We start from the raw sequence: 57,671 nt of genomic DNA on the forward strand, positions 1-57,671 counted from the left end.
AAGATTATTAAAGATAATTTTCACGATTCAGTTCATACCAGAAGCAGATTCCGTCGGGTTCCGTGAATGTTTCCGTTTTTCTGAACCCGAGCTTCCTCAGGATCTGGTTCGAGGCCAGGTTCCCGGAATGAGCATGCGCGTAGATGATATCAATTTTCAAACCATTGAAGCCAAAATCCAGGGAAGCCTTTGCAGATTCTGAAGCATATCCTTTTCCCCAGTATTCGGGCAGAAAACGATAGCCAAGGTCATAAACATTGTTGTAGCCGTTTATTTCCTGGGTAAGCAGTTTCAGTCCGCTCCATCCGATGAGGAGATTGCTTTCTTTTTCGATCACGGCAAGTCTGCCGATGCCATTTTCAGCGTATTGTTGCCGGATCATCCTGATTGCGTTTTGGGACTCGCTGATGTCTGAAAGAGTGGGCACTCCGATGTATTTCATGACTTCAGGATTCGAATCCATAAGAAACATGCGTTCGGCATCGCTTTCTTCAAATTTTCTGAGAATGAGTCTTTCGGTTTCCAGATGCATAATTTATTCTTGATGAAGTCCAAATATGGTTATATCCTTTGGCCCTTTCCTGATGTCTGCTTCCTTCAGCGGATTTTGCTTAATGTTCAGAGTCTGCAGGTTTGGGTTTTGGGAGATGTCCAGCTTTTGGATCTGATTATGTTCGAGGTTAAGATGTTTAAGGTTTTTAAGACCGCTTATGTCAATCGCCTTAATTTTATTTAAAGATACGGTTAATTGATTAATAGACGGAAGTGAAGCGAATGAAATATTTTCTATACTGTTCTTGTCGAGGTACAGGGACGTCAGGTTTTTGAGATTGCCGGCACTGAAGGTTAGTATTTTGCATTCCGTGCAGGAGAACAGCTGAAGACGGTCCATGTTTTTGAGAGAAATCTTTGGTATGGCATTGCCGTCCAGGACGACCATTCTGGCGTTTTTAAAATGGTTGAGATCTTCGGTGGAAGTTATTCCTTTAGAAACGAGAAAAAGATTTTCAATATGTCCGGCTTCCTCCTGCGTGATCATTCCATCTTTGTTTAGGTCAAAATTTTCCATGACCGCTTTTTCCAGTTTTTTATCTTTAAACATAATTTTTTGGGCGTGCAGTAAAGAGAATATTGAAATGAAGAGAAAGAAGGATATTATTTTAATTTTCATCATTGATTGTGTTTAAATGATTATTTTTGTACTTAATTTCCTGTAAAAATATGAAGATTTTCAGAATTACCGCACTTTCATTAGTGATGGTTTTAAATTTGGTTTCATGTAAGAAAGAAGCTGAGAATAAATGGAAGGTTGAAGTGAAAAATCCTGCCGAGAAAGTAATCATTACCGATATTTCCGGTAAGTTCTATGATCAGAATGTTCCTTTGGAGCAGTTCAAATCAGAATTTCCGTGGTTTCAGGGAACCGTAAGTGATGCGGACTTTTCTAAGCGCAGGGCAGATAGAGAAGAAGTCAAGCTCTATAAGGAGGCCATCGCTAAAATAGACGGGAAAAAGCTGCAAGCCGATCTTCAGGATCTTTTTTCTCATATCAAGTTTTACTTTCCGGCATTCAAATCGCCTAAAGTTTATCTTTTTTCATCCGCCTTACAGATGCTTCAGGATCCTATCTTCTACGATGCAAAAGGAAATCAGCTGTTCATAGACGTAACCGGTTTTATGGGAGATGGAAATCCCAATTATAAAGGGCTGGAAATGTATTTTCAGAAATCGATGAATCCCAATAATATTGTACCGAAAGTGGCGCAGCTCTTTGCCGAAGGTTTTGTAAAAGAATCTCCCGACCATCAGAAATTTATTGATATGATGATTCTTAACGGTAAGATCATGATCCTAAAAGACGCCTTTTTGCCGACGTATCCGGAATATCTGAAAATGAACTACACGCAGAAGCAATATGAATGGGCGGTAGCCAATGAGGCGAACATCTGGAATTATTTTGTAGAGAACAACCTGATCTTTGGTGATGACCATCGTCTTGAAGACCGTTTCATCGCGCCTGGACCATTCTCCAAGTTTTATACGGAGATCGATAACGAATCTTCACCGCAGATCGGTATTTTCACAGGCTGGCAGATCTGCAAAGCATATTTGAAAGAAAAACCGGATACCAAACTTCAGGATTTCCTGAAAATGGATGCCACGGTAATTTTCAACCAGTCAGGGTACAAACCGAAATTGCAATAAGAGCCTTTTTAATTCTAAATATATGTTTGATAGTAAGAATTTAGTGTTAATTTCTTATTTTTTTTTATCGCTTAATAAGCTGAATAAATTAATGTTAAGAATAGACTTCGTTTATTTGGATGAAGCACATTAAGTACAAGTCCATAAAAATCATGAAATAAAAATTTAGAACAGGATTAGATTAAAAGCTTTAAATTCAAATACCTCAACCTTCAGCATTGCCTGAAGGTTTTTTTTGTTAGTCTTATGTTAATTTTACTACTTTGTATTGCATATTACTATTTAATTTATATATTTGTGGTATATAAATGATAACCTATGGAAAATGTAATACAGATTCAGAACCTCAGTTTTGAATTTTCCAAGAACAAACCCGTTTTAAAAGACATCAATCTTTCGGTTCCCAAGGGAAGTATTTTCGGGTTTCTGGGAGCCAACGGAGCCGGTAAATCCACCACCATGAAAATGCTGATCGGAAGCATTCCCGATGAGCAGCATGCCATCCGCATCTTTAACGAAAGGCTGGATGTGCTTTATCCCGACGGCTTTAATAAAATCGGAAGCCTTATTGATACGGCAGCTTTTTATGACCACCTTTCGGGCTGGGACAACCTGCTTGTCATTTCCAGGCTAAGAAACCTTCCGATTTCAGAATGTGAAAGGGTACTGCATCTTGTTGGCCTTTGGGACAGCCGGAATATGAAGATGAAAAGGTATTCGCTGGGGATGAAGCAGCGGTTGGCCATCGCCATTACTTTGCTCGGAAAACCCGATCTCCTGATCCTGGATGAACCGGTAAACGGGCTCGATCCCAACGGAATGCTGGAAATCCGCGAACTGCTCATTAAGCTGAATAAAGAGGAAGGCGTTACTATTTTTATCTCCAGCCATCTTCTTCAGGAAATTGAAAAAATGATTACGCATCTGGCCATCATTTCTCATGGTGAAATCCGGTTTGCCGGCAGTATTAAAGACCTTAATGAAATGTACCGCTACAATCGTATCCGGATCGGACTGAATCATGCCGAAACTTTCATTCACGAAATCCCCGGAAATTATTCCCCGAAATTGCTGGACGAAGCGGGTATTGAGGTTACAGCCGAATCCAGGGAAGATATTACCGCTCTTATTAAAAAGCTGGTGCTGAAGGATGCGGAAATTTTTGAAATTAAGAACAGCGCAGGCCTGGAAGAATGGTTCATGGAAATCACTAAAAACTAAAACAAATGAAAAAGTTATTGACAACAGCCGGTACGGAATGGCTGAAAATAAAAGGATTGGGAATTATTTATATGTCCGTTGTTTTGGGCGCTTTACTTCCGTTGCTGGTTTTCGCCCCTTCATTTTTTATACGGGAAACGGTTCCCGAAGGAACATTGAAATATTCTGTCTTTGAAGATGCGATCGGTGGGGAACAGTTGAGGTATTTCGTATTTTTTATATTGCCCCTGCTGATTATTATTGTGGCCAACAGGATTGCGCAGACCGATCATAAGAACAACGGCTGGCAGCTGATGGAAACGCAGCCGGTAAGCCGTTTCCAGCTTTATTTTTCAAAATATATCATTGTGGTCGTATTGAGCTTGATCTGTATCACTTCTTACTTCATTTTCAGCATCATTATGGCAACGGCAGATTATTACATTCATCCGAATGCCGTGAAGCTAACGGACTTCGATGTGTTCTGGGCCATGAAGACCTACATCAGGATATGCATTACCATTTTAGGAATTGCGGCCCTTCAGCTCTGTATTTCCGTGGCTTTCCAGGGGTTTATCTGGTCTTTCCTGATCGGTTCGCTGGGTATTGCGTCGAACATTGCCTCACTCATTCAGAAACAGCCTTTCTTTTTTAATCCCTATGGTTCTTTATGCACGTTCTGGAATGCGCCGGAGATCAGAAACCTGAATACTTTTATTTCCCATTCCGAGTACATGAGCGTGTTCTGGATGGTGATTTTCCTGATCGTCGGTTATGTATGGTACAGTAAAAAAGGCTTTAAAAATGCTTTTGGTAAAACTAAAAAGCAGATGGTTGTATCAGCTGCATTATTTGCAACCGGAGCAGGTTTGCTTTATTTTATCCAGCAGCCGCGGGCTTATCAAAGCGGTGCGGCAGGAGTTTCCATGAAAGGAACACTGGATACGGATCTTAAAATTGATTCCGTTAAAATCTTTACCTCAGATTTCCATAAAAAAATCGGAGCGGTACCGGTGGTAAACAATACCTTCACCTGGTCGACCAAAGAAAAACTTCCGCTGGATGAATACCTGATCGAAATCGGAAACAAAAAACTGGTCCTGGTAATGGGAAACGGCGACTGGTTTGATCTGAATTTAAAATTTAATAATACCGAAATGGTGACGTACATCAAATCGAACAGAAAAGCTGATCAGGTCTACCGCGAAAAACAGGATTCTTTCGGAAGGGATTTCACGTACGTGCTGGACGACCAGCCTTACAACAACGAACCCGAAAAGTTTTATGAAGCTGCTCAGGACGACTGGAACAAGAAGAAAAGAATTCTCAATGGGTTTGCCGATCCTGCCAACAATGCCCTTTCGGAGGAATATAAAACCTACAGAAGGCAGTTGATGGCCATTAATTATTTGAATGAAATCAGCAATTACCGGAAAATGACTTCCTGGAAAGATCCGAAGTTTGCCCCTCCGAAAGCCTTTGTGGATGAGCTGAATGCCAATATCAGCAAGCCATCGCTGCTTTTAAGCAAAAACGAAAATTACCTTCAGTTTAAACTGGATCATTTATTAACGGATAAAGATCAGTCGATCAATGCGGACAGTATCCTTTTTGTGAAGATCAACAGGCTTCCGCAAGGGCTGGAAAAAGACCGTTTGCTGTCGAAGCAATTATCCAAAACCATGGAACTTCAAACCGACAGCCTGGCAAGAAATACATTATTCGCCGGTGAAATTAATAACGTGAAAAATATTGATTACCAAAAAATGCTGTATTCTAAGCTGGAGCAGATCAATAGATCTCAAAAAGGCGCCGTATTTCCGGATTTGGCTTTCCTAAATGACAATGGTAAAACGGTAAACCTCTCCAAATTCCGCGGAAAGTATGTGGTAATCGATCTCTGGGCTACATGGTGCGGACCATGCAGGCAGACCCGCCCGGTTTTTGAAGCACGAAATAATCAATATAGATATTATCAGAATATACAGTTTATTTCGGTAAGCGTCGATGAAAACCAGTCGAAGTGGAAAAATTACCTAAAGACAAAACCGTCCAATATTCCCCAATTATGGATGAAAAATGCTGAAAAAGTGCTTAGTATATATAAAATTCAGTCGATCCCCAGATTTATTATCATCGATCCTGAAGGGAAAATATTTAACCTGAATACGCCGTTTCCGAATGAAGATAACTTTGTAGAAATTTTGGATAAGCTGAAGAAGTATTAACTTTGCATCAAATTTAGAAACAAAAGAAAGTTATGAGAAAAACTCAGATTACGATAGATGTAGAACTGGACGAAAACCACATCCCGGAAAACATTACCTGGAACGCACAGGACGGCGGCATTGAAAAGGAAGCGACCAAGGCAACGATGATTTCCGTTTGGGACGATAAAGCGATGGAAGCTTTGAGGATCGACCTCTGGACCAAAGAAATGCCGGTAGACCAGATGAAGATGTTCATCCACCAGATCCTGGTTTCTCTGGGGAATACCTATCAGAGAGCTACTGGAGAAGAAGATGTCGCCCAGTGGATGGAGGAGATTGCGGAAGAGTTTGCCGTAAAATCTGCGATAAAAATGTAAATAAGCGATAAGCTGTAGGCAGTAAGCATTAAGCCTTTGCCTCAGCTTATTTTTAATATTAATGTAACTAAGTTTAAAGCTATAACAGATGCTTATTGCCTAAAGCTTAAAGCCTAAAGCAAAAAATATGAATTTCAATACAAAAGTTATACACGGTGGGCAGCACCATGAGTCTGCCACAGGTTCGGTGAATGTTCCTGTATTTTTAACCTCAACCTTTGCACAGAAAAGCCCGGGCGTACATTCCGGATATGAATATTCCAGAGCGGCCAATCCTACGAGACAGGCACTGGAAGATTCCCTGGCAAGCATCGAAAACGGGGCGAGAGGATTGGCCTTCGGTTCCGGCCTTGCAGCGATCGACTGTGTTTTAAAACTGTTAAATCCCGGCGATGAGGTCGTAGCGGTTGATGATCTGTACGGCGGCACCTACCGGATGTTTACGAGACTTTTTGAAAAATACCAGCTGAAATTTACTTTCGTGAATTTTGATGATGTATCAAAAATCGCGGATGTTATAACGGATAAAACGAAACTGATCTGGGTGGAAACGCCTACCAATCCGTTAATGAAGCTGGTGGACATTAAAGCGGTTGTGGAAATGGCAAAAGGAAAAGATATTTTGGTGGCTGTGGACAATACGTTTGCAACGCCTTACCTTCAGCGGCCGATCGATCTGGGAGCGGACATTGTGATGCACTCTGCAACGAAATACCTGGGCGGTCATTCTGACGTGATCGCCGGGGCATTGGTGGCAAAAGATGCCGAACTGGGAGAGAAACTTCACTTTATCCAGTTTGCAAGCGGCGGAATTTTAGGGCCTCACGATTCCTATTTGGTTTTAAGAGGGATTAAAACATTGGCCTTACGCGTTCAGCGACACTCGGAAAACGGAATGGCCGTGGCGAAATATCTGGAATCCCACCCTGCCGTAGATAAAGTAATCTATCCGGGACTGGAATCCCATCCTCAGTACGAACTGGCCAAAGCCCAAATGAAAGATTTCGGCGGAATGGTTTCTTTCACCTTTAAGTCCGGTAAAAAAGAAGATGCGATTAAATTCCTGGAAAAAGTAAAAGTATTTACGCTGGCTGAATCTTTAGGCGGTGTAGAATCGCTGGCCAATCACCCGGCTTTAATGACTCACGCTTCCATTCCGGCAGAAAAACGTGCAGAATTAGGCATTACAGATGATTTAGTTCGTTTAAGCGTAGGTATCGAAGATGCGGAAGATCTGATCGCCGATCTGGAAAGAGCATTTTCATAAAATAACTTGTATCACTTTGTCAAAGTTATATTTCGCAGCGATTAGCTTTGACAAAGTTTTACCAAAGTTTCACTCATCCATGACGAGAAAAGCAACCCTTCAGGACATCGGGCAGTTGTCTGAACTGTTCGATCAATACCGGATTTTTTACCATAAAGATTCTGATATTCCAAATGCTGAAAAATTTTTAACCGAAAGAATTGAAAACCGGGATTCCGAAATTTTTGTAGCGGAACACGCAGGAAAACTGGTTGGTTTTGTCCAGCTATATCCTTTGTTTTCTTCAACGCGGATGAAACGCTATTGGCTGCTGAATGACTTATTCGTCAATGAAAGTTACCGTGGAAAAGGCTTTTCAAAAGCGTTAATCGAAAAAGCAAAAGAAATGGCAATATCAACCGATGCCTGCGGAATCCTCCTTGAAACAGGAAAATCCAACGACATCGGAAACAAACTATATCCCAGCTGCGGCTTTGAGCTTTACGATGAAGTCAATTTTTACGAATGGACTAATAATTAATGTAACGATTTAATAATGTAACAGTTTATCAATAATTGTTACATTGCCAGACTGATACATTATTAAACTTTTAATTATGACTGATTTTCAAAAATATATCCAGCGTTATTTAGATTTGATTCCATCTGAAAACTGGCTGAAAGAAATGGAAAAATCCGGCGAGAAAACGGTAGCGATTTATTCAAAGCTCTCGGAAGAACAATCGCATTTCGCTTATGCCGAAGGAAAATGGACGCTGAAAGAACTGCTGTTACACTTGTCGGACACCGAAAGGATTTTTCAGTACAGGATTCTGGCCATCGCAAGAGGCGATAAAAAAGAATTGCCGGGCTTTGATGAAGAACTTTATGCCAGTCAGTCATTGGCCAACGAAAGGCATTTGGATTCCCTGCTTGAAGAATATCAATTGATCAGGAAGTCCTCCCAAATTTTACTGGAAACCATGCATCCTTCTGCTTTAGCTAACATCGGAACCGCCAACGGAAACCGGATCTCTGCTGAAACTATCGCTAAGCTGATTGTCGGCCATAACCTGCATCACCTGAATGTTATTGAGGACAGGTATTTACCGAAGTTATTATGAAATTATTAAAAAATAAGCTCATAATAATCAGTTTATTGATTTATATACTTTCCCTTTTCTGTAATGCTTTTAAAGTTAGACAGACTAAAGAAATTAGAGATTATAGTTCTTTTGAACTTTTATTAGTTGGTGGTATAAGTTTTCTGGGCGGTGGAATCTTGGAATGCTTTATTTGGTCAGCAAATATTTGGTTTTTTCTTGCGATAAGCTGTTTATTTTTCAGGAGGTTTATTGCTTCAATTATTATAGGGATCATTGTATTGTTAATTTCTGGATCTTTTATGTTTTGGAAAACAGTATTGGTCTCAGAAAGTGGAAGAGAAGCTAATATTTACAGTTTAGAAACTGGTTATTTTTTATGGCTGACCTCAATTTTGTTGTTAATATTTTCTTCAATATATCTGAGAATTAAAAATAATATAAATATCAGTAGGAACGGGCTTTAGCCCGTTTTCCCTGTAACGCCATTCATCCGGCTTTAGCCAAAATTTAAAAATAATTTATATTTTTGGCAAAAACAACACAAATGTCTTTTATTAAAATTTATATCCATCTCGTTTTTTCAACGAAAAACAGAATTCCTTTTTTAAATACTGCTGCATTAAGGGTGAAAGTTTGGAAACACATTAAAGAAAATGCTTCGGAAAAAGGAATTTATGTAGATATGGTCAATGGTTTTTCAGATCATTGTCATTGCTTAATTTCTTTAGGTTCAAACCAGAATATAGAAAAAATTGTTCAGTTGATCAAGGGGGAATCTTCTTTCTGGATTAATAAAAATCAATTGATCCGGGAGAAATTTGCCTGGTAGGATGAATACTTTGCCGTTTCCGTTTCAGAGTCTATGTTAGAGTTGGTACGGAATTACATCAGAAATCAGGAAGTTCATCATACAAAACATACCTTTGTGGAAGAATATCTGAAATTTAATGAGAAATACAACTTCAAGTAAGTTTCGGCTGAAGCCGGTGGAATTTTTCTTTTTTTAAACGGGCTAAAGCCCGTTCCTATTGATATTATCCCATAATGCCATAAGATTTCAATATTTATTTAAGATAAAATCTGAAGAAAAATCTCCGTACCTCTACCTGTTTTTAAAACAATTCATTTGGCTGAAGCCCATAGAATTTTTATCTTTGAAAAGCGGGCTAAAGCCCGCCTTCAGTGAGTTATGAACAATATTATCAACATACTAAAATCTGGCGGAACCATTTTATACCCTACCGATACCATTTGGGGAATCGGATGCGACGCCACCAATATAGAAGCCGTCAATAAAATTTTTGAGATCAAGAAACGGGAGAAAAACAAATCCATGATTATCCTGGTGGAATCTGAAAAAAGACTGCAGGACCTGGTGGATGTTCCGGAGATGGCCTGGGAAATCATTGACCTGAGCGAAAAGCCGGTGACGATCGTTTACGAAAATCCAAGGGGTCTGCCGAAAGAGCTGCTGGCAGAGGACGGAAGCATCGGGATCCGCCTGGTGAAGAATGATTTCTGTAAAAAATTAATTGCAAAACTCAATAAGCCTTTGGTTTCCACGTCGGCTAACTTCAGCGGTGAAAAAAGCCCGCTGAAATTTTCGGATATTTCTCCTGAAATAATCGGTTTGGTGGATTATGCCGTGGAAGAGGACCGCGAAAAAGTCTCTGAATATTCCGGCTCTTCCGTGATCAAGATCTGGAACGATAACAGGATAAAAGTTCTTAGAGAGTAGTAAGCTTTCTAAAACTAAACCTTAATAATTCTGTATAGCTTTACGACGGCCCAGAATTCTAAAATCGCTATAATCCCGATCATAATGGTGTTTAGCAAGGTTCCGCCTGTTGCCAAATTTACGATAATATCGCCGGTTTCTATAACCAATCTTGAAATCAAACTTATAAAGAGCCACTGAGGTTTATTAAGGATCACAGAAAGCAGTAAGGCAACAACGCTTCCTAAAACTCTTACCCCTGCGCTGCTGAATCCAAGCCGGGAAGAATAATCCGTAATAGCAGCTCCCGGAAAAGATAAGCCCGGATTGAAAGTGAATACGTAAAAAAAGAAAATCCCTGCTATAATGAGAACCCATGAGAAGATTTTTACGGATAATGGGATGCCCTGAGACACATTGACTGTATTTTTCATCATAAATTGTTTTGACAAAAATAAATAAAAGTTCAGATTCTAATAATATCTTTAATGAAAAAATAAGTATCTTTCAGGATACCAAAAACATAATGATGAAAAATAAACAGAAGCAGATACGGCTTAGAGACGTAGATGATGTGATCTATATTATCGGAGGCAGATGGAAGAGTGCTATTCTTGCGAGCTTGTGCGATAAAGAAAAACGGTTTAGCGAATTACAGCGAGATCTTGAGCCTATTACCGCAAGAACTTTGATCAGGGAACTCAAATTTTTGGAACAGCACTTACTGATTACAAAACGGGAAAACAACAAAATTTCTTACTATACGATTTCTCAACACGGCCAATCTCTGGAGCCTCTCATAGAATCTATGGTAATATGGGCACAAAAACATAGAAAATTAATTTTAGAACAAAAGGATGATAACATTATCTTTGCAGATTCTGAATTTTGAATATTTAAAATGAATATTAATCTCAATCAAAATAAAAATCTTAAGCTTTTTAAAATAATTTCTGATGTCGCGGAAAAAAATGGACAATCCGTGTATATCGTTGGCGGCTATGTGCGCGATTTGCTGATGAAAAGAAAAGCTTCCACAGATATTGATTTTGTAACTGAACAGAGCGGTATCGAACTTGCCCAAAACGTTGGAAAAGAAATTGATCCCAAAATGAAGGTCTTGGTTTTCAAAACTTATGGCACAGCCATGATCCGATATAAAGACCTGGAACTGGAATTTGTGGGTGCGAGAAAAGAAAGTTATACGGAAGACAGCCGGAAACCGGAAGTGGAAGGCGGAACCATAGAAGACGATCAGAAAAGAAGGGATTTTACCGTTAACGCCATGGCAATTTCATTAAACAAAGATAGCTTCGGCAAGCTTGTAGATCCTTTCAACGGAATGGGTGACCTTGAAAAAGGAATTCTCAGGACCCCGCTGGAACCTGCCCAGACCTATTCTGATGATCCTCTGCGAATGATGCGGGCCATACGTTTTGCTTCTACGCTTCAATTCAGAATTGAAGATCATTCACTCAATGCCATTAAACAGGAAGCGGAGAGGATTAAAATCATTTCGATGGAAAGAATCATGGTGGAATTTAATAAGATCATGCTTTCTCCAAAACCTTCAACAGGCCTTAAATTGATGGAGGAGACAGGACTGATGCAACTGATCATCCCTGAATTGATCGCCCTGAAAGGTATAGAAGAAGTGGAAGGGCAGACGCATAAAGACAATTTTTACCATACCTTAGAAGTGGTAGACAATATTTCTGAAAATACCGATAATCTTTGGTTGCGATGGTCTGCATTGCTTCATGATATCGGAAAAGCACCGACCAAAAAGTTTGTCGAAGGAACTGGCTGGACATTTCACGGGCATGAGTTTTTGGGTTCAAAAATGGTAAAAACATTATTCCAGAGACTGAAGTTGCCACTGGGAAGCGATATGAAATACGTGCAGAAAATGGTCAAGCTTTCTTCCCGGCCAATAGCACTGATTACGGATGATGCTTCAGATTCTGCATTAAGAAGATTACTTTTTGACTCGGGCGAGGACCTGGAAGATCTTTTCACGCTGTGTAAGGCAGATATCACGACCAAAAATTCCAGGAAACAGGAGAAATTCAAGAAAAATTTTGAATATGTCGCTGTAAAAATCAAAGAAGTGGAAGAGAAAGACCAGGTAAGAAACTTCCAACCACCGATATCGGGAGAAGAAATCATGGCGATGTTTAATCTGAAACCCGGCCGTGAAATAGGTATTCTGAAAGAGAAAGTGAAAGAAGCGATTCTTGAGGGAGAGATTGAAAACGACACAGAAAAAGCACGCCAATTCGTCATCGCCGAAGCGGAAAAACTAGGGCTTAGTTTAGCCTGATAATTGTGGAAATAATTTAACTAAAATATACAGCCTGATTCTGAATCAGGCTGTTTTATTTACAAAAATCCGGGCGGTTTCGAAGAAACCGCCCGGAAAAAACACAAATGATGAAAAAATAAGTTGTATTAAGAAAAATACAAATTTGCTTTTAGTTACGGTATGCTCCGTTTGTTCCTTTACCAGCCGTAAAAGTTCTCAGGAGAAGACCGCTTTTAGAATATACGGTGATCTTACTGTCTTCGGTAAATCCGTTGGCATCCGAAACAAAAATTCTATCGTTTACCACGCTGAATCCATATAAATTGGAGTAAGGATCAACACTGTTGTTTACAGTGAATAGCGGCGCAGAAGGTGCTGTAGTAGCCGTCAGGTCCATCGTATATACCTTAAGCCCTGAAGTGAAATAAAACTTGCCGTTTTCAATCTCAAGATTGGTAGCATCGGCAATACCGGTCAATGTGTAGGTTTTTGTAACTCCTGTCGGTGAAATCTGGTAGATATAAGAGTCTGTAGTTCCGGCTGCAATAGCATATACCGTTTCTCCATTCACTATCATTTTTTTGATATCGCCGTTAGGGACCGTAATGGTGGACTGAACTTCATTATTGGAAGTTGTGATATAAGTGATCTTGTTACCAAAACCAAAAGAGGCATTTTGTACAAAAATGTTGTCCCCGGCTTCTACAATTCTTTCAACGTTATCCGTAAAATTAATTTTTTTCACGAAAGACAAATCAGAACTTTTATAAATGCTTACGAACTTGTCGCCTCCGTATTTGTCATTGGTTACATAAATATTATTGTTGGCGAAAGCCATATAACGCGGCGAATTCAGCTGGGCGGTAATTTCTCCGGTTTTTTTGAAATTAAACCTGTTGACAATCTGAATTCTGTTTGAATTATTCATCAACAGATAAGCGTTTTCTCCATTAAAACCAATCATCTGCAAAACATCACCAAGATTAGATCCTCCGTTGTTGGCAGCAAAAATATTATCCTGCTTGCTGGCGAGGTTGGAAGTTACAAAAGTCACATCAGCATTCGGCTTCCCGAAATTCCCCTCATTGCTGAGTAAAAAACCGTTGCCATAGTACATTTCTCCCGTCGTGACACCGTCTTCACTGCTACAAGAGATATTAAACAGCAGTGCAAATGCAAAAATCAGAGTAAGAAGTTTAGTTATTTTCATAATATTTAAATGTTAAAAATTAATATTTACGTAAACGCTGTAATTCCTTTTGGGTAGAGGATAATAGGAGACCGTCTGATAAACGGTATCGGTGATATTATTCACTTTAAACCCTAAGGTATAATGGTTTAAAAGACTGGCTGAAACTCCTGTATTTATCACGAAATAAGGATCGATGGCATCTGCTCTTTTTTCGTCAGTCGTCGTATAGGTCAGCCCGTTGAAAAGTCCCTGGACGTAAATCGTCAGGAAATGGTAACGGTAGTCAATATTTCCAAAAGCCTTGTGAAGCGGAACGTATGTCATCTGCATTCCCGTCAGCTTATTGGTTGATTTTGAGTAATTGTATCCTGCATTAAGGCGCAAACCGTGGTTTCCAAAATTCCTGTGATAGGTGATCTGAGAATCGAGGCCATATATTTCTACGCTGTACGTGTTGAATGCTGCCCAGTATCCGGCCGCTGTCGGAAGCCAGTTGATGTAATTTTTGACATCCATATAATAAGGGCTTACCGTCAGTCTGAAATCACCAAAGATGAATTCGTGATCCATATCGGCATTGGTTGAAGTTTCAGGAACCAGATTGACATTTCCTCCTTTTTGCCAGTAAAGATCATTAAACGAAGGAATTTTAAAATTTCTTGAAAAAGAGACCTCTACATGATACCATTTTAAAGGCTCCCACTTTCCTGAAAAAGAATATAGAAAGGGCGAGGATATATCTTGTACAAAATCTTTCTTAAAACCTGCTTCAAAACGCAGTTTGTCATTGATGAAATACCTTGCAAGGCCGGCTACAGAACCCATATTTCGGCTGATATCACCGATGCCCGATTGATAACCCAGTCCTTTGTTGATCTGAAATTCACCAATAGCATTCACGTTGAGCTTGGGTGTAATGAAATAATTAAAATCATTCCGGAAAATATAATTCTTTCCTTCCGCACCGCTTTCTTTCGGCTTGTCGATATCCCCGAAATACTGGAAATTATCTTCCATATAAGCTGCTTTTAAGCTATTCGAGACATTATTTTTTGAAATATCCCAGGCCAGGAGGCTTCTCAGCGTCTGGGCATTGTACTTTGTTTTGTTCCCGTTTTCAACAAAAACCGGATAATGCTGTGAACCGTCAAAAATCTGATTCTGCCACGAAATCGTCTGGTGAGGCGCAATTTTATAAGAGGCACCTATGTTGACAGACGAATTGTAATATCTTCCGTTTCTGTTGATGTATTCCTTTTCCGGAACTTCATAGTCATTCTGGCTGATGGAATAATTGCCCGAAATTTTTACGCTGAATTGGTGATTGCTGTAAGAAGCCTTCAGGAAATTATTAAAGGTTTCAAAAGATCCTGCTTCAGAATACAGGGAAGCATGTGCACCTTTATTAAATTCAAGATTATTGTTGAGATGAATACTTCCGCCAATGGCTGAGCTTCCATACTGTACACTTCCACCGCCGGCTTTTACCTCGAGCTCATCATATCCGAAAAGCGGGATATTATTCACATCGCCCTGTCCTAGGAACGTAGAGTTGATATTGATTCCGTTCCATACAAAAGCAGTGTGTCCTGCACCCGTTCCCCGGAAAGAAGGAGATGATACCGCGCCACGCCCATTTTCCTTAATATAAATCTGTGACTGAAACCGCAGAAGATCAGAAAGATTGGCAGAGTTTTTCTCAATGTCTTTTGGGGAGATGGTGCTGACTTTATGAAAAAGCTTGACTTTACTCATTTGGTTGTCAAAGACATACACCGTGTCAATAGCTTTCTCCTGCGCAGAAAGAAAATAGCCGTAAGCCGAAAAAATCAGTAGTAAAGATCTTTTTATATCCATTCTATTTTACTTTTCCTCCGAAAGCAATGTATTTAGTTATAATTCTGGCAGGTCTCCTGACTTTCGCTTTCTACACCTTCCCGTTTTCACAGTGGTTTGTCGTAGAAATCTTCTTGCGATCTACAGTTGCGGGGACAGTCCGGGATTTTCGCCCGATTCCCTTTTCATTCCAAATGATTGGAAACCAAAATTTTTGCAAATATAAACTTATTAAGCTGAAAACCAAAAACACACTTCAGGAATTGATTCTCGAATGATGATTGAGGTTTTCTAAATCGTCGTCATTACATTATAGAAACGTAGCATCGAAGTAAAACGGCAGAAGATCTTTAATGGCGTGAACTTTCACCATTTCCTCACTCATGCTGGAGAAATACAGATCGATGTTCTCATTCTGTTTGGTTTCGTATTCCATTAAGCTTTGCCTGCAGGCTCCGCATGGCGGGATCGGCGGATTTTTCTCATGAAATTCCCGCGGACCTCCGATCACAAAGATTTTTTTAATCTTCATTTCAGGAAAATTAGCAGCTACCCAGAATAAAGCCGTTCTTTCGGCACAAAGTCCTGAAGGAAAAGCTGCATTCTCCTGGTTGTTGCCGGAATATATTTCGCCGTTTTCCAACAGAACCGAGCATCCTACCAGGAAGTTCGAATAGGGGGCATAAGCGTCTTCACGTGCCTGCTTTGCCCGTTCCAATAATTTTCTTTCTATATCATTCAGTTCGGTGCTATTCTTAAAATATTCGTAACTGATGTGAGTTTCTTTTTTCATATATTGTGGATTAAAAAAAGGGGGATAAAATTACTTCTTTTTCACGAGGTGGGCAATAAAGGCCTGCTCTTTGCAATTCTCAGTTTTTAAAAAATAAAAATAAAATGTTATATACTCCAGTTACCTTCAGAAATGTTGAATTGAAAAACCGTTGGGTCATGTCGCCTATGTGTATGTATTCCAGTGAAAACGGCTTTCCGAATGATTTCCATTTTGTGCATTACGGAAGCCGTGCGCAGGGTGGGGCAGGATTAATTATTTTGGAAGCCACAGGAGTTGAGCCTCGCGGAAGAATCACCAATCACTGCATGGGAATCTGGAATGACGAGCAAGCTGAAAGTCTTCAGAAGATCGTAACATTTGTACATAATAATTCAGAAAGTAAAATAGGTATCCAGCTGTCACATTCCGGAAGAAAAGGCTCTACAGAAAATACCGTTCAGATTCCTCTAGAAGAAGGCTGGGAGACGATTGCGCCTAGTCCGCTTCCTTATCATCCGTCGGAAAGAATTCCTCATGTGTTAACTGTTGAAGAAATTAAAGAACAGGTTCAGAATTTTAAAAATGCAGCAAGAAGAGCTGTACAGGCCGGTTTCGATGTCATTGAAATTCATGCGGCACATGGTTATCTGATCCACCAGTTTTTATCACCGCTTTCCAACATCAGAACAGATGAGTATGGCGGGAGTTTTGAAAACAGGATCCGTTTTTTAATCGAAATCGTGGATGCTGTAAATGAGGAACTTGATCAAAATACCGCTTTATTTGTAAGAATCTCGGGAACTGAATATGCAGAAAACGGTTGGGATATCAGTGATAGTGTTGAATTGGCAAAAGTTTTAAAAAGTCACCATGTTGATCTTATTGATGTTTCCAGTGGCGGCAATATTCACGGTGTAAAAATCCCTCTCTATGACGGATACCAGGTTCCGCTTTCTTCCCAGGTGAGAAATGAAGCAGAGGTAAAAACGGGAGCTGTGGGTCTGATTAAAAAAGTTTCGCATGCTGAAGAAATTCTGCAAAAAGGAGATGCCGATCTGATTTTTATTGCAAGAGAGATTTTAAGAAACCCATACATTGCGGTCCAGGGATCATTCGAGATGGATGAAGAATGTTTTTTCCCACATCAGTATTTAAGAGCCAAAATATCTTCATAATTTTATATATTTGATCAACAAAAAACGAATAATAATATGAAAGCTGAAGATTTCATGCTTCCGTGTCCTATCAAAAAATTCTTTGGGATCGAATGCTTCGGCTGCGGTACTCAAAGAGCCATTGTAATGGTATTCGAGGGCCGCTTTGCTGAAGCTTTTCACATGTTTCCTGCCGTATATACCCTGTTGCTGTTCTTTGCAACGGTCGGCCTTAATTTCGTTGATAAAAAAAGGAACTACGGAACCCTGCTTGTTATTTTAGCAGCAATGAATGCTGTCATTATGGTCGTCTCCTATTTTTACAAACATCATTTTAGTCATTAACACAACATATAAAATATTATAAACTATGGATCAACAAAAATTACCAAACGCAACCGCAGTCCTTATTTTAGGAATTGTATCAATCATAGGTTGCTGTTGTTACGGTCTTCCTGGACTTATATCAGGAATTATTGCCCTTATTCTTGCAAAAAAGGATGGAGAACTCTACAGACAAAATCCAACGTTGTACTCTAACTACGGCCAGTTGAATGCCGGAAAAATTATGGCAATTATCGGTATTTCACTAAGTGTGCTTTATGCTATTTATGTTATTGTAATGCTATCAACTGTTGGTTGGGAAGCTATGAAAGACCCTCAATTGATGCAAGAAAGGATGAGAGACTTGCTCGGACAATAATATTTTAAAATGATATCAACAGAAAGCCTTCATCTTGCTAGATGAAGGCTTTTATTATAATCAGGTTTGTTTTATTTCACAATAAATTTCAAACTGCTTTCATCCAGTTTCAGAACATAAAAGCCCTGCGGAAGATTTTTAATCTGAATAGAATTTCTGACTTTCTCAAAAGGCTGATTGAATGTCTGCATCAGTTTTCCCTGCATATTGTAAATTTCAGCTTTTTTAATGTTTTGTGTTTCACCTTTTACAAAAATTTCATTGTTTGAAATTGGATTTGGAGAAATCTGTAATTTGGTTTGAGCTGAATTTAATTCTGCCGAAAGATTTTGAACCTGTCGTGATGTTGCCGAATAACACGTCCAGCTGAGGTTGTCGATGGCTACTCTGTTGCTCGTTGAATTATTTTCCAGCTCTACCACTACATTTCCTGAAACGTTGATGTTGCTGATGGTGGTTGTCGTAGCGTTGGTGTTATAAGGCACAGTTCCTACTGTTGTTCCGTTTACTTTTACGGTAAAAGTACCGTTTGATCCTGAGAATTTCAGTTGTGTGGTCACGGTCAGTGATCCGATTCCGTTGGCAGAGCTGCCTGAAGTTAAGGCGCCGTCTCTCACGGTAATGGCTTTCGTGGAAATGGTTTGGTCGGTTCTTGCATCAGTAGCGGTCCATGAAATTCCACCGTTGGTCCAGGTTCTTGTCAGATAAGACGAAGAGCTTGTGGTTGGGATTGTTTCAAAAGTTTCATTTGCACATCCTGTCGTAGTGGGAGGGGGTGTTGTTCCGCCACCGCCGTTTGAAGATCCGGATCCCCAGATCAGATTAGCATAATTCGGGTTGTCGATAAAAGGATTTCTGTTTCCCTGGAACGTATAGGAAGCGTTATTTCGGTTGATTTCCGCCTGTGATACCGGATCCTGATTATGCCATGCCAGCAGAACATTCAGTTCCCAGGTCTGCAATCCCGGAAACGACGAGCCGCCCAGCATATTTCCCGAAGAAAAAGTAGAAAGTTTGTTCTCATAGCGCGTTACAAAATAGAAGATCATTCTGGCAACGTCTCCTTTAAACTCATCGATCGGCTCGAAAACCGTTCCCGAATATCCTGAGGAAGCCGAATTTCCAAGCTTGGAACCGTTTTTAGAAGTGAATGTTGCTGTCCCCACTTTTCCGAAAGGATAATTGGAGCGCATTCCGTTTACTTTACCATCTGTAGCTCTGATAAAATTGATATCGGAAACCATTGGCGACGCTTCATTAAATAAACTTTGAGGAACGATATGCTCCCTGTTGTAGCAGTTTCCTTCTACCGAATAGGTTCCGCACTGATTGGTTACCGGAGTATAATTGTAAGGATCGGCTCCGGATGGTTTCTCAGAATAGATATCCAGAATAGAACCGTCATTTTCATAATTTTTGTCAATATCGGTTGTTTTATAACCGGTCCAGAGTCCGCTGTATCCTTTGTCCTGATGCCCGTTGGTAATAATCGTGCTTAATGCAGTTTTCAGAGGTGCTCCCGATAATCCGTTTGCCGAATTATAATAACCTGACGGAGCCTGAGCATTGGCCATAGCGGAGGCGAATGCAAGAATCAATAATGATTTTTTCATGTTAATATTTTAGTTTGGTAAGATTAATACAAATTTATGAATTAAGAATTACGGAATTGTTAATTCTGGTTTATTATTTCTAAAATATGGTGAAATATTATTCAAGCCATAAAAAAAGCCAATACAAATAAGGTATTGGCTTTCTATATATCTGATTAATGTTAATCTTATTTTCTCTGCGGAGGATAGTTTTTCATGATTTCCCCCATGATTTCAGGGATCTGTTTTTGTTTAGCTTTCGGACGGTCTACAGATATTCCGCTTCCGATTCCCTGCCAAACGAGTTTATTGGTTCTTGCATCCACCATGTCTACGATAATGGCCCCTTCATTATAATTGCTCGTCCATGTTCTGTTCATGCCGATTCCCCATCCGAAAGGTCCGCCCCAACCCCAGGCTCCGTACGGAGAAGTTGTTGTAACATCGGTGATTTTTTTATGGTTGGCTTTTACATTAATGATCAGATCAGGATTTTCGCCGGACTGAAGGCCCTTGCTTTGAAGCTGTTTCGAAAGCTCATTTAAAACCCTGTCTTTGTCAATGTCATTCAGTTTAAGATCATCGATTCTTAACTTGTACGTTTTGTAGCTGGTGAAATTGGCGGTATCCGCATAATCGGAACGCACATTGAAAGGACTACAAGATGTCAAACCCAAAGTAGCCGAAGCTAGCAAAATAAAAATATAGCGCTTCATTTTATTTATTTTTTTTATCGTTTTTAATAAATGTATCGGTCTTTTTATCGTATCCGTAAGGACAATGTCTACAGCCACTTTTACAGCAATGTCCCCTTTTCAGATGAAATTTTTCTGTAAAAACCTTATACCCCTGCTCGTTGTAGTAAAAATCTTCACCTTCTTTGATGTCAAAAAGTGCCATAGGTTAAATCTCTAAGCCAAAAACTTTTTATATTTGTTAGTATGATAATTGTATGCCATAAACCTTTAAAAATATTAAAAATCAGCGGCATTACGCTTTTCCCTTTTATCTTTATTAGGAATCTCGAAGATAAGAAAAATAAAGTATTGATTAATCATGAAAAAATTCATTTAAGGCAACAGATGGAAATGCTGGTGATTTTCTTTTACATTTTCTACATCGCTGAATATTATTACTGGTTAATTAAGATTAAAAATCCTTATCAGGCCTACCGTAGAATTTCTTTTGAAAGGGAAGCTTATGCCAATGAACATAATCTGAATTATCTTCAGAAAAGAAAATTCTGGAGTTTTCGGAAATATCTTTGATCATATTTTTATTTCTATAAGATTTATTTTAAGTTTTGTTTAACTAATTTATAAATTATCATATAAAATAAATTCAGGAAATTTGTACAGATGAAAATTCCGGATATCCATATTCCTGTCGTTGAAATTCCAGTAGAAAAAAAGGTAAAGCTCTTTATGAAAAGGGAAGATCTTATTCATCCCGAAATTTCAGGAAATAAGTACTGGAAATTATTTTTTAACATTAATAAATATTTGGCGGGAAATCCTGAGAAACCTTATATCATTACTTTTGGTGGTGCTTTTTCCAATCACATTGCTGCCGTTTCCGCACTGGGCAAACTTACGGGGATTCCTGCTTTAGGCATTATCAGGGGAGAAGAACTGAAAGAAAAATGGCGCGAAAATCCGACTTTGGTTTTTGCCCGGAAAAATGGGATGAATCTAAGGTTTGTCACCCGCGAAGAATACCGCCACAAAGAAAAACTGACCGAATTTTTGCAGAAAGAATTTCCCCAGGCCCTCATCATCCCCGAAGGAGGAACGAATGCAGATGCCGTAGAAGGCGTTAAAATGATGCTGAATGACCAAACAAAAGATTTTGATTATCTTTGCACCGCAGTCGGAACAGGAGGGACCATCGCCGGAATATCGAAATTCTGTGAAGAACATCAGAAGGTGGTCGGCTTTAAGGCGGTAAGCGATTCTTCACTGGAAAATAGGATTTCAGAATTAACTCCCAAAGAAAATTTTAATCTAATCGATTCAGCTTTTGGTGGTTATGGTAAAATAAATGATGAGAATATCCGTTTTATCAATGATTTTAAGAATGATTACGGAATTCCGCTGGAACCGATCTACACAGGAAAAATGATGCAGAAGATTTTTGAGATGATTGATAACAGGTATTTTCCTGAAGACAGCAGGATTTTGTGCTTTCACACCGGAGGACTGCAGGGGATTGAAGGCGCCAATATGCTCCTGGAAAAACAGAACAGAAATTTAATTATAAAGTAAAATTGAAAACATGAAACACGAAGTTGTTCCATCTTTCATTTTCAAACCATAAAAATTATAAGATGAAAAGACTTTTCTTACTCGTAAGCCTTTTAGTTTTATCAAAATTCTCAGCTCAGACCTGGGCTACTGAAGATCAATACATCCAGAAATTTGCCAAATATGCGGTAGAAGAGATGGAAAAATACAGAATTCCTGCTTCTATTACCCTTGCTCAGGGGCTTCTGGAAACCGGAGGCGGACAGAGCCGTCTGGCACTCGAAGGCAAAAACCATTTCGGAATCAAATGCAAAGAAGACTGGACGGGCAAAACCATGAAGCATACGGATGATGCACCGAATGAGTGTTTCAGGGTGTATGACGATCCGAGACAATCATACGAAGATCATTCAATATTCTTATCCACAAGAAAATATTACGCAAACCTTTTTAATCTCGATATGAAAGATTACAAAGCGTGGGCAACCGGCCTGAAAAAAGCAGGATACGCTACCAATCCGCGCTATGCTTCCATATTAATCGGGAAAATTGAAAAGTACAGGTTGTACGAATTCGACAATACCAGTTCCAAAGAAGTTCTGTATGCAGTTCTTAAAATGTATCCCAATCTGAAAGACGACAGAGCTTTTATGGCCCAGCTGGAGCCGGAAAAATCGACCAGAAGAACCAAAGATCCTGTAATAATTGAGGTTCCATATAAACAGACTTTTTACGCCCAGCAGCAGAAGAGAGTGGAAAGAATCAAAACAAAGGCGGAAATTCTTAATTCGATTTTAATTAAAAGTCACCCGAACGACGGCTTAAAATACATCGTTATTCCCGAAGATACAAATGTAGAAGCCATTGCTAAGAAGTTTAAAATCAGCGAGAGCAAACTGATCAAATGGAATGAGCTGGAAGGTGATGTATTACACAAAAATGACATTGTTTTCCTTGAATCTAAAAATTCAGCCGGAAATACTGCAACCTATAAAGCCGAAGCCGGAGAAGATATGCACGATATCGCCCAGAAATTCGGAATCAAATTGAATAAATTATATGCTAAAAACAGAATGGATGAAGGGCAGAGACCTTCGCCGGGACAGCTGATTTATTTAATCGATAAAAAACCAAGAAACTGATCTCGTTTCTAACCATGAAAAATATAAAATCATCGCTTTGGCTGTTTCTGGTGTTGATGTCCTGTACATTACCGGCACAGGAAATTCAGAAATACATCCCTTTCAGAAAAGGAAAGTTATGGGGACTCTGCGATGCCGGCAGATTTGTAGTCATTCAGCCTCAATACAACAGCATCAGCTGGTATGATACTATAGCAGGAGGCTTTCATGCAGTACAGAACGGAAAGTTTGGAATTGTCGACCGCAATGCAACGCTGGTCATGCCTTTTATATCCGATGAACCCATTTTTGTAAACGGCGATCAGTATGTTGTTTTTGACGGATTCAATTACTACAATTATTCCATGAAAACTAAAATGAGAATTGGTCCGTACGTTATTCCTGAAAGTTTTGAAGTAAGAGACAGGTGGGAAGGTTCTCACTTGGTAAATGAAAATCCCGGAGATCAAGTATTGACCTGGAAGGATCTGGATGACGAGGATCTGCAAATGATAAAGCCGTACGAAGACGAAGAGCAGTACCGTATCAATTTTAAAACTACATTTCTTGAGATCGTATCACAGGATTCCCATATAGGAATTTATATTCCACAGATTAAAAAATTGTACAGAAGTACCCCCGAAATAGCCTATATAGGATGGCAGTTTTATAATAAAAAGCCCTACATTCTTACGACCGGACCGTCACATCTCTACGGAATGGCAGATGAATTTTCAAAAGAAGTTTATCCCATAAAATATACCTCGATTTCTTTACTGGACAAAGATCGTCTGATTGTTCTCTCGGAACCGGACCCAGTAAATGACGGCCAGGAGATTTTTAAAACGGTCTTACCGAATAACAGGGTTTTGAATGGCAGTTATCAGCCGGCCGGGATCGTGTTGAAAGACGGTCACGAATTCAGGATCTATGAGACAGTGATAAATGGGGAGAAAAATTATGCAGGCGAAGACGGAACCCTCTATTTTGAGGATTAAACAAATAAAAGAAAATTTAAAAATGAAATATCAAAGAAGTTCAGCTTTATTCGATGAGGCTTACCAATATATTCCGGGAGGGGTAAACTCTCCTGTCCGGGCTTTCAAATCCGTAGGTGGAGTGCCGGTTTTTATGAAATCTGCAAAAGGAGCTTACCTTACCGACGCCGACGATAATACCTATATCGACTATATCAACTCCTGGGGACCGGCCATTTTGGGCCATACGCATCCTGAAGTTCTGGAAGAATTAAAAATCCAGGCAGAGAAAGGCTTTTCTTTCGGGGCACCTACCGAACTTGAAACAGAGATTGCTAAATTTATCGTGGAAAACGTTCCGAATATTGACCAGATCAGAATGGTGTCTTCGGGAACGGAAGCATGTATGAGCGCAGTAAGACTGGCAAGAGGATTTACGGGAAGAGATAAGATCGTAAAGTTTGAAGGCTGCTACCATGGTCATTCAGATTCATTTTTGATTAAAGCGGGAAGTGGTGCTGCCACATTTGGAAACCCCAATTCTCCAGGCGTTACGGCCGGAACGGCGAAGGATACTTTGCTGGCCAGATACAATGATTTTGAACAGGTGGAAGATTTATTCAGGCATAATCAAGAGGAAATTGCAGCAGTCATTATCGAACCGGTAGCCGGAAATATGGGCTGCGTGCTTCCTGAAAACGAATTCCTCCAGAAATTGAGAAAGATCTGCGACGAAAATGGTGCATTGCTGATTTTTGATGAGGTAATGACGGGTTTCAGACTTGCTTTTGGTGGCGCGCAGGAGCTTTTCAATGTGAAAGCAGACCTGGTAACCTACGGAAAAGTGATCGGTGGTGGTCTTCCGGTAGGAGCGTTTGCCGGAAGAAACGAAATCATGGATCATCTGGCCCCGAAAGGCGGAGTATACCAGGCGGGAACATTGAGCGGAAATCCTCTGGCGATGAGAGCAGGATTGAAAACATTACAGCTCATTAAAAATGATCCCGAATTTTTCAGCAGGTTAGCCAAAACGACGGAAACTTTGGATTTTGAAATCGGAAAAATTTTAAATGAAAAAGGAATCGCTCATAAGATCAACCGAAAAGGATCGATGATGTCTGTATTTTTCCATATCAACAGAGTGAGTAACTTTGATGAGGCTCAGGAAGCCAATCATGCATTATTTAACAATTTTTTCCACCAGATGCTCACCAACGGAATTTACCTTCCGCCAAGCGGTTATGAAACTTATTTCATCAGTGATGCCATCAAAGACCGGGAAATTGATATGACTCTGGAAGCAGTCAGAAAATTTGAGTATTCTTAGATGATTTAAAGATAATTTAAAAGAAAGTGTCCTGAAAGTCTGGATCATCCTTCTTTGTAATCGCCAAGACTTTATCTGATTTGAAAGATCATTTTATAGCACAGCATAGGATTTGCTCCGGCGGAGCAATATCTGTGTAGCTCAATATCAGCATCTGGTACCGGAACTCCGTCGGAGTTCTATCTTTTCATAGCACACAGAATCTACGGCGTACTTTTGATATGTTATTGTTTTTATACTACACAGATGTTGCCCCTACGGAGCATAAAAATTATCTATTCAAGTGCTAAAAGTCTGGATAGTCCTTTTTTGTAATCGAAATGACTTTATCTGATTTGAATAATGATTTTACAGCACAGCATAGGATTTGCTCCGGCGGAGCAATATTTGTGAAGCTTAATATCAGCATCTGGTACCGGAACTCCGTTGGAGTTCTATCTTATCATAGCACACCTACGGCGTGCTTTCGATATGCTGTTGTTTTTTCTTCTACACAGATGTTGCTCCTACGGAGCATAAAAATTATCTGTTCAAGTGCTAAAAGTCTGGATAGTCCTTTTTTGTAATCGCCAAGACTTTATCTGATTTAAATAATGATTTTACAGCACAGCATAGGATTTGCTCCGCTGGAGCATAAAAATTACTTATTCAATTTTTAGGCGTAAAAAATAAGCTGCCCAAACTTTAAGGACAGCCTCTTTTTTATTTAACCTGACATCGAAATAAGTTTATAAAAATCGCAAAGCTAAAAAGTATAATCAATTTAAGATATCCAAAGTCGTGAAACTAAAGTAAAACAAAATTCTTGTATTACTTTGATAAACGAAGTGGCATTGTTTAACTTAAAAACGTCTCAAAGATTAAAAATTTCTTTGTTTCTCTTTGCGATAAAATAATTTTTATTGAAAATCAATTATTTAAAATACCTCTTGTCAGGGGCTCAGGTTAATAGCCTGAATTTTAGGAACGTCATGCTTGCCATTAAAATCACTACTGATGAGGTGTCTGACATCTTCAGACCGGTAAAATACTGATCCGAACCTTTAATCAAATGATCCGGAGCGGTTCATTATTTATCCAGTGGGGTGATTGACCTGTCGCGACAGGTTGTTGAACGCCTATTTTGAGGTTAATAATATTACGCTTTCCATTGGGAACACCATTGATGAGGTCTTTCACATCTTCAGACCGGTAAAATACTGATCCGAACCTTTAATAAAATGATCCGGAGCGGTTCATTATTTATCTGGTGGGGTGATTGACCTGTCGCGACAGGTTGTTGAACGTCCATTTTGAGGTTCATGATATCACGCTTTCCATTGGAAACACCATTGATGAGGTCTTTCATGTCATAGGACCGATACATTACTGATCCAAACATTTGAAACAATAGTTCAGTGAGGTTTATGATCTTTCTGGTGGGGTTGAGCTACCTATCACAACCGATATTGTACCTGGATCTTCACTTTCGGAATGCCACCGTTGGAATTCTTTGTCGGGACGAATAGATACTTAACCGGTCCGGACACGTTTAATTTAAATATCTGATCATGAAGAATAAAAAAGCACCGGGAAAAAACCGGTGCTGCTGTATATTAATTTTCTTACTGTAAAGAAGACCACCCGACTGCCCAGGCCGGGCTTGCCAGCTGGTTTCCTGCGCCTGTAGCATCTGCTTTTTCATTATAGGTTGAAGCCTGTATGGTTACATCAGAGCCATCGGTTGCCTTGGCTGTCATTTTATGGGTGACATTGGTATCAAAAAAGACATCTTTGATTTTACTTTGCCCGTTGAAGTGGGTTACTGTAGAATCGCTTTCAAGACTGAAGCCGTCGGTCCAGTTAGACACAATAACATTCTCAAAGCTGGCTTTTGTTCCGGCGTACAATCTCACTGCCTGAGCCTCTCCGGTAGCACCGCCGATAAGGGTTATATTTTTTATGACAGGATTCGATCTCGGTTCCGCATCTGCGTTAGTTGTATTGTTGATCCCTTTGATTCCGGTATTTCCGGTGCCGCTGGTTCTTCTTTTTGTATAGATATTGGAAGCGGTCCCGGTCCATCCGTCTGTCCAGACCAAAGCATCATCTGCATTGCTTACAGAAACGATGTTGGTAAGGTTTACCGTTCCTCCGTAGATCTGTATGCCGTCTTCGGCTCCGTTTACCACAGCAATATTTTCAATTTTGGTATCGCTTCCGATGCCATAGAGGGAAATACCGTTAAAGTTTTTATCCGTCGCATAGCTGATGCCTGCATTTTCAATCCTTACATACGTTAATGATCCTGAATTATCAGTAGCGGCAGTTCCTCCGTAAGCTGCATTTCCGACTTCCGTGGTGCCTGTCGCTCCGGTATTGATGGGCGCTTTCCCACAGATAATCACTCCGCCCCAGCTTCCTGCCGTGGCAGCAGAGGCATTAAAGGTAACGGGTGATGCCGGTGTTCCGTTGGCATAAATCTGTCCGCCCTGTTCTACAAGAATGTATGATTCGACACCTGCAGTGGCCACGATTCTTGTCCCTGCAGGAATCACCAGCTTTCCGCCGTTCTTTACCCGTACGGCACCGTTCAGGACATATACTTTCGTAGCGTCCAGGGTTACTACCTGCCCGTTGGTAACTTCTCCTTTGAAGTTGGAAGGATCCTGAGCGATTCCGACGATGGCTATTGTTTCCACATCATCTTCCTCGGTACAAGAGTGAAAAACAAACGGAGAACTTATAATGACCGCTGCAACGAAGAGCTTGAGATATTTTTTTCTCATAATTAGATCAGATTTTCTATGCTTCAATTGATATTTTTAAACGCATTTATTTGAGAATACCAAATTACCAAATTTTCCGGTTATTTTCACAATATGGAGGCAAGCAATCTGATGGGAGACTGTATTTTTTACTTTAAAAGGAACCATTAATATTGATTTAATAAATTAAAAATAGCCAATTAATCCGTAAACGGACTGAATATCGTTGCTATACAATATTTAGATATGACCTTAATTAAACTAAACTTTTTAAACAGGTCTTAATGATTAACAATAAAACGGTTATTCCTGAAATGCCAAAACGGCATCGGAAAATACTTCCAATGCCGTTTTTTTTAATTTGATATGAAGAAACTAATTACTGATTATAAATTGTAGTTTGTCCAACCTGCGTACCATGTATCAGTTGCATCTTTCACAGCACCTCTGTAGGTTACCGGTGTAAACCATGTTGTCAACTTGGTGTTTGTGAATACGCCTCCTGTTAATAGCGGCGAACCTGAAGCAGGAGAGAAGTTCGGTGTTGTTCCTGCAGGAGCCCATGCATTTGTAAATTTCGCGTCAGCAGTGTATGTCAATGTTGAATTCCCGTTACTGTTATACCAAGCGGTAAGATCTGCCAATGTGAAAGAAGTAGGAGATGTTGTAGAAGCTCCGAATTTCAATGGGGTGATAGTACCGGCCAGGATATTATTCTGGAATACCAATTTTAAAGTTCCGATGTTGTTATCTGTAGGGGTACCTTTTGTAGCATCAATAAATAATCCTACCGGGTATCCTGTGAATACTGAGTTGAATACTGAGATCGAAGAGTTTCTTCTGATCTGTAAAGCATTTTGGAATAGGGAGTTGATCGTACCTACGTTTGTAGATGAGCTCGTAGAATTTACCGGCCCGATGATCGTCATATTCGAGAATGTTGCAGAAGTTTGCGGCGTTAATGAAGAACCGTTGGCATCATTGTCAGATTCGAAAGCATTCGATCCTGAAACGTCGGCAATCTGAGAATCTCTCACGGCGATACCAAACTGGATTTTTCCTGAATAACCGTTATCGGTATCGAAATCATCATCAAGACCTTTATAAGCGATAATGTGAGAACAGTTTACAGTACCTCCGAACCACTCGAAGCTGTCGTCGTTTGCGTAAGAAACCTGTACGTAATCTACTGTTGTTCCGCTACCTACTCCTCCGAAAGTAATTCCGTTGATTTCTTTATCCGGTAAGAATGCATATCCTGCATATTCTACTCTTACATATTTTAATACACCACTGTTGTCAGCAGCATTGGTTCCGCCGTAAAGACCTAAACCTTCAGAGTTGTTGATTCCTCCTTCGATTTCACCTACACCAGCCTGTCCGTTGAAAGAAGCGTTGGTAGGAGCAGCACCAAGAATTACTAAACCTGCCCAGTCACCTCTTTTTGGACTTGGCTTTTCAGAAGTAAAGATAATAGGATTGCTGGCAGTACCTTCGGCCATGATTTTACTTCCTCTGGTAATGATTAAAGCCCCGTTTTTATCGGCTTCACCTACAATCTTGGTTCCCGGTTCAATCGTTAAAGTAGCACCGTTCGTTACGTATACCAATCCTCTTAATTTGTAGATATTGTTAGCTTTAAGAGTAAGATTTGAAGTGATTTTTCCTGAAAGAATAAGGTTTTCAGTGGTCCCGCCACCTGAGTTACCGTTCTGAACGATAGTTTGTCCATCTTCTTCTATGTTTCTACATGCTGTAACAGTAGTTGCAATAGTACCAAGCATTAAAGCGTATAAAACAAATTTTTTCATGATATAAAGAATTATTTTTATTAAATATTGATTAATTGATTAAAAGCTGTATCCCAGAGTTAAACTAATATTGGTACCGGTTACCCTGTCGATAGCAAGTGCATCTGCACTGTCGTATTTTTTGTTGTTATTTAGATCGTGGTAGAATTTAGCATGACGGTTCAGGATATCTGAAATGTTAAGCTTGATTTCTCCCTTGTTCTGCCAAAGTTTCTTCGCTACCTGGAAATCCAGAAGCGGTCTTGGGTTTTCCCAGATCGGAGGGATCTGATCATTTCCTACATACAGGATTCTTCTTCCGATCATGTTGAAAAGAACCGTGGAAGACCATCCTGATTTTTCAGTATCGTACTGAAGGCTTACGTTTACTGTATATGGAGACTGCCCCTGCATCGGTCTGTCAACATTGGTCGCTTCGTCGGTAACTCTGTTTTTGATTAAAGCGAAGTTTCCGCCCAAGGTAAAGTTTTTAAGAGCGCTCATGAAATCCAGCTTTTTTCTGAATTCTAGCTCTGCTCCGTAAGCATCGGCCTTGTCAACATTCAAGTAGTTGAATGTATTACTGGTTCCTACCCCGGATTGATTGAAGTACAATTCGATAGGATTTTTAAAGTTTTTGTAGAAACCTGCCACGGAAAGGATTTCTCCATTTCTAGGATACCACTCCCAACGTACGTCGGCACTGGTAATTTTTGTTCTCTGGATAAATTTGTTACCGATCACGGTAGCTCCTAAATCAAAGTCATAATAGGCTAAAGGTGATACCTCTCTGAATTCCGGTCTTACAACGGTCTGCGAACCAGCCACACGAAGATTCATGTTGTTCGTCAGCTTGAAGGTCATGTTTAATGCCGGTAAAAAGTCGGTAACCCTTGTGTTTACGAAACGGTCGTCGCTCTTTTTGGTACTTCCTACCAATTGGTCAAAGTTTTCGATTCTAAGTCCCCAAACTGCTCTGAACCAAGGGGTAAAGTTATTGTCAAATTGTAAATATCCAGCATTAAGGATGGTGTTTGCAATATATCGGTACTGGTTACCGCCGATCTCATCAAAAGTAAATTTGCTGCCATCCGTTCCGAAGTTTTCAGAATTAAAAATGGTCTCGAAAGGTTGGGAAAGCAATGACTGATTGTAGCCTGCCAGCCTCACCGAGAAAGGTCTTGAGTTATAAACCCTGTCTTTTACCTGGAATAAATATCCTCCTTTTACAGTCTGCTTTTGCCCGAACATCTCAAACGTTTTAGATACGTCTCCACCTGCATTGTACAGGTAATCGCTAAGCGTAGAGTAGAATACACTTCCTGATTTTTGAGAAAGACCATTTGAAATCAAAGCTAAATAAGGACTCCCGTTGATGTCAGGATATTGGTTGTACTGTAAACGCTGCAATAACGGAATGTACTGATCAAGAATCCCGAAACTTCCGTACCAGTTCACGGTAAGGCCGCCTAAAGCATCAATTTTATGTGTTCCGTTAAGGGTTGAATTATAGAAGGTCGTTTCTTTGAATCCGATCTCTCTCGCAATGATGTTGGTCCCGTTGATAGGATCAAATTCAAAATCCTTACCTGTTCTGAAAGACATATGGTTCACCGTGTTGTTGGTGATGATGTTTTTCAGGGAAATTTTATTATTGTTGTTAAGTTTTAACGTTAAATTTAATAAGCCTCCGAGAATAACATCGTTTTGATATTTTTCAGTATAGTAATCAAAATTCGTATCGGCTAAAAGCCCGTTGATCGTGAAGAATCTGTTGTTCGTTTCGATTTTCCTTTTGTTGTTGCTGTAGTTTAAAACGGCAATAACTCCCAGGTCTTTTCCGAAAAGCTTGGTGTTGAAACCTCCGTCTAGCTGTAAGCTTACATTTTCAGGAAAGCCATTTGAATTGTATCCGAGATTTTTCGTGTACTGTCTTCCGTATTCGGTTTTCTCTGCATCACTCAAAACGCTGAAAGCATTTTTTGCAGGCATTCCGGTAGGAAGTTTTCTTGTCCCGTCATCAATTCCCAGGAAATCCCATTTTCCGCCTTTCTGCATTTTAAACTCATGGCCCATCGTGATAGAGTTTCCTCCTACACCCACCTGCGCATTGAAAAAGTTTTTATTGGGAATATCTTTAGTATTTACCTGGATCAATCCTCCTGCCCATTCTCCACTGTATTCAGGGATGAATGTTTTATTAATGACAAGGGTTTCGATCACGTTGGCCGGGAAAAGGTCGAAAGAGAAAGTTTTTCTGTCCGGTTCTGTACTCGACAGCTGAATACCGTTAAGCATGGCCTGGTTATATCGGTCGGATAATCCTCTTACCACGATATATTTTCCGTCGAACAAACTCACCCCTGAAACTCTTTTCAGAACTTCTCCTGTGTTTCTGTCCGGACTTCTTTTAATGGCTTCAACACCGATTACTTGCGAAACGACACCTGCATTTCTCTGTAAACCGATGGTGGAGGCAATCGTTTCTTTTCTCGCATTGGATTTTATCACGACCCCCTCGATCTGTTTTTCTTTGGTAGAAGGCTGTTTGTCGAGAACAATGTCAAGGTGAGTATTCGCATCATTTTTTACAACGACTTCGCTGATCTCCTTTCTGTTGTAGCCATTGGAAGTTACGGTAATGATGTAGTTGGTTCCGGGTGGAAGGCTTAAAGAATAGTTTCCGGTAATATCAGTCGTCACCTCCTGATCATTAACCTTCACTTTTACACCTTCAATAGGAGTATTGTCTTTTTCGTCCAACACCCTACCTTCTAGAACCTGGCTTTGTGCAAATGCATAGCCAGCGGAAAACAAGGCAAGTAGCATAATGCTCTTGTGAATTTGTTTCTTCATTTTACTTTATCTTTCATTTCGCTGCAAAGAAATAAAGAATCAGGCGGGTAAATGGTTTAGGGAAATTTAATTTTTTTTTAACTAAACATTAAGAAAAGGATATTATTGTTAACTTTATGTGAACGATGTCCCTTTTGTTAAACTGTGATTAAAATATTATTAACTTTGATGCGTAAAAATTAGAAATGAACCAAAAGAAAATCCTCTTAATAGACGACGAACTGGATATTTTAGAGATTCTGTCTTACAATTTAGAAAAAGAAGGCTACGATATCTTTACCGCTACAAATGGTAACGAAGGTATAGAAAAAGCCAAAGAAATTGTCCCTGATCTTATCTTATTGGATGTGATGATGCCCGAAAAAGACGGTATCGAAACATGTCAGGAACTTCGAAAAGTTAAAGAACTTCAAAAAACACTGATTGTTTTTCTTTCTGCAAGAAGTGAAGAATTCTCACAGCTGGCAGGTTTCCAGGCAGGCGCCAATGATTACATTGTTAAACTTATCAAACCGAAAATCCTTATTTCAAAGGTAAATGCACTGCTTCAGCTTACCTCTCAGGTGTCCGACAACTCCAAGCTTATCGAGATCGGTGACCTTGTGATCGATAAAGACAATTTCAGAGTATCAAAAAGCGGACAGCAGTTTTTGCTTCCTAAAAAAGAATTTGATCTTCTTTATTTACTGGCTTCCAATACGGAAAAAGTATTCAAAAGAGAAGAGATCCTGGAAAAAGTCTGGGGAAATGACGTCATTGTAGGCGAAAGAACCATCGATGTCCACATCCGCAGATTAAGGGAAAAGCTTGGTATCAATACCATTCAGACATTAAAAGGAATTGGGTATAAACTTATCGTTTAATACTCAGTTTCAATTTCCTATCTTTACATCAACCCATAAAAAATTGTAAAATTGAAATTTTACAGACTTACCCTCGTCGCCTCTTGTCTCCTGACATTGGTGATGTTTCTTTTAGTAATCACTTTCGATTCGCTAAAAGATCTCTATTACGATACTCCTTTCTTCAATATCGGGCTTTTTATCTGCCTTATCGTCATTTTTATTACAAATTATATTGTCCTTGAACTTCTTTTTAACTATTACGGAAAAAAACAGGTTCGTGGCTTATCTCAGCTTCTTCCCCAGGAGATTGTGACTCATGATAATGAAAACATTACGATCAAAGAATTGGGAGAACGATTTTCAGATCTCAATCAGCAGAAAGTCACCGAGCTGGATATGATGAAAGAAATGGAAAGCTACCGGAAAGAATATATCGGAAATGTTTCTCACGAACTTAAAACCCCTCTGTTTTCCATCCAGGGATATGTTGAAACGCTGCGTGACGGTGGAGTAGACAATCTCACCATCCGTGACAAATACCTGGAACGAATCGATAAATCCGTAGAAAGGCTCATTGCCATCGTTACCGATCTTGATATGATCAACAGGCTGGAAGCGGGCGAAATAAACCTTACCGTATCCAAATTTGATGTCAACTTACTGATCAAAGAAATTTTCGACCTTCTCGACCTCGAAGCCGAAAAACACAATGCTTCCCTGCAGATTCAGACCCTGCATCCGCAGATTTTTGTGGAGGCAGACAAACAGAAGATTTCCCAGGTTTTTATCAACCTTATTTCCAATGCGATCCATTACGCCAACAGGCAGGAAGCCAAAGTCGTTGTAAAAACCAGTGTTCTTAAAAATAAAGTCCTGATCGAAGTGATCGACAACGGGATGGGAATCAAATCCGAAAGCCTTCCGAGGATTTTTGAAAGATTCTACCGCGTGGAAACCAGCCGCAGCAGGAGAGAAGGAGGCTCAGGACTGGGGCTGGCCATTGTGAAGCATATCCTGGAAGCGCACAACGAAAATATTACCGTGGAAAGTGTGTATCTTGAAGGTACAAAATTCAGTTTTATGCTTGAAAAAAGTAAATAATTGCTGCAAAATGTAAGAAAAAAAAATAATTTAAAAAATCCTGAAATATTTTTTTGTCACCTCTCATTTATTTTATATTTGCAACAGAGATTTATCATAATAATAAAGGTAAAAAGTAATTTTAAAACTGATGGTTTATAAAATCCGCGTAATATTAGATGCGAAAGAAGATATTTTCCGGGATATCGAAGTTAAAGGAAAACAGACGCTATGGAACTTACACTTAGGAATTAAAAGCGCGTTCAGCTTGCAGGGAGATGAGCTGTCTGCTTTTAATCTGCTGGAAGAAGACGGAACGATCGTAAAAAGTGTTCCGTTGGAAGACATGAGTGATGATGGCGACGGAGAGATTATGTCGGATGTATACATCGATGAAGCTTTCGAAAATGCAGGTGATAAAGCCCAATTCCAGTACGGACTGCTGGATCTTTGGGAATTTTTCTGCGAATTGGTAGAAATCATTGATGAAACCAAAGGCGTAAATTATCCGATCACGGTGTACAGGTTCGGAAACGTTCCTTTAAAAGCACCAAGTAAAAGCGGAACCGGAGGATCTAAAAAGAAATCTGCAATGCCTTTAATGGACGATGATTTCGGATTCGAAGACGATTTTGCGGTAACCGGCAATTTTGCAGATGACGACGATGAAAATTTTGATGACGAGGAAGAAGAAGACTACAACGATGATGTTTTCGATGATGAAGATGACAGTGATGACGAAAGATAATCGTAAACCATAAAAATATACAGCCCTGAATGAAAATTCGGGGCTTTTTTGATCATCAGAATATCAATAGAATCAATCATCCATCATCATTCATCACTCATCACCCATCGGTCAAAATTCATGATTCCTATTTGCAGCTGTTTCCCGCTTTCTGCTGTATCTTTTTTTTGCCTTGCTTTTCCCACTTCAAAAAAAGGATGCCGCGGCAATCGGTGCTAGGGTAGCAGGCTTCAAATTGTACGGAGGGTTCATATTTCACAAATGGAACTCCACATAGTATTTAAGATAAGCATGGAAAAGACTAGCGTTTGTATTCCTCAAAATCCTTCATGGTACTTTTCATAAAATTCATCTTCCATATTTCCCTTTTTCCGATCACAATTCCTATTTTTGTTAAAAGAGAATTAATGAAAAAATTAATTTTAATAGCGATAATGGGCTTGGGAATCATTTCCTGTGCCACTCAAAATACCGAAAAGAAGATGACGGATCTACCCAAAGACTGGAAACACACCACCAATATTTATGAAGTCAATGTAAGACAATATACCAAAGAAGGAACCTTCAGGGCATTTGAAAAAGAAATGCCAAGGCTAAAGTCCATGGGCGTAAAAACCTTATGGTTCATGCCGGTGACTCCCATTGCCCAGCTGAATAAAAAAGGAAGCCTCGGGAGTCAGTATGCAGCCGCAGATTATACATCCATTAACCCGGAATTCGGGACCATGAATGATTTTAAACACATGGTGAATGAAGCCCACCGCCTTGGATTCAAAGTCATCATCGACTGGGTAGCTAATCATACCGGCTGGGATCACGTATGGACAAAAACACATCCCGAATTTTATCTGAAAGATCCGGACGGAAGCTTCCACCGCGCATCGGGAATGGATGATATCATAGAACTGGATTATAAAAACCAGGAAATGCGCCTTGCGATGATCGATGCCATGAAATTCTGGGTCAGGGAAACCGGGATCGACGGCTTTCGCTGTGACCTTGCTTCATGGGTAGAAGTCGATTTCTGGCAGCAGGCACGCCCTGAAGTGGAAAAAATAAAACCCCTCTTCTGGATCGGAGAATATGATGAGCTTGAAAATCCGGAATACGGAAAGGTATTCGACGCCAGCTACTCCTGGAAATGGATGCATAAATCCGAAGACTACTACAAGAAAAATCTTCCGATACAGGATCTCAAAGACCTGTTAATTCAATATTCCAATATCGGGGATGGTTCGATGAGAGCATGGTTTACCACCAATCACGACGAAAATTCATGGAACGGAACCGAATACGAAAAATATGGCGTGATCACCAAACCCATGGCGATCTTTTCCGCCACATGGAACGGAATTCCTCTGTTGTATTCCGGGCAGGAACTTCCCAATATGAAGCGGCTGGAGTTTTTTGAGAAAGATCCCATCGAATGGACGAATGATTACCAGATGTCAGACTTTTATAAAGTTTTGCTGAATCTTAAATCCGCAAATCCTGCCTTAAGAGGAGGAGATCCCAACGTTGGAACCTATATTCTGAATACAACGGCAAATGATAAAATTTTCGCTTACCTGCGCAAAAATGGCAATGACGAAGTTCTGGTCGTATTGAATCTGTCGAAAGAACCAGTCGATTTCAGCATTGAAGACCAGCATGTATCGGGAATTTTCAAAAATGTTTTCACCAAAATGAACAAAAATTTTGGAGAAGGAAAAAATTTCAGTTTCCAACCTGGCGATTATGCAGTTTTTGAAAAGTAGGAATTCCGGAAAGGGATCTTCTGAGAATATTTAATTAATGAAAAAGAGGCTATCCAAATCTGGGTAGCCTCTTATGAAACATTGTATGAAATTACTAATTTTTTACATCAATGATAGTTGAAAATTAGATTTTTAAATGACGGGGAATTTCCCGTACCACTTTTTCAGGCTTTAAAAAAGACTAAAAGTTTATATTTTTTGTATGGTATAAATTTAAATAATTTTCAAATAGTGGTGATAAAAATTTTATTATGTTAACTAATTTTAGATAACTCAAAAACAGAATGTTATAGTTGTTTGATGAGATGTCTCTTGACAACGTTTTTCAAATGATATTCCTCAATGAAAGATTATTAGGAATAAATTTTTAAAGTTTAATATTATGTTATATCCAAAAGACTGAATAGAGGTAAGATTTATTCAATAAATTTGGATGTATAATGAAAATGAACACCCGATATGGATAAATCTAGGATTTTGGTAATGGTAAAAGACAGGCTGATGGAAAAAATCCGGAAGTTTGAAGATTTAATAGAAAGCACGCGCGCTTCAAATAACGATACCAAAAGCTCGATGGGAGACAAATACGAAACCGGAAGAGAAATGCTGCAGCAGGAAATTAATAATTTGCAGAGACAGCTTAACGAAACATTAAATCAACAGGCATCACTTCAGAAGATCACCGCAGAACCATGCCCAAAAGTGCAGACCGGAGCCCTGGTGCAAACTGAAAAAGGTCTGTTTTATATTGCGGTTTCCGCCGGAGATCTCATCCTGGACAATCATAAGATCATTACAGTATCCCCCGAATCTCCCCTGGCTAAATCAATGAATGCGTTGGCTCTGGGACAGACCTTTACCGTAAACAATATCTCCCAGACCATTAAAGAAATATGGTAGTCATTTATGTCGAATTATGTCGCAACATAATGGTTTTGCCAACTTGGTGTCCCGAGTAAATTTTAAGAAAACTTTAATGCTTACTTATGAAGCAATTTGCCGGTTTTGGCCCGGTTTGTGGTGCCTTTTGAATACAAATAAAAGTTATCAATATGGGAATTTTAGACAACAAAGTAGCCCTGGTTACAGGGGCCGGATCAGGAATCGGATTAGCTATTGCCCATGCGTATGCTAAAGAAGGTGCCAAAGTCATCATTTCAGACATCAATGAAGAACACGGACAGCAGGCGGCTGAAGACCTCAAAGCGAAAGGTGGCGAAGCAACATTTGTAAAAGCCGATACCGCTAAACCTGAAGAAGTAGAAGCACTTGTACAAAAAACCGTTGAGATTTACGGACGTTTAGATATTGCCTGCAACAATGCGGGAATAGGTGGCGAACAGGCCGAAACCGGCGATTATAGCCTCGACGGATGGAGAAAAGTACTAAGCATCAACCTCGATGGTGTTTTTTACGGATGCAAATATGAGCTTGAACAGATGGAAAAAAACGAAGGCGGAATAATCGTCAATATGGCTTCGATTCACGGAACGGTGGCGGCCCCGCTTTCCTCGGCATATACCGCTGCAAAACACGGAGTCGTAGGTCTTACGAAAAATATCGGTGCCGAATACGGACAGAAAAATATCCGTTGCAATGCGGTAGGCCCTGCCTATATTGATACCCCGCTTTTAGAAAGCCTGAGTGATGATATGAAAAATGCTCTTATCGCGAAACACCCGATGGGCAGACTTGGAAAAGCTGAAGAAGTTGCCGAACTGGTCCTATTCCTGAGTTCAGAAAAATCATCATTCATGACCGGAGGTTATTATCTTATCGATGGCGGCTACACCGCAGTATAATAGAATCTGAGCCTTTCAGCCATACAAAGCGTCTATGAAAATGGATGCTTTTTTTGATATATTTTGAAATTCTTTCTTTAAATTTGGGCCACAAAATCTTTCCAATGCAGAATTACCTAGACCTTTTACAGCATATTTTAGACGACGGAACCGATAAAACCGACAGAACCGGAACGGGAACCAGAAGTGTTTTCGGCTACCAGCTAAGATATGACCTTTCAAAAGGTTTTCCGCTGGTCACTACAAAAAAGGTTCACATGAAATCTATTATCCATGAGCTGTTGTGGTTTCTGAAGGGTGATACCAACGTCAAATATCTTAATGATCACGGCGTTTCCATCTGGGACGAATGGGCCAATGAAAACGGCGATCTGGGACCCGTTTACGGCGCACAGTGGAGAAGCTGGAACGGTGCAGACGGAAAAATCGTAGACCAGATTACCGAAGTCATTGATCAGATCAAAAAAAATCCGGACTCCAGAAGATTGATCGTATCCGCCTGGAATGTTGCCGAAATCCCGAATATGGCGCTGGCACCCTGCCATGCCTTGTTCCAGTTTTATGTGGCCGACGGAAAACTGTCGCTGCAGTTGTATCAGAGAAGTGCCGATGTTTTTCTGGGGGTTCCTTTCAATATTGCGAGCTATGCCTTATTGCTGATGATGGTGGCCCAGGTTTGCGGTCTTGAAGTAGGGGATTACGTGCACAGCTTTGGAGATGTTCATATCTATAACAACCATTTCGAGCAGGTGAAAAAACAGCTTTCAAGGGATCCGAGACCACTGCCAACGATGAAGCTGAATCCGGAAATCAAAAACATTTTCGACTTCGACTTCGAAGATTTTACGTTGGAAAATTACGATCCGCATCCTGGCATTAAAGCACCTGTAGCGATCTGACAGAACTGATATTGCAGAAACATCTTTTCTAATTGCCGCAAATCCGTTATTTTTGATGTGAAATTTCACACAAATTTTGGAAAAAAAATAGCATGAAAAAAAAATTAGGTAATGATCTTCTGCTCCTGAATATTTCAGTCATAGCGTATGCCCTCTATATAAGCTTTTGCATTTTTAAACATAAAGCAGCACTGGCAGACGATCTTAGTAAAATCTATGAATCCGGAAATATCTCACAACCATATTTCAAATTTATATATTCATTTCTGGATTCCCATACCATGGCGGCAAGGCCGGTGTCGGGATTTATGACGGGAACATTGATGTTACTTTCCGGATATAGCGAATCTGTCTACTGGCTGGGATTATTTTTCTTTCCGCTTTCTTTATTAGTCATGTATCGGGTGGCGCAGAAAATAGCGTCTCCACAATGGGCCGGGCTGCTGGCTTTGTTGTATTCCTGTTCTGTGATCGGCACCAGTATCCAGTTTTCGCCGATCATGCTCAACTCAAACCTGGCAACCCTATTCTTCTGTCTGAGTATTTATTGTTTATACGTTCATAAAAATATATGGGGCAGCTCTTTACTATTCATCGCTTCCGTATTCAGTTACGAGATTTTTTTACCTCTTGTTCTTTTGCATCTGTACTTCATTAAAGAAAATAAAAAGAGAGCGATATTCATGATCTTAACGGTTGGCTTCATCATCATTTTCCGGAAAATTATTCAGCCTGCTGTCTTTGAAAACTCCTATCAGAGGGATGAAATCAGCAAAATATTTAATGTTGAAAGAATACTGCACATCTTTATCTATGCCGTAAAATTATTTTTCAGGGATGTTTTTGTGGGCGTATATAAAGGTATTTTGAATTTAAAAAAATTAAACCTTTATGAATGGATGGCGGTACTCATTATTCCATCATTTGTTTATAAAGTGTTTTCAGGGTATGATTTTAAAAATGAAATACGTCGTTTGAAAAACTTAGGAATCATCTCTTTTACTGGAATTCTTTTAGCGATGAGCATCTTCCTGTTTTCATCCTACAGGCCCACTCTTTTCGGGTTTGATAACCGGAATCTGGGCGCCGTAAGACTTTTTTATACCTTATTCATTATTTCAGCGGTTATTTTTTTAGGAATTAAACTAAATTTTAAAAGTAAAATTATCGCGTCACTTTTAGGCTTTGTTGCGTTTCTTTTCCTGGCGACGAACATCAGTGCCAAGAATTCGTGGATATATGCGAATCATTTTAATCATGAAATGTTCGGCAAACTGCGGACGGCCTTAAAACAAAACAACATCACACACGGGGATATTTGCCTGGATTACAATATGAGTGCTGAGGTTAAAACCAATCCTGGCTTTACGTTCAGGGAACCCGTTTTTTACAACACTTGGGAAGCTCCGATGCTTTGCAAAATGAATGGTATCGATCCTGAAAAAATCCATGTCTATAATATGGAAAGAAAAAGCGACTGTAAAATAATATTTCTTTACAAAAAGGGAAAAATGATCAGGTCAAAATAATTAATCAGGCATTCGGTTGAGGCCATTATGAATTATGTGATGGCCTTCAGAACTTAAATGAGAGTGCTGGTCGTTACGTTGAGCCTTTCAATCACTTCGAAGAATCAGTCAAGCGTTCCGAAACGGCAATAAAGCGTTCCGAAGAGGCGATCAACCACTCCGAATGAACAATCAACCGTTCCGAAGAGACGATCAACCAGTCAGAAGAAGCCATCAACCAGTTAGAAGAAGCAATCAACCACTTAGAAGAAGTGATCAACCAGTTAGAAGAGGCGATCAAGTACAATTTATTATTTTTCAATCATTTACGGCACTGTTGAAAAAGGTCATTCAATGAATCCATAAAGCGAAGTCACGTTTCCATCGGTATTTTGACCGTAAAAAATGGCTTTTTACGTAAAAATTAAGCTTAGCAACGTCTTTCAAAAAAATATTCCTTAATGCTTCCCTGACGTCCGTTCTTTATGAAATAAGTTTTAAATTTGGAGAAATGGATTCTCGCCGTTTACAATACCCTTAAATCAAAATAAATATGAAATATATAAAAGTAAATGTTGAAAAAAACGCAGACGCTGAAGTGCTAAAAAATGCCATCCTTCAGCTGAAAGGGGTGGATTCGGCAGAAATCATTGACGATGAAAATCCTGAAAGCGAACTGAAAAAGGCGTTTGCCAAAACCAAGGAACAGTTCAAAAAAGGGGATTACGAAACACTCGTCGACGATATTTTTGATATTTTAACAAAAAAATAATTTTTAATCATAATGAAAAAAGCCATTTTATCGATCGCTCTTTTGGGAATGTTCTTTTCTACAAATATAGCGGCACAAACGGATACTTCCGGAAGAGAAAAGGTCTACAGAGCCACTCACACGAAAGCAACGGAACTTAAACATACCAAACTTAAAGTAAACTTCGATTATCAGAAAGAGCAGATGAACGGTGAAGAATGGCTCACGGCATCTCCTTTTTTCTATCCTTCCGGTGAACTGACCCTCGATGCGAAAGCCATGCTGATCCATGAAGTGGCACTGGACGTCAACGGTAAGAAAACACCGCTAAAATACGACTACAAAAATGATGTATTAAAGATCACTTTAGATAAAACCTACGCCAAAAACCAGGATTATACGGTTTATATCAAATATACTGCCCGCCCTAATGAAGTAAAACAGGAAGGAAGCGCAGCGATCAGCGATGCCAAAGGCCTCTATTTCATTAATGCACAGGGAAAAGATCCCGATGTGCCTACCCAGATCTGGACGCAGGGCGAAACCGAATCTTCTTCCGCATGGTTTCCGACCATCGACAAACCTAATCAGAAGACTACACAGGAAATCTACATGACCGTTCCTGATAAATATGTTACCCTTTCCAACGGGATCATGAAAGATTCTCAGAAGGAAGCTAACGGACTGAGAACGGATCATTGGGTGATGGATAAAAGACATTCCACCTATTTATTTTTCATGGGAGTGGGAGAATATGCGATCGTAAAAGATAAATGGAGAAATATTCCGGTGGATTATTATATTGAAAAAGAATATGAGCCCTACGCAAAACAGATCTATGGAAATACGCCTGAAATGATCGAGTTTTTCTCTAAAAGACTGGGCTACGATTATCCATGGGCAAAATATGCACAGATTTCAGGAAGGGATTACGTCAGCGGAGCAATGGAAAATACCACGGCAACACTTCACGGAAGCGATATTCTTCAGAAGCCGGGACAGCTCATCGATGAAAATACCTGGGAAGATACCATTGCCCATGAATTGTTCCACCACTGGTTTGGCGATCTTGTAACGGCCGAAAGCTGGAGCAATCTTACCGTAAATGAATCGTTTGCCAATTATTCCGAATATCTGTGGAACGAGCATAAGTACGGAAAAGACCAGGCCGATTACCACCAGATGAAAGATGTGAATATGTACATCAGTACGCCGGGTAATTTTGATAAAAACCTGGTTCGGTTCAATTACGACTCACGGGAAGATGTTTTTGACCTGGTCACCTATCAGAAAGGTGGCGGAATTCTTCACATGCTCAGAAACTACCTTGGAGACGATGCTTTTTTCGCCGGAATGCAGGATTACATGAAAACCTACGAATACCAGAATGCCGAAGCACACCAGCTGAGACTTTCTTTCGAAAAAGTTTCCGGTAAAGATCTGAACTGGTTCTTCAATCAGTGGTATTTTGGCAGCGGAAACCCGAAGATCAATTATTCTTATACTTTTGAGCCGGTGAAAAAGCAGGTTGCAGTGACGATCGAGCAGACGCAGGACCAGCCTTTCCAGTTTCCTCTTGCAATAGATGTCTACGAAAACGGGAAACCGAAAAGATACAATGTGTGGGTAAATGCAGAAGCGAAAAATACGTTCAATTTTGACGTGTCGAAAAATGCAGATCTTGTAAATATCAATGCAGACGGTGTTTTGCTGGCAGATATCAAAGATTCTAAAACGCCGGAGCAATATTTAATGCAGTTCTCGGGCTCTAAAGAATTTAAAAGTAAATACAATGCCCTGAACGGAATCAAAGACCAGGTAGGAAAAAATCCTGCGGCAACTAAATTACTGGCAGCTGCCCTTAAAGATCCTTTCTTCAGGACGAGAATGAAAGCCCTTCAGTTAATGGACTTGTCAAATCCTGAGCAGTTTAAGGCAATGGGCGCAGAAGTTGAAAAGCTGGCAGCCAATGATCCTAAAACTTTGGTGAAGGCTGCGGCCATTTCGGCTTTGGCAAAAACGAAAGATAAAAAGTATATGCCGATCTTTGAAAAAGGGGTCAGTGCGGTTTCCAATGCTGTAAAAGGCAGCTCTGTAGGCGCTATCGTTGCCGTTGATCCTTCAAAAGCAGGCAGCTACGCCGATAAAATTGATCTGGATGGTGCTTCCGAAACCCTTGCTGCACAGATGTTGCCGCTTATCGTCAAAAATAAAGTGACCTCCCAGATGGCAAATATCGCGCAGTTTGCGGCATTCTATCCTTTTATCAAATTCCAGAATCCGGAGCTGGGAAAGTCTGCAGAAGAAGGGTACAACTGGATTATGAGCTCAGACAACCTAAAAGCCACAGAAAGCATCACTAAAATGCTCGGCCATGCCAAATCGGAAATCGGAGAAAATCCGCAGGCAAAAATGATGATATCCCAAATGCTGAAAGACGGTCTTAACAAAAAAATGGACCTCCTTAAACAGAATCCGCAGAATGCAGCAAGCATTAACAAACAGATTGACGCAATCAACAAAGCGATTGAAGATTTCAAATAAGAACCAAAACTTTGTACATAAGGAATCCGTCTCACAACTGAGGCGGATTTTTTTGTATAATATAAATCATACTTTATAAATTTCGCAATAATCATTACTGATTAAACGTTTACATTTTTTAAATTCGTATCAAAATTAAATCATATGACTTTTGGAATTGAGGCGGCAAGTTTTTATGTGCCCTCTTTATATTTGGAAATTAAAGAATTAGCTGAAAATAGAAATATAGAACCTGCCAAGCTTGAAAAAGGACTTGGTCTCCATAAAATGGGCTTTCCCGATGTGCATGAAGATGCGGCCACATTTGCTGCGGAAGCGTTGCTTAAACTGATCAGAGATTATAGTCTTAATCCGAAAGAAATAGCAAGAATCTATCTGGGAACCGAAAGCGCCCTGGATGCGGCCAAGCCTACCGCCTCTTACGCCATGCAGATGGTGGAGGAAGTCCTGGAACCTGAATTCGGGGCAAGGGTGTTCAGAAACTGTGATGTTGTGGACATGACGTTCGCCTGCATTGGTGCGGTGGATGCGCTTCACAATTCACTGGATTTCGTCCGGGCCAATCCTGATAAAAAAGCAGTGGTGATCGCCAGCGATTATGCGAAATACGAACTGTCTTCACCCGGAGAATATACTCAGGGCGGAGGTGCAGTGGCAGTGTTGGTTTCTTCTGATCCGAAACTGATAGAGATTGAAAATAACTGGGGCGTGGCCACCGAATCGGTCTTCGATTTCTTTAAGCCGAGACGTCATTTCAAAAAGAACGAATTGACCAGTGCTCCGGAAAATTATCCTGAAAAAATAGAAGTTTTTACCGACGAGCCGGTTTTCGACGGGCAATATTCCAATCAGTGTTACCAGGACAGGATCAGGGAGGCGTATGAACATTACAAAGAGCTCACAGGAAAAGATAAACCTTACGAACACTGGAAATACCTGATTTTCCACCTTCCGTATGCATTTCACGGAAAAAGGGTTTTCACGGAAATCTACAGTATGGAAAACGGACTGGCCTATGAAACTCCCGAAGAACAGAAAGCAGTTGCTAAATCTGAAGAGTACATCAGCTTCATCAATGAAAAAATCGAGAAGTCTCAAAGGGCTTCATCGGAAATAGGAAATATGTACACCGCATCCATCTTTATGGCAATGCTATCTGCACTGCAGACTTCTTTTAACGAAAATGAAGAACTTGAAGGGCAGGAAATAGGATTCTTAGGATACGGAAGCGGATCGAAATCAAAGGTTTTTGCCGGAAAAATTTCAGACAGCTGGAAAAAAGTCGTTGAGAAGTGGAATATTTTTGAAGGACTGAAAAGCCGTACGGCGATAGACTTTGATACCTATGAAAAACTTCACCGGAAACAACTCGAGGAATCGGTAAACAAGAATTACATAGGTTTCGGGTTAAAATATGTTGAATTGGAAAATCCGGTCTTAAAAGGAGCAAGATATTATCATTATCAAAAATAAACTCAAGCAAAGCATCTCAATTCCGGGATGCTTTTTTAATATAAAGAAAGACAATCGCCATAACAACAAGCATGGAAAGATTGATCACCAGGTTTGTTCTTTGACTTATCTTGATGCCGAAGAGAAATTCAATGATATCTTTTGGAGGAATCAAAGCGGTTATTGAGATATTGTGATGCTGTCCTGGTAGTTCTTGGGAGTCACACCCACAAGCTGCTTAAAAACCCTTGTAAAATAATTGGTATCGGAAAAACCGGTCTGATAGGCCGTTTCCTTGATGCTGTTCTTGCTTTTCAGCAGCTCTTTTGCCCTGTTGATTCTCTCGTGAAGAATGAATTCGTTTGGGGATGTTCCCAGTTCGTCTTTAAACATTCTGAAGAAATTAGACTTGCTCACGTAGGCAAGCTTTGCGATGCTTTCAATGGATAGTTTCTGATGAAGATTCTTCCGGATATAGTCTACTGCAAAACCGATCCTGGATTTGTTTTTCGCAATATTTTTCTCAACCATACCTCTGGCCTGGGTCTGCATAAGGCGTATTAAAAGCTCTTTAATGGCAAAATCTGCCATGATGTCTTTCTGTGAATTATCGTCCATCGCAATACGCATGATATTGTTGGTGGCAGAAGCTAAAGATTTATTGTTGAAAAGAAAATATTCATCCAGTTCGATGTTCCACTGTGAGGTTTCATCGGTTTTGGGTAAATGATAGTTCAGGTGGTTCAGTGAATTTTCGATAAACTCGGGGTTGAGGCTTAGCGAGATGCATTGCGTGGGAACCAGATCCGCTTCGGGAAAATCGATGACCATGGTTTCTCCGGGTGATACCAGAACACTTTCCCCGGGGTAATAGTCAAAATAACCGGTTTTGTTATCGAGTTTCATGTGCTTTTTTCCACGGAGCATAGCGGTGAACGCAATGGTTTCAAAATGCAGTTTTACGTCAAAAGCGGCCTTGTGGGTTTCATAAATACTCAGTTCGCAATTGTTTAAATTGAATTTCGTCTGGTTCTCCACTAAGCTCAGAAGCTGGTTTTCCTTCTTCAGTTCAGGGGTTTTGAGTAAGAATTTCTGGTCATTCATTGCTAAACAATTTTAGGTTTCCGCTTATCTCAAATATAGGAAAATATGGTATTTAATGAATGTTAACGAATGATAAAATTATCTTCCTGCACGATTTTGAAGTCTTTTTGTACGATTTTGCTATCCGAAGATCAGTCGGAAGTGTAACTTGGCTTTACAGAAAAAATAAAAATTGTACGAATATGAGCACTACAACACAACAACAATCAGAGACCTTATTGCAATGGCCTGAGTTCAAAAAAGTATATGACAACTATATCGACGGAAAGTTTACTGCACCTGTAAACGGTGAATACTTTGACGTCGTATCACCCATTGACGGCAAAAAATTCACTCAGGCGGCACACTCTTCCAAAGAAGATCTTGAAATGGCAGTGAATGCCGCAGAAAAAGCATTCCAGACCTGGAAGGATACGTCGTCTACAGAAAGAAGCGTTATTCTAAATAAAATCGCAGACCGTATCGAGCAAAACCTCGAATACCTGGCCACCGTAGAAACAATCGATAACGGAAAAGCCGTAAGAGAAACCCTGGCTGCCGATCTTCCTCTGGCGGTCGATCATTTCAGATATTTTGCTTCGGTGATCCGCGCGGAAGAAGGGTCACATAATGAATTAGATAAAGATACCGTGTCGCTGATCGTGCATGAACCGCTGGGAGTGATCGCTCAGATCATCCCGTGGAACTTCCCGATCCTGATGGCGGTATGGAAACTGGCTCCGGCCCTGGCGGCAGGAAACTGTGTCGTATTGAAACCTGCGGAAAGCACCCCAATTTCCATCATGGTTTTAATGGAGATCATCGGCGATCTGCTGCCTGCGGGAGTCGTGAATATCGTCAACGGTTTCGGGGCGGAATTAGGAAGAGCTTTGGTTACCAATCCTAAAGTTTCCAAAGCAGCCTTCACAGGATCTACCGCGACAGGTCGTCTTGTGATGCAGTATGCCACCGAAAATATCATTCCGGTGACGCTGGAACTGGGAGGCAAATCGCCAAACGTGTTCTTCAGTTCTGTAATGGATGCTGATGATGAGTTCCTGGACAAAGCTATCGAAGGGGCTGTTCTTTTTGCCCTGAACCAGGGTGAGATCTGTACATGTCCGTCGAGATTGCTGGTGCAGGAAGATATTGCGGATGCCTTCATAGCGAAAGTGATCGAAAGGGTAAAAGCCATCAAAGTAGGAAATCCATTGGATAAAACGGTGATGATGGGGGCTCAGGCTTCCCAGATTCAGAAAGATAAGATCCTTTCTTATATCAAATTAGGCAAAGAAGAAGGAGCGGAAGTGCTGGTAGGAGGTGATGTAAATCATGTGGGGGAAGGACTTGAAGACGGTTATTACATTCAGCCTACTATTTTCAAAGGAAACAACAGGATGAGAATCTTCCAGGAAGAAATCTTCGGCCCTGTACTGGCGTTTACCACTTTCAAAGATGAGGAAGATGCCATTAAGATTGCCAACGATACCATCTACGGACTTGGAGCAGGGGTTTGGACCAGAGATGCGCATCAGCTGTACGACATTCCGCGTAAGATCCAGGCGGGAAGAGTCTGGATCAATCAGTACCATTCTTATCCTGCGGGAGCACCTTTCGGAGGATACAAACAGTCGGGAATCGGACGTGAGAACCACAAAATGATGCTCGACCATTACCGTCAGACCAAAAACATGCTGATCTCCTACAACAAAAACAAATTAGGTTTCTTTTAATTTTAAATATCAGGGTCCTGAAATCCGTGTAATCTGCGGGAATTAAAAAAACAGACGATATAACAGTTTTGAAATATCTTCTCCCATAGATTGCACCGGTTTTCAGATCTGCATGCAAAAAAAATCTGCTCAATCTGCAAAATGTGCGAGCATAAAAGAACTCCCGCAGATTTTGCCGATAGCGCAGATCCGGATGCAAATAAGAATCCACCTGATCAGCGAACTTAAAGAAAATTCCACAGAGTACACCGGTTTTCAGATCTGATGCAAAAAAATCTGCTCAATCCGCAAAATCTGCGAGCGTAATAGAAAATGCAGATCTGTGTAGTCTATGGTCAATTAAAAACTAAAAATCAACTTTAAAAAACTCAGAATATGATTCCAAAAACGATGAAAGCGGCAGTGGTACAGGGGTATGGTCAGCCGTTAAAAATTGAAGAAGTTCCGGTGCGTGTGCCGGGAAGATATGAAGTACTGGTAAAGGTAATGGCCTGCGGGGTTTGCCACACCGACCTCCATGCGGTGGATGGTGACTGGCCCGCAAAACCTAAAATGCCTCTGATCCCCGGCCATGAAGGAGTAGGAATCGTAGTGGCCTGCGGTCCGGAAGCGTATGTAAAGGAAGGAGATGCCGTCGGCGTACCGTGGCTGTATTCCGCATGCGGATGTTGTGATTACTGCATTACCGGGTGGGAAACCCTCTGTGAAGCCCAGCAGAATGGTGGTTACAGTGTAGACGGTGGCTTTGCAGAATACGTGATTGCCGATTCAAGATATGTGGGGCACCTGAAAAGTGATGTCAACTTTTTAGAGATTGCACCGATCCTTTGTGCGGGGGTTACCGTATATAAAGGATTAAAAGAAACGGAAACAAAACCCGGAGAATGGGTCGCCATATCCGGAATCGGAGGATTGGGACATGTGGCCGTTCAGTATGCAAAAGCAATGGGAATGCATGTGGCAGCGATTGATGTTGCTGATGATAAATTGGAACTGGCCAAAAAATTAGGAGCCGATGTGGTAGTCAATGCAAGAAACACAGATCCTGGAGAATACCTACATAAAGAAGTCGGCGGAATGCACGGCGCATTGATTACAGCGGTTTCTCCCATCGCCTTCAAGCAGGGAATTGACGTTCTGAGAAGAAAAGGAACCATTGCGCTGAACGGTCTTCCTCCCGGTTCATTCGAACTTCCGATCTTTGAAACCGTGCTGAAGAGAATTACCGTAAGAGGATCTATTGTCGGAACAAGGAAAGATCTTCAGGAAGCCCTCGATTTTGCCAATGAAGGACTGGTAAAAGCCACGGTAACCGCTGCGAAACTGGAAGATATCAACGACGTCTTTGATAAAATGAAAAAAGGACAGATCGACGGAAGAATCGTTCTCGATATTGCCGGAAGTGCACATTAAGAATAACAATATCTGGTTCGGCGAAATGAAATTTCGCCGAACTTTTTTTAATAATTGCCTCTCATAACGGTAGATTTTGATTGCATATGATTTATCGCAAGGATATACACAGGTTATTTTAAATGGCATTATCCTTTCAAGATAGACAAAGCCGCTTCGCTTATTACCGTAACACAAAGATTCTGATGAGTACAAACTTTGTATTACTTCAATAAATGAAATGCCTTTGTTTAGCTTAAAAATATGCAGGAGATGATAATAAATCTTTGTCTGGCCTTGCGGTAGATTTTGATTGCATATGATTTATCGCAAGGATATACAAAGGTTATTTAAATGGTATTATCCTTTTAAGATAGACAAAGCCGCTTCGCTGATTAGCGTAACACAAGGATTCTGATGAGTACAAACTTTGTATTACTTCAATAAATGAAATGCCTTTGTTTAGCTTAAAAATATGCAGGAGATCATACATGAATCTTTGTCTGGCTTTGCGATTCATTAAAATAGATTAACCAAACATTATTGAATCTTCTAGTGTACAAAAGAACATCAATACAAACAAAAAATTATGGAACCTACAATATCAAGACTTTCAGCTACGGAAAAAGCACTAGAGGTCATTTGGGAGCTGGAGAAGAAATATGGCGATCTCATGTTTTATCAGGCAGGAGGATGCTGCGAAGGGACACAGCCGCAGTGCTTCGAAAAAGGCGGCTTTTATCCAAGAATGAACGATGCCATGATCGGTACCATCCACAATCATGAATTCTGGATTGACCGTGACCTGTTCGAGTACTGGCAGTATTCTCATTTTACACTGGATGTGACCGACGGCTTCGGACCCGGAGGATTCTCCCTCGAAACTCCTTTAGGCAAAACATTTAAAGTTAACTATCGGCTGTTTACCCCTGAAGAGCTGGAGCATCTGGAGCCCATAAAAAGAAGTGAGTAATGATCGCCTTTAACCTTAAATATCCAGCTTTACCGGATGACGCTGTTTACCTGACCCGCAAATCGATTGGGAAGACTGAGTAATTTTTGTAGACAAAAATCTACAAGTTTGTCGATATTTATCTACAATTCCTTTTCTTTTAGTGATCATTATTTCATTAAGTTTATCCCTTAATCTAAATATGTAGCACAAATGTCTATCAAGTACACAGTAATCGAACGCGGTGAGCCAGGCGTAACTGGCGGAGGAACCAAAAAATGGTATGCACAGGTAAAAACTGAAGGTGAAATGAGCATCGACGACCTGGTGAAAGAAATCGAAAAATTTTCTGCCCTCAGTGAAGCAGATATTCGCGGAGTCATCATTGCTCTCGAAAACGTCATTCAGAAAGAACTTGCCACAGCAAAATCATCAGGCTCGACAAATTGGGGAGCTTCTATCCCAGTCTCAGCAGTGGCGGTGCCGAAAGTGAAGAAAAATTTAACGTGAACCTCATCAAAGGAGCGAAAGTAAACTACCGTCCCGGTAAACGTATTACGGATGCTCTTGCTACTGCATCTTTTACCAAAGACAAGTAAGCCAAAAAAACCTGCGCAGGTTTTGCCTTAAACCTAAGCAGGAGTTGCCTCAAACCTGCGCACCTTTCACCCGAAAGCTGCGCAGGTTTTTTATAGAAGGCAGGCAGGTTTTAAATATACCTGCCGGGATTGTGTCAAACTTTCACAAACCTGCTGACAAACATCGAGGCCACCAGTTGCCCGACCGCATTTAAAACAGTAGCCAGCGGATCTACCAGTGTTCCGATAATCATCACGGCAGGGATGGCTTCCTGTGGAAGTTTATATACGGAGATCATGAGCATTTCGCCGATATATCCGCCGTTGGGGATTCCTCCCGCTACAATACTTACAAAAACGGTAATGCCTAAAGCCAGCAGCAGGTTCATGGGGTCGAAAAAGTCTCTGCCGATGATCATAAAGGCCACGTAGATCTTAATGATCGAAGACATGGAGGAGCCATTCTTATGAAGCGTCGTCCCGATCGGGATTACAATATTGGAGATCTGCCCAGGAATGCCCATTTCAGAAGCGGCCTGCAGGTTGGCCGGCATCGTGGCAAAGCTGCTGCAGGTGCTCAGTGCTGTGGCGGTTGGGTAGATAGCGTTCTTCCAGAAACTGTTTATCCCGTTTACCCCTCCCGCCATAAAGGCGTACAGTGAAAAAAATACCAGGAAATAAATGACACCTGCGATATAATAAAGCCCTAAAGGTTTAGCATAAAATCCGAAAAGCTGAGGTCCCAGGGTAGCCACCTGGAAGGCAAAATAAGCACCGAGGCCAATTGGGGCTGCCCTCATAATCAGCAACAGGAGCTCTTTCATCACTTCATATCCGGAAGCTATGAACATTCTGAACGGCTGCCCGCGCTCCCCGGCCTTTCTTGCGGAAAAACCTGTCATGAAAGCAAAGATGAGCAGCGCCAGCATATTCTGACGGGAAAAGAGCTGTGTAAATTCACCCACCGTAAAAAAGCTGACGATCCTGTTGCCCCAGCTGTCAGCATCTGCCGCCTCTTCGACCAATTCCTTACTGCCTGAAATTCCCGAAACAGGAAAAAGGTACACCGCACAGATCGTGAAAACAGCTGCCGTTAAAATGAAGAAAAGAAAGGTAAGTGCCATGATCATCATGATTTTTCCAAACTTCGACTGCTGCTCGAGAGAGGCAATAGAATTGGAGACGGCAAAGAAGACCAGGGGAACCACACTTACAAAAAGTAAATTGAGAAAAATATCTCCCAACGGCTTGAGATAGTCTACCACCTGGGGTGCAACAATGCCGATTACGCTTCCGACCGCGATGCCCAGAAGCAAAAGCAGGATGCCGGAGTAGTTTTTCAGGACTTCTTTCATAGGGCGCTTTTTGATCAAAGATAGCTTTATTTTTAACACTTCGTTATATAAATTTCCTCTCTAAAATCCTTAAATTTGAGTAAAAACGTTTCTATGGCTTATATAGACTACTATAAAATTTTAGGCGTAGATAAGAACGCAACCCAGGATGATATTAAGAAAGCCTACCGCAAGCTGGCGCGAAAACTGCATCCCGACCTGAATCCTGATGATAAGGAAGCGGAAAGGAAATTCAAAGAGATCAATGAGGCCAATGAGGTGCTCAGCAATCCGGAGAACCGTGCGAAGTATGATAAATACGGGGAACACTGGAAGCATGGCGAGGAATATGAAAAGGCACAGCAGCAGCAAAGGCAATATCAGAGCCAGGACCCTGGCTTCGGCGGAGGGTTTTCCGGCGCGGATTTTGGCGAGGGTGAAGATTTTTCAGATTTTTTCCAAAGCATGTTCGGTGGGGCAGGAGGTTTCGGCAGAAGCTCACGGGGCAGTGCTTCGGGCAAATTTAAAGGGCAGGATGTACACGCAGAACTTAATCTTACTTTAAGAGATGCGGCAACTACCCATCAGCAAACCTTTGACATCAACGGAAAGAAAGTGCGGATTACCATTCCGGCAGGAGTGTACGATGGGCAGCAGATCAAGCTGAAAGGTCACGGCAGCCCGGGCTATAACGGAGGCCCTAACGGAGATCTGTATATTACTTTTAATATTCCGGCAGATCCTGATTTTGAAAGGATAGGGGATGATCTGAAAACCAAGGTTTCCATTGATCTGTACACAGCCGTTTTGGGTGGTGACGTAAAAGTCAATACGCTGACCGGAAACGTTAACCTTAAAGTAAAACCTGAAACGCAGAACGGGATGACGGTAAGGTTAAAAGGCAAAGGTTTCCCGGTGTATAAAAAAGAGGGACAGTTCGGTGACCTGTTTGTGACCTACGAGGTGAAGCTGCCGACCAACCTAACGGATCAGCAGAAGCAACTTTTCGAACAACTAAAAAATTCCTAAGTCATGAATGAAAGAATATCGCGAGAAGAACTCGTTAAAATATACAATATTGAGATCACTTTTTTCGATGAGCTTGTAGACTCCGGTCTGCTGCATATCCATACGGAAAATGAAACCCGCTACCTTATGTATGAAGACCTGCCTTCTTTTGAAAGGTTTGCCAACTGGCATTACGACCTGGAGATCAATCTTCCGGGACTCGAGGTGATCCACGAGATGCTCAGGAAGATGGACGAGCTGAAAAAGAGAAACCGTGAGCTGATGAATAGGCTTTCGGCGATCGGTGATACTTATGAGGAATGATGAGTTTGAGGGCGGTTGAGGTTGAGGGTTTGAGAGTATGAGAGTTTGAGGGTTTGAGGGTGGTAGTGTTTGAGCGTTTGAGAGTGATAATGATTTTGGTTTTAGAGTTTGAGGGGGGTGGAGTATCAGTGTTGGAGGGGAAAGGCTTATATTTGTACCCATAATTAATCGATATGAGTGAAGAGAGAGTGATCGTTCTGAAGCCGAAGAGACAGGACTTCGAGGAAATCTATTTCAGCGGGAAGCAGGGAAGCCTGTTCTTTTCGTCAACCACCCGCGGAAAAACCATCACCACCCTTGTTGTCGGCGTGATTTTGCTGATCGTATTGGTTTTCAGGGATGATTTCACCAAAGAGAAAGCAGGGATTCTGTACTTTGTAAGCTTCCTGTTCCTGCTTTGTGCCGTCTTTCTTTCCGTGAGCATTAATAAAGTTTCCCGATGGAAGAAGCAGGTCGGGCGTTATTTAGCCAAACTGGAAAGGTGCAGCATTTACGAGATCAGGTTTGATGACCAGTTTTTTACCGTGAATATCGATGGCGAGAAAGAAACCAGCGAATGGAAGGATTTTGAGGTCTTCGACAGCAATAATGAATTTATCGCCCTTGAAGGAAAATACAATTATATGTTTCCAAGGAAATCAATGAGTGAGAAAGATTACAGCTTGCTAAAACAGGTTTTAAAAAAGAATATCACCGAATAGAAAAAACAAAAAACTCAGAGAAGCACTCTGAGTTTTTTTAGTATGATAAAAGCTGATTAATCCAGCCAGCCCATTTCTTTCATCCAGTCATCGTTGTAGATCTTTCCGACATATCTGGAACCGTGGTCGTGAAGCAGAACGACGATCACGTCATCTTTCGTAAACTGATCTTTCATCTGCACAAGAGAGGCAATGGCGCTTCCTGCAGAGTACCCACAGAAAATCCCTTCTTCTTTTGCCAGCTTTCTGGCATAGATGGCGCCGTCTTTATCCGTTACTTTCTCGAAATGATCGATCACAGCCATGTCATAGTTTTCAGGAATGATATCTTCTCCGATACCTTCCGTAATATAAGTGTAGGCATGGTCGTAATGAAGCTCACCGGTCTCATGGAATTCCTTCAGAATAGATCCGTAGGTATCGACCCCGATCACTTTGATGTCCGGATTTTTTTCTTTAAAGAAGGTTCCGCATCCGGTAATGGTACCTCCTGTTCCGGCGCCTACCACAAAGTGGGTCAGTTTGCCTTCGGTCTGTTCCCAGATCTCCGGGGCAGTCGATTCGTAATGCGCCGCTCTGTTGGATAAGTTATCGTATTGATTCACATACCAGCCGTTTTCCGTTTCCTTGGCCAGTCTTTTTGATACGGAATAGTAAGAACGAGGATCGGTAGGTTTAACATCGGTAGGGCAGACAATAACTTCAGCACCTACGGCACGTAGAATATCACATTTTTCTTTTGATTGTTTTGAGTTGGTCACAAAAATACATTTGTATCCTTTGATGATCGCTGCAAGCGCCAGCCCCATTCCTGTATTTCCGGAGGTTCCTTCGATAATGGTTCCGCCGGGCTTCAGTCTTCCGTCCTTTTCTGCGTCTTCAATCATTTTAACGGCCATTCTGTCTTTCACAGAATTCCCCGGATTGAAGGTTTCCACCTTTGCCAAAACCAATGCAGGGAAATCTTCACCCAAAACTTTGTTAAGCTTTACCAATGGTGTATTCCCTATAGTTTCGAGGATGTTGTTTGCGTATTTCATAAATGTTTTTTAAGCATGGCAAAGATACGGCTTTAAATTTTATTGAGCTTAAGGAGAGGAGGATTATAGAATGTCAATGGTGAATTTCTGCGAGTCAATGGTGAATTTTTTTGTGGTTTTGAATTCACTTACGAAGCAAAATTCACGATTTGCTTTGAATATCAATGGTGAATTTCTGCGAGTCAATGGTCAATTTTTTTGTGGTTCTGAATTCACCTTGTGAGGCAAAATTTACGATTTACCTTTAATGTCAATGGTCAATTTCTGCGAGTGAATGGTCAATTTTCGTGTGGTTCCAAATTCACTTGCGAAGCAAAATTGACCATTCACCATTGACCGCTATTAGTTATATTTAATCGCTTTCACCGGGGAGATCTTGCTGATCAGGTAGCTTGGGATAATAAGTGCCAGCCCCGAAATAAGCAATATACCGAGTGAGATCGAGATGATCACAAGCGGGTTAAGGTCCACCGGAACGGTGCTTACATAATAATTTTCAGGATTCAGTTTGATTACCCCGAAGAACTTCTGGATCAGGATCAGCCCAAGCCCGATCATGTTTCCGTATAAAAGTCCGGGAATCATTATGATGAGCGTGTAATTGATAAAAGTGGCCCTGATCTGTGCGTTGCTCGCTCCCAGGGTTTTAAGAAGTCCTATGGAATTGGTTCTTTCGATAATGAGGATGAGAAGGACCATGATGATGTTTATCACCACCACAATCAGCATAATGATGATGATGAGGGCAATATTTGTGTCGAAAATACTGATCCAGTCTGTGATCTGCGGGAACTTCTCGGTAGCTTTTTCCGCATAATTCTTATAGCCGATCAGCTTTTCGATTTCCGGGAAATCAGAATCTGCGTCGTTTACGTTTTTAAAGAAAATATCAATGCCACCCGCTTCATCAGGCTTCATATCCTGAATTTTCCGTACGTGATTGATATCGCCGATCACAAACTGATCGTCGATCATTTTAATATCGGTTCTATAGATTCCCAATACCTCAAACTTCCTGTAAATGGGCTGCTGGTCCGTCTTTGAAAATACCGTAACAATACTGTCTTTCACCTTCAGATGCAGGTCACCGGCAATCTTCTGGGAAATAACGACTCCGTTATTATAGCCTTTTTCTGTGACTTTCGGTAAGTTTCCGGCAACCATGAATTTTTTAAACCGTAAGCTGTCAAAATCACTTCCTATTCCTTTAAAGATGATGCCTGCAAAGTTGTGCTCATTCCTCATAATCCCTGTAAGCATGGCATATTTCTGTACGGATGCCACATCAGGAAGCTGGCGGATCTTTTGTATGTCCAGTCCCTGGTTATCAAGTACGGAGGTGTTGTAGGAAGAATTCGAGCGGGTCGACCGTACCGTAATGTGTCCGCTGAAATCTGCCAGTCTCTCTTTAATGGCTTTCTTGGAACCGAATCCTGTGGAAACGGTAATTAAAGAAACAAT

Annotated in this window: 53 protein-coding genes, 2 pseudogenes and 1 riboswitch (1 of these 56 cut by a window edge); of the genes and pseudogenes, 38 read left to right on the forward strand and 17 right to left on the reverse strand. The window is 40.7% G+C overall.

All coding sequences use genetic code 11. The features are described from left to right. Window positions 1-7 precede the first annotated feature (7 nt). Both AC0N32_RS09025 and AC0N32_RS09030 read right to left on the reverse strand, forming a co-directional pair. Window positions 8-532, reverse strand: a complete 525-nt coding sequence (locus AC0N32_RS09025) for a GNAT family N-acetyltransferase (RefSeq protein WP_476393526.1) — start codon at window positions 530-532, stop codon at window positions 8-10. Window positions 533-535: 3 nt separating this feature from the next. Further along, window positions 536-1,102, reverse strand: a complete 567-nt coding sequence (locus AC0N32_RS09030) for a leucine-rich repeat domain-containing protein (protein ID WP_476393527.1) — start codon at window positions 1,100-1,102, stop codon at window positions 536-538. Window positions 1,103-1,221: 119 nt separating this feature from the next. Between AC0N32_RS09030 and gldB the strand changes: the two genes are divergently transcribed. The 10 genes and pseudogenes from gldB (at window position 1,222) to AC0N32_RS09080 (ending at window position 10,082) form a co-directional block, all read left to right on the forward strand. Beyond that, complete coding sequence (gene gldB, locus AC0N32_RS09035) at window positions 1,222-2,205, forward strand: gliding motility lipoprotein GldB (RefSeq protein ID WP_476393528.1); 984 nt, start codon at window positions 1,222-1,224, stop codon at window positions 2,203-2,205. Between the two features lie 318 nt (window positions 2,206-2,523). Then, window positions 2,524-3,426, forward strand: coding sequence for an ABC transporter ATP-binding protein (locus AC0N32_RS09040; RefSeq protein ID WP_476393529.1), 903 nt, complete (start codon window positions 2,524-2,526; stop codon window positions 3,424-3,426). Window positions 3,427-3,431: 5 nt separating this feature from the next. Further along, window positions 3,432-5,633, forward strand: coding sequence for an ABC transporter permease (locus AC0N32_RS09045; protein ID WP_476393530.1), 2,202 nt, complete (start codon window positions 3,432-3,434; stop codon window positions 5,631-5,633). A 32-nt stretch (window positions 5,634-5,665) separates the two neighbouring features. Continuing rightward, window positions 5,666-5,992, forward strand: coding sequence for a gliding motility protein GldC (gene gldC, locus AC0N32_RS09050; protein ID WP_089853771.1), 327 nt, complete (start codon window positions 5,666-5,668; stop codon window positions 5,990-5,992). 127 nt (window positions 5,993-6,119) lie between these two features. Continuing rightward, entirely contained in the window at window positions 6,120-7,259 is a 1,140-nt protein-coding gene (locus AC0N32_RS09055; protein WP_476393531.1) for a cystathionine gamma-synthase, read from the forward strand. 79 nt (window positions 7,260-7,338) lie between these two features. Further along, entirely contained in the window at window positions 7,339-7,779 is a 441-nt protein-coding gene (locus tag AC0N32_RS09060) for a GNAT family N-acetyltransferase (RefSeq protein WP_476393786.1), read from the forward strand. A gap of 76 nt (window positions 7,780-7,855) precedes the next feature. Next, window positions 7,856-8,362, forward strand: a complete 507-nt coding sequence (locus AC0N32_RS09065) for a DinB family protein (protein WP_476393532.1) — start codon at window positions 7,856-7,858, stop codon at window positions 8,360-8,362. Then, window positions 8,359-8,808 carry a hypothetical protein gene (locus AC0N32_RS09070; protein ID WP_476393533.1) on the forward strand — a complete coding sequence of 150 codons (450 nt, stop codon included), beginning with the start codon at window positions 8,359-8,361 and terminating at the stop codon, window positions 8,806-8,808. Before AC0N32_RS09065 ends, AC0N32_RS09070 begins: the two co-directional genes overlap by 4 nt. A gap of 80 nt (window positions 8,809-8,888) precedes the next feature. Continuing rightward, window positions 8,889-9,314 (forward strand): annotated as a pseudogene (gene tnpA / locus AC0N32_RS09075) (IS200/IS605 family transposase). A gap of 219 nt (window positions 9,315-9,533) precedes the next feature. After that, entirely contained in the window at window positions 9,534-10,082 is a 549-nt protein-coding gene (locus AC0N32_RS09080; protein WP_476393534.1) for an L-threonylcarbamoyladenylate synthase, read from the forward strand. A 14-nt stretch (window positions 10,083-10,096) separates the two neighbouring features. Here the strand turns inward: AC0N32_RS09080 and AC0N32_RS09085 are convergent, their stop codons facing one another. After that, window positions 10,097-10,498 (reverse strand): hypothetical protein, encoded by a 402-nt coding sequence (locus tag AC0N32_RS09085; RefSeq protein ID WP_476393535.1) that lies wholly within the window; start codon window positions 10,496-10,498, stop codon window positions 10,097-10,099. An 8-nt stretch (window positions 10,499-10,506) separates the two neighbouring features. Here AC0N32_RS09085 and AC0N32_RS09090 point away from each other — a divergent pair, with 8 nt between their 5' ends. Beyond that, on the forward strand, window positions 10,507-10,953 hold the full coding sequence (locus AC0N32_RS09090) for a winged helix-turn-helix transcriptional regulator (RefSeq protein ID WP_476393536.1): 447 nt from the start codon (window positions 10,507-10,509) through the stop codon (window positions 10,951-10,953). Window positions 10,954-10,962: 9 nt separating this feature from the next. Then, window positions 10,963-12,384: a CCA tRNA nucleotidyltransferase gene (locus tag AC0N32_RS09095; protein ID WP_476393537.1), complete on the forward strand. Its 1,422-nt coding sequence runs from the start codon at window positions 10,963-10,965 to the stop codon at window positions 12,382-12,384. A 151-nt stretch (window positions 12,385-12,535) separates the two neighbouring features. Here the strand turns inward: AC0N32_RS09095 and AC0N32_RS09100 are convergent, their stop codons facing one another. The 3 genes from AC0N32_RS09100 to AC0N32_RS09110 all read right to left on the reverse strand — a co-directional run bounded on the left by AC0N32_RS09100 (window position 12,536) and on the right by AC0N32_RS09110 (window position 16,187). After that, window positions 12,536-13,576 (reverse strand): YncE family protein, encoded by a 1,041-nt coding sequence (locus AC0N32_RS09100; protein WP_476393538.1) that lies wholly within the window; start codon window positions 13,574-13,576, stop codon window positions 12,536-12,538. Between the two features lie 12 nt (window positions 13,577-13,588). Next, window positions 13,589-15,415, reverse strand: a complete 1,827-nt coding sequence (locus AC0N32_RS09105; RefSeq protein ID WP_476393539.1) for a TonB-dependent receptor plug domain-containing protein — start codon at window positions 15,413-15,415, stop codon at window positions 13,589-13,591. A gap of 29 nt (window positions 15,416-15,444) precedes the next feature. Beyond that, window positions 15,445-15,619: riboswitch (cobalamin riboswitch) on the reverse strand. Between the two features lie 85 nt (window positions 15,620-15,704). Continuing rightward, complete coding sequence (locus AC0N32_RS09110; protein WP_476393540.1) at window positions 15,705-16,187, reverse strand: cytidine deaminase; 483 nt, start codon at window positions 16,185-16,187, stop codon at window positions 15,705-15,707. 104 nt (window positions 16,188-16,291) lie between these two features. Here AC0N32_RS09110 and namA point away from each other — a divergent pair, with 104 nt between their 5' ends. Genes namA through AC0N32_RS09125 form a run of 3 tightly spaced genes read left to right on the forward strand, consistent with a single transcriptional unit; the run spans window position 16,292 to window position 18,026 of the window. Continuing rightward, entirely contained in the window at window positions 16,292-17,344 is a 1,053-nt protein-coding gene (namA, locus tag AC0N32_RS09115; RefSeq protein WP_476393541.1) for an NADPH dehydrogenase NamA, read from the forward strand. A 36-nt stretch (window positions 17,345-17,380) separates the two neighbouring features. Then, window positions 17,381-17,668 (forward strand): DUF2752 domain-containing protein, encoded by a 288-nt coding sequence (locus AC0N32_RS09120; RefSeq protein WP_476393542.1) that lies wholly within the window; start codon window positions 17,381-17,383, stop codon window positions 17,666-17,668. A gap of 25 nt (window positions 17,669-17,693) precedes the next feature. Continuing rightward, window positions 17,694-18,026, forward strand: a complete 333-nt coding sequence (locus tag AC0N32_RS09125; protein WP_476393543.1) for a CCC motif membrane protein — start codon at window positions 17,694-17,696, stop codon at window positions 18,024-18,026. Between the two features lie 71 nt (window positions 18,027-18,097). Here AC0N32_RS09125 and AC0N32_RS09130 read toward each other — a convergent pair whose 3' ends face one another. From AC0N32_RS09130 to AC0N32_RS09140, 3 genes are all read right to left on the reverse strand, one after another. Then, window positions 18,098-19,639 (reverse strand): endonuclease, encoded by a 1,542-nt coding sequence (locus AC0N32_RS09130; RefSeq protein ID WP_476393544.1) that lies wholly within the window; start codon window positions 19,637-19,639, stop codon window positions 18,098-18,100. A 167-nt stretch (window positions 19,640-19,806) separates the two neighbouring features. Continuing rightward, the gene (locus AC0N32_RS09135) at window positions 19,807-20,334 is read right to left on the reverse strand and encodes a DUF4136 domain-containing protein (RefSeq protein ID WP_476393545.1); all 528 of its coding nucleotides are present in this window, start codon (window positions 20,332-20,334) and stop codon (window positions 19,807-19,809) included. 1 nt (window position 20,335) lies between these two features. After that, window positions 20,336-20,518: a DUF5522 domain-containing protein gene (locus tag AC0N32_RS09140; protein ID WP_029294953.1), complete on the reverse strand. Its 183-nt coding sequence runs from the start codon at window positions 20,516-20,518 to the stop codon at window positions 20,336-20,338. Window positions 20,519-20,559: 41 nt separating this feature from the next. Here AC0N32_RS09140 and AC0N32_RS09145 point away from each other — a divergent pair, with 41 nt between their 5' ends. The 5 genes from AC0N32_RS09145 to hemL all read left to right on the forward strand — a co-directional run bounded on the left by AC0N32_RS09145 (window position 20,560) and on the right by hemL (window position 25,286). Then, entirely contained in the window at window positions 20,560-20,886 is a 327-nt protein-coding gene (locus AC0N32_RS09145; protein ID WP_476393546.1) for a hypothetical protein, read from the forward strand. A gap of 90 nt (window positions 20,887-20,976) precedes the next feature. Continuing rightward, window positions 20,977-21,882, forward strand: a complete 906-nt coding sequence (locus AC0N32_RS09150) for a 1-aminocyclopropane-1-carboxylate deaminase/D-cysteine desulfhydrase (RefSeq protein WP_476393547.1) — start codon at window positions 20,977-20,979, stop codon at window positions 21,880-21,882. A gap of 62 nt (window positions 21,883-21,944) precedes the next feature. Then, window positions 21,945-23,003, forward strand: coding sequence for a glucosaminidase domain-containing protein (locus AC0N32_RS09155; RefSeq protein ID WP_476393548.1), 1,059 nt, complete (start codon window positions 21,945-21,947; stop codon window positions 23,001-23,003). A gap of 14 nt (window positions 23,004-23,017) precedes the next feature. Then, window positions 23,018-23,980 carry a hypothetical protein gene (locus tag AC0N32_RS09160; RefSeq protein WP_476393549.1) on the forward strand — a complete coding sequence of 321 codons (963 nt, stop codon included), beginning with the start codon at window positions 23,018-23,020 and terminating at the stop codon, window positions 23,978-23,980. 22 nt (window positions 23,981-24,002) lie between these two features. Beyond that, window positions 24,003-25,286: a glutamate-1-semialdehyde 2,1-aminomutase gene (hemL, locus tag AC0N32_RS09165; protein WP_476393550.1), complete on the forward strand. Its 1,284-nt coding sequence runs from the start codon at window positions 24,003-24,005 to the stop codon at window positions 25,284-25,286. A 1,183-nt stretch (window positions 25,287-26,469) separates the two neighbouring features. On the opposite strand, the gene AC0N32_RS09170 is transcribed toward hemL, so the two are convergent. The 4 genes from AC0N32_RS09170 to AC0N32_RS09185 all read right to left on the reverse strand — a co-directional run bounded on the left by AC0N32_RS09170 (window position 26,470) and on the right by AC0N32_RS09185 (window position 32,679). Beyond that, window positions 26,470-26,667: a hypothetical protein gene (locus tag AC0N32_RS09170; RefSeq protein ID WP_476393551.1), complete on the reverse strand. Its 198-nt coding sequence runs from the start codon at window positions 26,665-26,667 to the stop codon at window positions 26,470-26,472. A 223-nt stretch (window positions 26,668-26,890) separates the two neighbouring features. After that, window positions 26,891-28,054 carry a hypothetical protein gene (locus AC0N32_RS09175; protein ID WP_476393552.1) on the reverse strand — a complete coding sequence of 388 codons (1,164 nt, stop codon included), beginning with the start codon at window positions 28,052-28,054 and terminating at the stop codon, window positions 26,891-26,893. A 365-nt stretch (window positions 28,055-28,419) separates the two neighbouring features. Beyond that, the gene (locus tag AC0N32_RS09180; RefSeq protein WP_476393553.1) at window positions 28,420-29,844 is read right to left on the reverse strand and encodes a hypothetical protein; all 1,425 of its coding nucleotides are present in this window, start codon (window positions 29,842-29,844) and stop codon (window positions 28,420-28,422) included. A 39-nt stretch (window positions 29,845-29,883) separates the two neighbouring features. Beyond that, entirely contained in the window at window positions 29,884-32,679 is a 2,796-nt protein-coding gene (locus AC0N32_RS09185; RefSeq protein WP_476393554.1) for a TonB-dependent receptor domain-containing protein, read from the reverse strand. Window positions 32,680-32,864: 185 nt separating this feature from the next. Between AC0N32_RS09185 and AC0N32_RS09190 the strand changes: the two genes are divergently transcribed. The 11 genes from AC0N32_RS09190 to AC0N32_RS09240 all read left to right on the forward strand — a co-directional run bounded on the left by AC0N32_RS09190 (window position 32,865) and on the right by AC0N32_RS09240 (window position 46,086). After that, the gene (locus AC0N32_RS09190; RefSeq protein ID WP_476393555.1) at window positions 32,865-33,542 is read left to right on the forward strand and encodes a response regulator transcription factor; all 678 of its coding nucleotides are present in this window, start codon (window positions 32,865-32,867) and stop codon (window positions 33,540-33,542) included. 51 nt (window positions 33,543-33,593) lie between these two features. Further along, the gene (locus AC0N32_RS09195; RefSeq protein WP_476393556.1) at window positions 33,594-34,625 is read left to right on the forward strand and encodes a sensor histidine kinase; all 1,032 of its coding nucleotides are present in this window, start codon (window positions 33,594-33,596) and stop codon (window positions 34,623-34,625) included. Window positions 34,626-34,755: 130 nt separating this feature from the next. After that, window positions 34,756-35,352 carry an IS1096 element passenger TnpR family protein gene (locus tag AC0N32_RS09200; protein WP_476393557.1) on the forward strand — a complete coding sequence of 199 codons (597 nt, stop codon included), beginning with the start codon at window positions 34,756-34,758 and terminating at the stop codon, window positions 35,350-35,352. Window positions 35,353-35,759: 407 nt separating this feature from the next. Beyond that, window positions 35,760-37,109, forward strand: a complete 1,350-nt coding sequence (locus tag AC0N32_RS09205) for an alpha-amylase family glycosyl hydrolase (RefSeq protein WP_476393558.1) — start codon at window positions 35,760-35,762, stop codon at window positions 37,107-37,109. A 459-nt stretch (window positions 37,110-37,568) separates the two neighbouring features. After that, window positions 37,569-38,009 (forward strand): hypothetical protein, encoded by a 441-nt coding sequence (locus AC0N32_RS09210; protein ID WP_476393559.1) that lies wholly within the window; start codon window positions 37,569-37,571, stop codon window positions 38,007-38,009. 152 nt (window positions 38,010-38,161) lie between these two features. Further along, window positions 38,162-38,911 carry an SDR family NAD(P)-dependent oxidoreductase gene (locus AC0N32_RS09215; protein WP_476393560.1) on the forward strand — a complete coding sequence of 250 codons (750 nt, stop codon included), beginning with the start codon at window positions 38,162-38,164 and terminating at the stop codon, window positions 38,909-38,911. Between the two features lie 104 nt (window positions 38,912-39,015). Further along, window positions 39,016-39,810, forward strand: a complete 795-nt coding sequence (locus tag AC0N32_RS09220) for a thymidylate synthase (protein ID WP_476393561.1) — start codon at window positions 39,016-39,018, stop codon at window positions 39,808-39,810. A 92-nt stretch (window positions 39,811-39,902) separates the two neighbouring features. Continuing rightward, window positions 39,903-41,339: a hypothetical protein gene (locus tag AC0N32_RS09225; protein WP_476393562.1), complete on the forward strand. Its 1,437-nt coding sequence runs from the start codon at window positions 39,903-39,905 to the stop codon at window positions 41,337-41,339. A gap of 532 nt (window positions 41,340-41,871) precedes the next feature. Further along, the gene (locus AC0N32_RS09230) at window positions 41,872-42,090 is read left to right on the forward strand and encodes a hypothetical protein (protein WP_476393563.1); all 219 of its coding nucleotides are present in this window, start codon (window positions 41,872-41,874) and stop codon (window positions 42,088-42,090) included. Window positions 42,091-42,102: 12 nt separating this feature from the next. After that, on the forward strand, window positions 42,103-44,613 hold the full coding sequence (locus AC0N32_RS09235; protein WP_476393564.1) for a M1 family metallopeptidase: 2,511 nt from the start codon (window positions 42,103-42,105) through the stop codon (window positions 44,611-44,613). A gap of 144 nt (window positions 44,614-44,757) precedes the next feature. Beyond that, entirely contained in the window at window positions 44,758-46,086 is a 1,329-nt protein-coding gene (locus AC0N32_RS09240; protein WP_476393565.1) for a hydroxymethylglutaryl-CoA synthase family protein, read from the forward strand. Window positions 46,087-46,245: 159 nt separating this feature from the next. Here the strand turns inward: AC0N32_RS09240 and AC0N32_RS09245 are convergent, their stop codons facing one another. Next, a complete protein-coding gene (locus tag AC0N32_RS09245) occupies window positions 46,246-47,169 on the reverse strand; it encodes an AraC family transcriptional regulator (protein ID WP_476393566.1) in 924 nt (307 codons plus the stop codon). 182 nt (window positions 47,170-47,351) lie between these two features. Between AC0N32_RS09245 and AC0N32_RS09250 the strand changes: the two genes are divergently transcribed. The 4 genes and pseudogenes from AC0N32_RS09250 to AC0N32_RS09265 all read left to right on the forward strand — a co-directional run bounded on the left by AC0N32_RS09250 (window position 47,352) and on the right by AC0N32_RS09265 (window position 51,824). Beyond that, window positions 47,352-48,881, forward strand: coding sequence for an aldehyde dehydrogenase family protein (locus tag AC0N32_RS09250; RefSeq protein WP_476393567.1), 1,530 nt, complete (start codon window positions 47,352-47,354; stop codon window positions 48,879-48,881). 375 nt (window positions 48,882-49,256) lie between these two features. Continuing rightward, entirely contained in the window at window positions 49,257-50,294 is a 1,038-nt protein-coding gene (adhP, locus tag AC0N32_RS09255; protein ID WP_476393568.1) for an alcohol dehydrogenase AdhP, read from the forward strand. Between the two features lie 568 nt (window positions 50,295-50,862). Further along, window positions 50,863-51,246, forward strand: coding sequence for a DUF779 domain-containing protein (locus AC0N32_RS09260; RefSeq protein ID WP_476393569.1), 384 nt, complete (start codon window positions 50,863-50,865; stop codon window positions 51,244-51,246). A gap of 192 nt (window positions 51,247-51,438) precedes the next feature. Then, window positions 51,439-51,824, forward strand: a pseudogene (locus AC0N32_RS09265) (HU family DNA-binding protein). A 134-nt stretch (window positions 51,825-51,958) separates the two neighbouring features. Here the strand turns inward: AC0N32_RS09265 and AC0N32_RS09270 are convergent. Next, window positions 51,959-53,158, reverse strand: a complete 1,200-nt coding sequence (locus AC0N32_RS09270) for a dicarboxylate/amino acid:cation symporter (RefSeq protein ID WP_476393570.1) — start codon at window positions 53,156-53,158, stop codon at window positions 51,959-51,961. A gap of 93 nt (window positions 53,159-53,251) precedes the next feature. On the opposite strand from AC0N32_RS09270, the gene AC0N32_RS09275 reads away from it, so the two are divergent. The 3 genes from AC0N32_RS09275 to AC0N32_RS09285 all read left to right on the forward strand — a co-directional run bounded on the left by AC0N32_RS09275 (window position 53,252) and on the right by AC0N32_RS09285 (window position 55,170). Then, on the forward strand, window positions 53,252-54,166 hold the full coding sequence (locus AC0N32_RS09275) for a DnaJ C-terminal domain-containing protein (protein WP_476393571.1): 915 nt from the start codon (window positions 53,252-53,254) through the stop codon (window positions 54,164-54,166). 3 nt (window positions 54,167-54,169) lie between these two features. Continuing rightward, window positions 54,170-54,469, forward strand: a complete 300-nt coding sequence (locus AC0N32_RS09280; protein ID WP_476393572.1) for a chaperone modulator CbpM — start codon at window positions 54,170-54,172, stop codon at window positions 54,467-54,469. Between the two features lie 173 nt (window positions 54,470-54,642). Beyond that, a complete protein-coding gene (locus AC0N32_RS09285) occupies window positions 54,643-55,170 on the forward strand; it encodes a YcxB family protein (protein WP_476393573.1) in 528 nt (175 codons plus the stop codon). Between the two features lie 56 nt (window positions 55,171-55,226). Here AC0N32_RS09285 and AC0N32_RS09290 read toward each other — a convergent pair whose 3' ends face one another. Both AC0N32_RS09290 and AC0N32_RS09295 read right to left on the reverse strand, forming a co-directional pair. Then, window positions 55,227-56,210 (reverse strand): PLP-dependent cysteine synthase family protein, encoded by a 984-nt coding sequence (locus tag AC0N32_RS09290; protein WP_476393574.1) that lies wholly within the window; start codon window positions 56,208-56,210, stop codon window positions 55,227-55,229. A 342-nt stretch (window positions 56,211-56,552) separates the two neighbouring features. Continuing rightward, on the reverse strand, window positions 56,553-57,671 hold the 3' portion of the coding sequence (locus AC0N32_RS09295) for an ABC transporter permease (protein WP_476393575.1). It continues 111 nt past the right edge of the window; only the last 1,119 of its 1,230 coding nucleotides appear in the window; the start codon falls outside the window, past its right edge; its stop codon occupies window positions 56,553-56,555.

The sequence above is a fragment of the Chryseobacterium endophyticum genome, assembly GCF_056333165.1.

Excerpts from the sequence above, each read along its gene's own strand:
- AC0N32_RS09025 (WP_476393526.1), bottom strand. The coding sequence starts at position 532 with ATGCATCTGGAAACCGAAAGACTCATTCTCAGAAAATTTGAAGAAAGC.
- AC0N32_RS09030 (WP_476393527.1), bottom strand. The coding sequence starts at position 1,102 with ATGTTTAAAGATAAAAAACTGGAAAAAGCGGTCATGGAAAATTTTGAC.
- gldB (WP_476393528.1), top strand. The coding sequence starts at position 1,222 with ATGAAGATTTTCAGAATTACCGCACTTTCATTAGTGATGGTTTTAAAT.
- AC0N32_RS09040 (WP_476393529.1), top strand. The coding sequence starts at position 2,524 with ATGGAAAATGTAATACAGATTCAGAACCTCAGTTTTGAATTTTCCAAG.
- AC0N32_RS09045 (WP_476393530.1), top strand. The coding sequence starts at position 3,432 with ATGAAAAAGTTATTGACAACAGCCGGTACGGAATGGCTGAAAATAAAA.
- gldC (WP_089853771.1), top strand. The coding sequence starts at position 5,666 with ATGAGAAAAACTCAGATTACGATAGATGTAGAACTGGACGAAAACCAC.
- AC0N32_RS09055 (WP_476393531.1), top strand. The coding sequence starts at position 6,120 with ATGAATTTCAATACAAAAGTTATACACGGTGGGCAGCACCATGAGTCT.
- AC0N32_RS09060 (WP_476393786.1), top strand. The coding sequence starts at position 7,339 with ATGACGAGAAAAGCAACCCTTCAGGACATCGGGCAGTTGTCTGAACTG.
- AC0N32_RS09065 (WP_476393532.1), top strand. The coding sequence starts at position 7,856 with ATGACTGATTTTCAAAAATATATCCAGCGTTATTTAGATTTGATTCCA.
- AC0N32_RS09070 (WP_476393533.1), top strand. The coding sequence starts at position 8,359 with ATGAAATTATTAAAAAATAAGCTCATAATAATCAGTTTATTGATTTAT.
- AC0N32_RS09080 (WP_476393534.1), top strand. The coding sequence starts at position 9,534 with ATGAACAATATTATCAACATACTAAAATCTGGCGGAACCATTTTATAC.
- AC0N32_RS09085 (WP_476393535.1), bottom strand. The coding sequence starts at position 10,498 with ATGATGAAAAATACAGTCAATGTGTCTCAGGGCATCCCATTATCCGTA.
- AC0N32_RS09095 (WP_476393537.1), top strand. The coding sequence starts at position 10,963 with ATGAATATTAATCTCAATCAAAATAAAAATCTTAAGCTTTTTAAAATA.
- AC0N32_RS09100 (WP_476393538.1), bottom strand. The coding sequence starts at position 13,576 with ATGAAAATAACTAAACTTCTTACTCTGATTTTTGCATTTGCACTGCTG.
- AC0N32_RS09105 (WP_476393539.1), bottom strand. The coding sequence starts at position 15,415 with ATGGATATAAAAAGATCTTTACTACTGATTTTTTCGGCTTACGGCTAT.
- AC0N32_RS09110 (WP_476393540.1), bottom strand. The coding sequence starts at position 16,187 with ATGAAAAAAGAAACTCACATCAGTTACGAATATTTTAAGAATAGCACC.
- namA (WP_476393541.1), top strand. The coding sequence starts at position 16,292 with ATGTTATATACTCCAGTTACCTTCAGAAATGTTGAATTGAAAAACCGT.
- AC0N32_RS09120 (WP_476393542.1), top strand. The coding sequence starts at position 17,381 with ATGAAAGCTGAAGATTTCATGCTTCCGTGTCCTATCAAAAAATTCTTT.
- AC0N32_RS09125 (WP_476393543.1), top strand. The coding sequence starts at position 17,694 with ATGGATCAACAAAAATTACCAAACGCAACCGCAGTCCTTATTTTAGGA.
- AC0N32_RS09130 (WP_476393544.1), bottom strand. The coding sequence starts at position 19,639 with ATGAAAAAATCATTATTGATTCTTGCATTCGCCTCCGCTATGGCCAAT.
- AC0N32_RS09135 (WP_476393545.1), bottom strand. The coding sequence starts at position 20,334 with ATGAAGCGCTATATTTTTATTTTGCTAGCTTCGGCTACTTTGGGTTTG.
- AC0N32_RS09140 (WP_029294953.1), bottom strand. The coding sequence starts at position 20,518 with ATGGCACTTTTTGACATCAAAGAAGGTGAAGATTTTTACTACAACGAG.
- AC0N32_RS09145 (WP_476393546.1), top strand. The coding sequence starts at position 20,560 with ATGATAATTGTATGCCATAAACCTTTAAAAATATTAAAAATCAGCGGC.
- AC0N32_RS09150 (WP_476393547.1), top strand. The coding sequence starts at position 20,977 with ATGAAAATTCCGGATATCCATATTCCTGTCGTTGAAATTCCAGTAGAA.
- AC0N32_RS09155 (WP_476393548.1), top strand. The coding sequence starts at position 21,945 with ATGAAAAGACTTTTCTTACTCGTAAGCCTTTTAGTTTTATCAAAATTC.
- AC0N32_RS09160 (WP_476393549.1), top strand. The coding sequence starts at position 23,018 with ATGAAAAATATAAAATCATCGCTTTGGCTGTTTCTGGTGTTGATGTCC.
- hemL (WP_476393550.1), top strand. The coding sequence starts at position 24,003 with ATGAAATATCAAAGAAGTTCAGCTTTATTCGATGAGGCTTACCAATAT.
- AC0N32_RS09170 (WP_476393551.1), bottom strand. The coding sequence starts at position 26,667 with ATGTTTGGATCAGTAATGTATCGGTCCTATGACATGAAAGACCTCATC.
- AC0N32_RS09175 (WP_476393552.1), bottom strand. The coding sequence starts at position 28,054 with ATGAGAAAAAAATATCTCAAGCTCTTCGTTGCAGCGGTCATTATAAGT.
- AC0N32_RS09180 (WP_476393553.1), bottom strand. The coding sequence starts at position 29,844 with ATGAAAAAATTTGTTTTATACGCTTTAATGCTTGGTACTATTGCAACT.
- AC0N32_RS09185 (WP_476393554.1), bottom strand. The coding sequence starts at position 32,679 with ATGAAGAAACAAATTCACAAGAGCATTATGCTACTTGCCTTGTTTTCC.
- AC0N32_RS09190 (WP_476393555.1), top strand. The coding sequence starts at position 32,865 with ATGAACCAAAAGAAAATCCTCTTAATAGACGACGAACTGGATATTTTA.
- AC0N32_RS09200 (WP_476393557.1), top strand. The coding sequence starts at position 34,756 with ATGGTTTATAAAATCCGCGTAATATTAGATGCGAAAGAAGATATTTTC.
- AC0N32_RS09205 (WP_476393558.1), top strand. The coding sequence starts at position 35,760 with ATGAAAAAATTAATTTTAATAGCGATAATGGGCTTGGGAATCATTTCC.
- AC0N32_RS09210 (WP_476393559.1), top strand. The coding sequence starts at position 37,569 with ATGGATAAATCTAGGATTTTGGTAATGGTAAAAGACAGGCTGATGGAA.
- AC0N32_RS09215 (WP_476393560.1), top strand. The coding sequence starts at position 38,162 with ATGGGAATTTTAGACAACAAAGTAGCCCTGGTTACAGGGGCCGGATCA.
- AC0N32_RS09220 (WP_476393561.1), top strand. The coding sequence starts at position 39,016 with ATGCAGAATTACCTAGACCTTTTACAGCATATTTTAGACGACGGAACC.
- AC0N32_RS09225 (WP_476393562.1), top strand. The coding sequence starts at position 39,903 with ATGAAAAAAAAATTAGGTAATGATCTTCTGCTCCTGAATATTTCAGTC.
- AC0N32_RS09230 (WP_476393563.1), top strand. The coding sequence starts at position 41,872 with ATGAAATATATAAAAGTAAATGTTGAAAAAAACGCAGACGCTGAAGTG.
- AC0N32_RS09235 (WP_476393564.1), top strand. The coding sequence starts at position 42,103 with ATGAAAAAAGCCATTTTATCGATCGCTCTTTTGGGAATGTTCTTTTCT.
- AC0N32_RS09240 (WP_476393565.1), top strand. The coding sequence starts at position 44,758 with ATGACTTTTGGAATTGAGGCGGCAAGTTTTTATGTGCCCTCTTTATAT.
- AC0N32_RS09245 (WP_476393566.1), bottom strand. The coding sequence starts at position 47,169 with ATGAATGACCAGAAATTCTTACTCAAAACCCCTGAACTGAAGAAGGAA.
- AC0N32_RS09250 (WP_476393567.1), top strand. The coding sequence starts at position 47,352 with ATGAGCACTACAACACAACAACAATCAGAGACCTTATTGCAATGGCCT.
- adhP (WP_476393568.1), top strand. The coding sequence starts at position 49,257 with ATGATTCCAAAAACGATGAAAGCGGCAGTGGTACAGGGGTATGGTCAG.
- AC0N32_RS09260 (WP_476393569.1), top strand. The coding sequence starts at position 50,863 with ATGGAACCTACAATATCAAGACTTTCAGCTACGGAAAAAGCACTAGAG.
- AC0N32_RS09270 (WP_476393570.1), bottom strand. The coding sequence starts at position 53,158 with ATGAAAGAAGTCCTGAAAAACTACTCCGGCATCCTGCTTTTGCTTCTG.
- AC0N32_RS09275 (WP_476393571.1), top strand. The coding sequence starts at position 53,252 with ATGGCTTATATAGACTACTATAAAATTTTAGGCGTAGATAAGAACGCA.
- AC0N32_RS09280 (WP_476393572.1), top strand. The coding sequence starts at position 54,170 with ATGAATGAAAGAATATCGCGAGAAGAACTCGTTAAAATATACAATATT.
- AC0N32_RS09285 (WP_476393573.1), top strand. The coding sequence starts at position 54,643 with ATGAGTGAAGAGAGAGTGATCGTTCTGAAGCCGAAGAGACAGGACTTC.
- AC0N32_RS09290 (WP_476393574.1), bottom strand. The coding sequence starts at position 56,210 with ATGAAATACGCAAACAACATCCTCGAAACTATAGGGAATACACCATTG.